This window comes from Streptomyces sp. LUP30, assembly GCF_001746365.1.
Taxonomy (GTDB): domain Bacteria; phylum Actinomycetota; class Actinomycetes; order Streptomycetales; family Streptomycetaceae; genus Streptomyces.
The window spans coordinates 172,854-230,524 of record NZ_MJAJ01000003.1 but is presented as its reverse complement, the minus strand read 5'-3'; the positions used below and the strand labels follow the sequence as shown (position 1 = coordinate 230,524).

The 57,671-nt window shown below is 71.5% G+C and carries 46 protein-coding genes and 1 pseudogene (2 of these 47 cut by a window edge); 34 read left to right on the top strand and 13 right to left on the bottom strand.

Features of this window, described 5'->3' with window-relative positions:
* On the bottom strand, positions 1–321 hold the 5' portion of the coding sequence (locus BG482_RS04495) for a YceI family protein (protein WP_069767523.1). 195 nt of this gene lie to the left of the window's left edge; the window shows 321 of its 516 coding nt (coding positions 1–321); its start codon is at positions 319–321; its stop codon lies off the left edge, out of view.
* A gap of 115 nt (positions 322–436) precedes the next feature.
* Between BG482_RS04495 and BG482_RS04490 the strand changes: the two genes are divergently transcribed.
* The 26 genes from BG482_RS04490 (at position 437) to BG482_RS04365 (ending at position 37,168) form a co-directional block, all read left to right on the top strand.
* Complete coding sequence (locus BG482_RS04490; RefSeq protein ID WP_069767522.1) at positions 437–973, top strand: MarR family winged helix-turn-helix transcriptional regulator; 537 nt, start codon at positions 437–439, stop codon at positions 971–973.
* A 615-nt stretch (positions 974–1,588) separates the two neighbouring features.
* Positions 1,589–2,293, top strand: coding sequence for a hypothetical protein (locus BG482_RS04485; RefSeq protein WP_069767521.1), 705 nt, complete (start codon positions 1,589–1,591; stop codon positions 2,291–2,293).
* Positions 2,290–3,264 (top strand): effector-associated domain EAD1-containing protein, encoded by a 975-nt coding sequence (locus tag BG482_RS04480; protein ID WP_069767520.1) that lies wholly within the window; start codon positions 2,290–2,292, stop codon positions 3,262–3,264. The genes BG482_RS04485 and BG482_RS04480 overlap by 4 nt, the downstream gene beginning before the upstream one ends.
* Before the next feature lie 76 nt (positions 3,265–3,340).
* A complete protein-coding gene (locus tag BG482_RS04475) occupies positions 3,341–7,018 on the top strand; it encodes a DEAD/DEAH box helicase (protein WP_069767519.1) in 3,678 nt (1,225 codons plus the stop codon).
* A gap of 909 nt (positions 7,019–7,927) precedes the next feature.
* Complete coding sequence (locus BG482_RS04470) at positions 7,928–8,284, top strand: hypothetical protein (protein WP_069767518.1); 357 nt, start codon at positions 7,928–7,930, stop codon at positions 8,282–8,284.
* 1,232 nt (positions 8,285–9,516) lie between these two features.
* Complete coding sequence (locus BG482_RS04465; RefSeq protein WP_069767517.1) at positions 9,517–10,995, top strand: sugar transferase; 1,479 nt, start codon at positions 9,517–9,519, stop codon at positions 10,993–10,995.
* A gap of 82 nt (positions 10,996–11,077) precedes the next feature.
* Positions 11,078–12,403, top strand: a complete 1,326-nt coding sequence (locus tag BG482_RS04460) for a nucleotide sugar dehydrogenase (RefSeq protein WP_069767516.1) — start codon at positions 11,078–11,080, stop codon at positions 12,401–12,403.
* Positions 12,384–13,664 (top strand): glycosyltransferase family 4 protein, encoded by a 1,281-nt coding sequence (locus BG482_RS04455; RefSeq protein WP_069767515.1) that lies wholly within the window; start codon positions 12,384–12,386, stop codon positions 13,662–13,664. Before BG482_RS04460 ends, BG482_RS04455 begins: the two co-directional genes overlap by 20 nt.
* Entirely contained in the window at positions 13,654–15,030 is a 1,377-nt protein-coding gene (locus BG482_RS04450) for a Wzz/FepE/Etk N-terminal domain-containing protein (protein WP_069767514.1), read from the top strand. Before BG482_RS04455 ends, BG482_RS04450 begins: the two co-directional genes overlap by 11 nt.
* Complete coding sequence (locus BG482_RS04445) at positions 15,027–16,580, top strand: Wzz/FepE/Etk N-terminal domain-containing protein (protein WP_069767513.1); 1,554 nt, start codon at positions 15,027–15,029, stop codon at positions 16,578–16,580. Before BG482_RS04450 ends, BG482_RS04445 begins: the two co-directional genes overlap by 4 nt.
* A 3-nt stretch (positions 16,581–16,583) precedes the next feature.
* The gene (gene asnB, locus BG482_RS04440; RefSeq protein WP_069767512.1) at positions 16,584–18,509 is read left to right on the top strand and encodes an asparagine synthase (glutamine-hydrolyzing); all 1,926 of its coding nucleotides are present in this window, start codon (positions 16,584–16,586) and stop codon (positions 18,507–18,509) included.
* Between the two features lie 25 nt (positions 18,510–18,534).
* Positions 18,535–20,730, top strand: coding sequence for a bi-domain-containing oxidoreductase (locus BG482_RS04435; RefSeq protein WP_079141571.1), 2,196 nt, complete (start codon positions 18,535–18,537; stop codon positions 20,728–20,730).
* Entirely contained in the window at positions 20,727–22,706 is a 1,980-nt protein-coding gene (locus BG482_RS04430) for an alginate lyase family protein (RefSeq protein ID WP_069767510.1), read from the top strand. Before BG482_RS04435 ends, BG482_RS04430 begins: the two co-directional genes overlap by 4 nt.
* A 16-nt stretch (positions 22,707–22,722) precedes the next feature.
* Entirely contained in the window at positions 22,723–24,261 is a 1,539-nt protein-coding gene (locus BG482_RS04425; protein ID WP_069767509.1) for a right-handed parallel beta-helix repeat-containing protein, read from the top strand.
* 1 nt (position 24,262) lies between these two features.
* Positions 24,263–25,510, top strand: a complete 1,248-nt coding sequence (locus BG482_RS04420; protein ID WP_069767508.1) for a hypothetical protein — start codon at positions 24,263–24,265, stop codon at positions 25,508–25,510.
* A gap of 2 nt (positions 25,511–25,512) precedes the next feature.
* Positions 25,513–26,754: a glycosyltransferase gene (locus BG482_RS04415; protein ID WP_069767507.1), complete on the top strand. Its 1,242-nt coding sequence runs from the start codon at positions 25,513–25,515 to the stop codon at positions 26,752–26,754.
* The gene (locus tag BG482_RS04410) at positions 26,751–27,986 is read left to right on the top strand and encodes a class I SAM-dependent methyltransferase (RefSeq protein ID WP_069767506.1); all 1,236 of its coding nucleotides are present in this window, start codon (positions 26,751–26,753) and stop codon (positions 27,984–27,986) included. The genes BG482_RS04415 and BG482_RS04410 overlap by 4 nt, the downstream gene beginning before the upstream one ends.
* Positions 27,983–28,792: a glucose-1-phosphate cytidylyltransferase gene (locus BG482_RS04405; RefSeq protein WP_069767505.1), complete on the top strand. Its 810-nt coding sequence runs from the start codon at positions 27,983–27,985 to the stop codon at positions 28,790–28,792. Before BG482_RS04410 ends, BG482_RS04405 begins: the two co-directional genes overlap by 4 nt.
* Entirely contained in the window at positions 28,789–29,436 is a 648-nt protein-coding gene (locus BG482_RS04400; RefSeq protein WP_069767633.1) for a PIG-L deacetylase family protein, read from the top strand. Before BG482_RS04405 ends, BG482_RS04400 begins: the two co-directional genes overlap by 4 nt.
* Before the next feature lie 3 nt (positions 29,437–29,439).
* Positions 29,440–30,465 (top strand): NAD(P)-dependent oxidoreductase, encoded by a 1,026-nt coding sequence (locus BG482_RS04395; protein ID WP_069767504.1) that lies wholly within the window; start codon positions 29,440–29,442, stop codon positions 30,463–30,465.
* Positions 30,453–31,736: a DUF4910 domain-containing protein gene (locus tag BG482_RS04390; protein ID WP_069767503.1), complete on the top strand. Its 1,284-nt coding sequence runs from the start codon at positions 30,453–30,455 to the stop codon at positions 31,734–31,736. The genes BG482_RS04395 and BG482_RS04390 overlap by 13 nt, the downstream gene beginning before the upstream one ends.
* Positions 31,737–31,741: 5 nt before the next feature.
* Positions 31,742–33,040 (top strand): hypothetical protein, encoded by a 1,299-nt coding sequence (locus tag BG482_RS04385; RefSeq protein ID WP_069767632.1) that lies wholly within the window; start codon positions 31,742–31,744, stop codon positions 33,038–33,040.
* A complete protein-coding gene (locus BG482_RS04380; RefSeq protein WP_069767502.1) occupies positions 33,037–33,984 on the top strand; it encodes a glycosyltransferase family 2 protein in 948 nt (315 codons plus the stop codon). The genes BG482_RS04385 and BG482_RS04380 overlap by 4 nt, the downstream gene beginning before the upstream one ends.
* Positions 33,981–35,225: a polysaccharide pyruvyl transferase family protein gene (locus BG482_RS04375; RefSeq protein WP_069767501.1), complete on the top strand. Its 1,245-nt coding sequence runs from the start codon at positions 33,981–33,983 to the stop codon at positions 35,223–35,225. The genes BG482_RS04380 and BG482_RS04375 overlap by 4 nt, the downstream gene beginning before the upstream one ends.
* Positions 35,226–35,236: 11 nt before the next feature.
* A complete protein-coding gene (gene rfbC, locus BG482_RS04370; protein ID WP_069767500.1) occupies positions 35,237–35,782 on the top strand; it encodes a dTDP-4-dehydrorhamnose 3,5-epimerase in 546 nt (181 codons plus the stop codon).
* Between the two features lie 15 nt (positions 35,783–35,797).
* A complete protein-coding gene (locus BG482_RS04365) occupies positions 35,798–37,168 on the top strand; it encodes a glutamate-1-semialdehyde 2,1-aminomutase (protein ID WP_079141570.1) in 1,371 nt (456 codons plus the stop codon).
* Positions 37,169–37,248: 80 nt separating this feature from the next.
* On the opposite strand, the gene BG482_RS04360 is transcribed toward BG482_RS04365, so the two are convergent.
* The gene (locus tag BG482_RS04360) at positions 37,249–37,983 is read right to left on the bottom strand and encodes a phosphatase PAP2 family protein (protein WP_069767499.1); all 735 of its coding nucleotides are present in this window, start codon (positions 37,981–37,983) and stop codon (positions 37,249–37,251) included.
* Between the two features lie 294 nt (positions 37,984–38,277).
* Here BG482_RS04360 and BG482_RS42335 point away from each other — a divergent pair, with 294 nt between their 5' ends.
* From BG482_RS42335 to BG482_RS04350, 3 genes are all read left to right on the top strand, one after another.
* Entirely contained in the window at positions 38,278–38,433 is a 156-nt protein-coding gene (locus BG482_RS42335; protein ID WP_370745744.1) for a hypothetical protein, read from the top strand.
* A 145-nt stretch (positions 38,434–38,578) separates the two neighbouring features.
* Complete coding sequence (locus BG482_RS04355) at positions 38,579–38,959, top strand: hypothetical protein (protein WP_069767498.1); 381 nt, start codon at positions 38,579–38,581, stop codon at positions 38,957–38,959.
* Positions 38,960–38,965: 6 nt separating this feature from the next.
* Positions 38,966–42,868 (top strand): AAA domain-containing protein, encoded by a 3,903-nt coding sequence (locus tag BG482_RS04350; RefSeq protein ID WP_069767497.1) that lies wholly within the window; start codon positions 38,966–38,968, stop codon positions 42,866–42,868.
* 186 nt (positions 42,869–43,054) lie between these two features.
* Here BG482_RS04350 and BG482_RS04345 read toward each other — a convergent pair whose 3' ends face one another.
* Together BG482_RS04345 and BG482_RS04340 are read right to left on the bottom strand one after the other, a co-directional pair.
* Positions 43,055–43,780 (bottom strand): glycoside hydrolase family 68 protein, encoded by a 726-nt coding sequence (locus tag BG482_RS04345; RefSeq protein ID WP_256096254.1) that lies wholly within the window; start codon positions 43,778–43,780, stop codon positions 43,055–43,057.
* Positions 43,781–43,816: 36 nt separating this feature from the next.
* Positions 43,817–44,038 (bottom strand): hypothetical protein, encoded by a 222-nt coding sequence (locus tag BG482_RS04340; protein ID WP_069767496.1) that lies wholly within the window; start codon positions 44,036–44,038, stop codon positions 43,817–43,819.
* Between the two features lie 541 nt (positions 44,039–44,579).
* Between BG482_RS04340 and BG482_RS04335 the strand changes: the two genes are divergently transcribed.
* The 5 genes and pseudogenes from BG482_RS04335 (at position 44,580) to BG482_RS04315 (ending at position 49,319) form a co-directional block, all read left to right on the top strand.
* Positions 44,580–46,028, top strand: a complete 1,449-nt coding sequence (locus BG482_RS04335) for a four-carbon acid sugar kinase family protein (RefSeq protein WP_256096253.1) — start codon at positions 44,580–44,582, stop codon at positions 46,026–46,028.
* Positions 46,028–46,890 (top strand): annotated as a pseudogene (locus BG482_RS46030) (class II fructose-bisphosphate aldolase). The gene BG482_RS04335 and the pseudogene BG482_RS46030 overlap by 1 nt, the downstream one beginning before the upstream one ends.
* Before the next feature lie 161 nt (positions 46,891–47,051).
* Positions 47,052–47,765, top strand: coding sequence for an aspartate/glutamate racemase family protein (locus BG482_RS04325; protein WP_069767495.1), 714 nt, complete (start codon positions 47,052–47,054; stop codon positions 47,763–47,765).
* Positions 47,766–47,828: 63 nt separating this feature from the next.
* Complete coding sequence (gene otnI / locus BG482_RS04320) at positions 47,829–48,641, top strand: 2-oxo-tetronate isomerase (RefSeq protein ID WP_069767494.1); 813 nt, start codon at positions 47,829–47,831, stop codon at positions 48,639–48,641.
* Between the two features lie 423 nt (positions 48,642–49,064).
* Positions 49,065–49,319, top strand: a complete 255-nt coding sequence (locus BG482_RS04315) for a cupin domain-containing protein (protein WP_256096251.1) — start codon at positions 49,065–49,067, stop codon at positions 49,317–49,319.
* Positions 49,320–49,361: 42 nt separating this feature from the next.
* Here the strand turns inward: BG482_RS04315 and BG482_RS46025 are convergent, their stop codons facing one another.
* From BG482_RS46025 to solA, 9 genes are all read right to left on the bottom strand, one after another.
* Positions 49,362–49,514, bottom strand: coding sequence for a cupin domain-containing protein (locus BG482_RS46025; protein WP_370745742.1), 153 nt, complete (start codon positions 49,512–49,514; stop codon positions 49,362–49,364).
* A gap of 48 nt (positions 49,515–49,562) precedes the next feature.
* Positions 49,563–50,546 (bottom strand): D-2-hydroxyacid dehydrogenase, encoded by a 984-nt coding sequence (locus BG482_RS04310; protein WP_069767493.1) that lies wholly within the window; start codon positions 50,544–50,546, stop codon positions 49,563–49,565.
* A gap of 1 nt (position 50,547) precedes the next feature.
* Positions 50,548–51,999: an NAD-dependent succinate-semialdehyde dehydrogenase gene (locus BG482_RS04305; protein ID WP_069767492.1), complete on the bottom strand. Its 1,452-nt coding sequence runs from the start codon at positions 51,997–51,999 to the stop codon at positions 50,548–50,550.
* A 41-nt stretch (positions 52,000–52,040) separates the two neighbouring features.
* Complete coding sequence (locus BG482_RS04300; protein ID WP_069767491.1) at positions 52,041–53,321, bottom strand: FAD-binding oxidoreductase; 1,281 nt, start codon at positions 53,319–53,321, stop codon at positions 52,041–52,043.
* Between the two features lie 157 nt (positions 53,322–53,478).
* Entirely contained in the window at positions 53,479–54,246 is a 768-nt protein-coding gene (locus BG482_RS04295) for an amino acid ABC transporter ATP-binding protein (RefSeq protein ID WP_069767490.1), read from the bottom strand.
* Positions 54,243–55,160, bottom strand: coding sequence for an amino acid ABC transporter permease (locus BG482_RS04290; protein WP_069767629.1), 918 nt, complete (start codon positions 55,158–55,160; stop codon positions 54,243–54,245). The genes BG482_RS04295 and BG482_RS04290 overlap by 4 nt, the downstream gene beginning before the upstream one ends.
* 43 nt (positions 55,161–55,203) lie before the next feature.
* A complete protein-coding gene (locus tag BG482_RS04285; RefSeq protein WP_218108765.1) occupies positions 55,204–56,223 on the bottom strand; it encodes an ABC transporter substrate-binding protein in 1,020 nt (339 codons plus the stop codon).
* Between the two features lie 99 nt (positions 56,224–56,322).
* Positions 56,323–57,003: a haloacid dehalogenase type II gene (locus BG482_RS04280; RefSeq protein ID WP_069767489.1), complete on the bottom strand. Its 681-nt coding sequence runs from the start codon at positions 57,001–57,003 to the stop codon at positions 56,323–56,325.
* A 111-nt stretch (positions 57,004–57,114) separates the two neighbouring features.
* On the bottom strand, positions 57,115–57,671 hold the end of the coding sequence (gene solA, locus BG482_RS04275) for an N-methyl-L-tryptophan oxidase (RefSeq protein WP_069767488.1). Its footprint extends 580 nt past the window's final position; the window shows 557 of its 1,137 coding nt (coding positions 581–1,137); its start codon lies beyond the right edge, outside the window — the gene reads right to left on this strand; the stop codon is at positions 57,115–57,117.

Sequence of the window (57,671 nt, the reverse complement as noted above, 5' to 3'; positions counted from 1 at the left end):
CTGACCGGAGACCTGCACCGTCGCGTCGGCGCCGAGCTCGGCGGCGCGCACCACGAAGGTGATCTCGGGATGGTTGGCGACATCGAAGAAATCGGGGCCGCGCAGGTGCTCGTCACGCTTGGCGTTCTTGGTGTCGAGGGAGGCCGCGTCGATGGTCAGGGAGCCGGTGGCGGATCCGTCGGGCCCGACCTCGCCGCCGCCGGAGACGGCGGTGAAGGCGCCCTTGACCGTGACGAGGTTCCACATCGTCTTCTGCTTCAGGGCGACGGTGGACGCACCCGCGTCCAGTGTCCACAGTCCGGTCTGCACGGCGACGGTCATGACCGTCCTCCTTGGTGGTCCAAATTTGGATGATGATGTCGTGGCCACGCTATCGGGTTATCCAATTCTGAACAACCAGGTCATGCAAATTTGGACTACGGATACAATCGAAGCCATGGCAGACCCCGCTGACACCCCCGCCGACCTGCCGCCCTGTCCGTCCGCACAGGGCGGCGGCACCGGCCTGCTGCCCCCCGAGCTGCGCGGCTGGATGCTGCTGCTGGCCGCGACAGGGGCGGTGGAACAGCGGCTGCGCTCCGTGGTCAAGGAGCGACTGGACGTCTCGCACGACGAGTTCCTGGTGCTGTGCCTCCTGGCCGAACTGCCCCGCGAAGGGCTGCGCATGACACAGGTCGCGGAGCTCCTGGGCCGTCCCAAGACCCGTCTGACCTATCAGGTCGCCTGCCTCCAGCACGCCGGGCTCGTCACCCGTAAGACGGTGTGCGGCGACAAGCGCGGCGTCGAGATCGCCCTCACCGACACAGCGCGCCGGCTGCTGCGGGAGGCCTCCGCGGCACTCTCCGAGACGGTCACGGAGGCGCTGGCCCACGTCATGGGACCCGAGCAGTGCGCCGCTCTGATCGGACTGCTGCCGGAAGCGGCCGCGAAGCCGGGAGCGGAACCGGGGGCGGAACCCTCCGTCGTCGCGTAGACCGGCGAGGCTCGAGCGTCCTTCGGTCGGCCACCTCGTCGAGCGTCCTTCGGTCGGCCACCTCGTCGCGGGTCCGGGCGAGGATCCTCGCCCCTGCTCGATGCCCAGGTCCCGCTGGGCCGGCGGGAGGAGCAGCCGGTAGCGGTCGCCCACCGGCCGGATCGAGTACACGAAGTGCGCCGGCGCCCGCCCGGCCCGCTCGCCGGGCCGTACCGCGGCCTCCAGCACACCCCGCAGCGCCTCGGAGGCTTCTTCGGCGAGCGCCTCCAACAGCGATGCCCGGCCCGGGAAATGGCCGAAGAGCGTGCGCCGTGCGGCACCGGAGGCCCGGGCGATCTCCTCAGCGTGACGTCCGGATTCCGCCCTGACCCCTGTCGATCGGCGACGTGGACCGGCACGACACCCGTGACGCCGGCCGGGCGACTCCGTCCCCTTTCCTCCTCCCATCCGATTTTCTCTCATCCAAACAAGCCCCTATATAAGCCGCCGTGGGTACCCTTTGCCTATCAGGGGGACACGCGGGGCAACTCGGGAAGTTCGTCAGCGTCGCCATACCGGTCGGAGCCAGGCTCTGCGGTCCGCCGCGGCCCTGCTCCGCTCTCGAAAGGGTGGCTGATGATCGAGCTGGCTGATCCTCAGTTGACTGCTCAGGACATCGTCCTCACGGCTGACGACCCGGCCCGCGGCGGGGAGTCGCCCCCCGGGACGGCAGGTGAGCCGAAGTCCCTGGCCGGCCGCATTCGGCTCGGCGGGCCTCATGCCGTACGCCTGACTCCGAAGGAGCTCTCGGCGGATCCGGACCTCGCCCGGTACGCGGAGGAGCAGGCCACGCTCTATGACCACTACCTGGTCCGGTTATCCGTCACCTTTGTCCCTCAACTCCGTGGCCCGCGGCTGAAGTTCGCGAACGTCTCGGTCCAACTCGTGTCCGGGTGGGGCCCGAACCCCGTCGCCCATTCGATGGACCCGATCCGGCTGACCGACCCCGTCCAGGTGGAGCGCGTTCGGCGGCTCGGTCCGCAACTCTCTCTGCTCGGCGCGGACGCCGCTCTGGGCGAGATGAGCCGGTCGGTCGGCTACATCGCCAACCAGCCTCTCGTCCAGGCACTCGACCTCGGCGGCTCGTCACCGTCCTGGGACTTCAGGCCGACCACGGCGACCGAGCTGACCGGCACCTACCCGCTCAGCCTCGTCGTACGGTCCGGAGCCGGCTCCGAGGCGGAGCTGAGATGTACGGTGACCGCCGGGGTCGAGGCGCCGCTGCTGCGCCGTTTCAGCCGGGAACTGCCCGACCCGCTGCACTTGAAGGCATTCCTGTGACGCACACGGGCACCGATGCCACGGCCGCCGGAGACCACCCGCCCGGCGTCCCCCGTGCCGGTGGGAGCACGGACCGCGCCCCCCTGCTCCGGGAAGAGGTCCAGGCGCTGGCCGAGGTCTACCGTTCGGCACAGCAGGCTCAACTGATGCTGCGCTCCGCCGGATATCCCGCCTCCGCGGTGCCCGCCGGAGCGATCACCATGGGCAACTTCTGGAGTCAGGTCTCGGCGGAGCTGGAGAACGGGGCCATGGCGGCGGGCCGGGACCGCATCCTGGCCAAGGCTCATGCCGAGCATCCCTTCCACTCCCTGTTCGCCTCAGCGGCGACACGGCGGCCGGGGGACGCCTCCGCCTCGGCCGAGGCCGGTGATCCGCCGAAAGGGGCGGACGACCGGTTGCGCGTGATGGTGCTGGGCGCGGAGCCTGCTCGGTACGGCGTCAACCGGGCGGCCGCCGAGCTGCGGGAGGTCGTCAGGGAAGCCCGCGGTCGCCTGGACGTACGGCTCTTCCCGGCCGCCGGTGGCGCCGACCTCGCCGAGATCCGCTCCGTTCTGCCGCACGTGCTGCACCTGGCCTGCCACGGTACGCAGGACACGCTCGTTCTGGAGGACGCGCACGGCGAGGCACACCACCTGGCCGCGGACGATCTCGCGGACACGTTGAAGCTGGTGGCCGAGCACCGCGGTCACCGACTCCGGGCACTGCTCCTGCGGTCCTGCGACAGCGAGCACACGGCCGAGCGTTTCACGCCGTACGCGGACATCGTCATCGCGCACCGCGGCGCGTTGGACGCCGAGTGCGCCGTGCTCTTCGCCACCGGCTTCTATCGCGAACTCGCAGCGCTGTCCTCCTCGGCCGCCGCGAGGGAGATAGCCGCCGCCGCGCACTTCGCGGCGCAGGACACCGTCAACCAGGCAGCCATGTGCCGAAGCCTCCGGACGGGTCTGATCGTCCTGCCCGAGACCGCCTGAGCGGCCCCCTCCCGTAGACGCTTGCCGCAGCATCCGACCGACCGCATCTCCCTCCGCCTCCCGCAAAGGAGTCGCCATGCCGTTCAACGACGTGTCCGAGCCGCCGTCGGCCGACGCAGTGCCCGAGCAGGCGCCGCCGACTCCGGGCGGCTGGGACATCACACGGGAGGACTGGGACGAACTGCGCTCCGGACTGAGTTCGGCATACCTGGATTCCGGCGAGAGGAACAGGTTCCTGCGGGACCTGGGCTTTCCGCCCCAGGAGCAGCCGCCCGCCGCGGCAAGCAACGCCGTCTTCTGGGAACACGTCCGCGAGCGCGCCGAATCGGGAGCGGTGTCACTGGGCTGGCGGGATCTCGCCCAACGGGCCTACGAGGACCAGACCGCGGGCCAACAGCCGATCTTCGCGAGGCTGGGCCGTCCGGCTCCCGCCCCCATCGTCCTGGAGAGCCTCGGAGGCGCGGTGATCCAGCCGGGGCAGCCCGAGTCCGAGATCGGCCGTTCGGGGCCCACCATCCGCGGATACGGAGAGCTGCTCCCTGCCGGTGACCGACCGGACCTCAGGAACGCCCTGCTGGAGGGCTGGGAGGAGCGGCTGGGCCCCTGGGCCGGACTGTCCGTTTTCCAGCAGCAGCTCCTCATTCTGTGCCGGGAGATCGTCGACCAGCGAGGGGTCGGCCTCATCTACGCCGTCACCAACAGCGGCAAGACCACGCTGGCCCGCTTCGGCATGACCATGGCCGTGAATTCGGGCAAGGCCTCGATGATGTTGCTGCCCATCAAAGCCCTCGTGACCCAGGAACACACCGAGTGGCAGGGATTGCAGCGTGGGAACCCGGACATGAAGAGGCTGCGTGTCTATCCGGCGTCGCGGGACTATCCGGAGAACGACCGGCCGGTCGGCTCGGGCTCCTACGACGTCGCGCTGGCCATCTACGAGAAGCTCGGCGTGTATCTCGTGCACCGGCTCATGCCACTGCGTCGCAGCGCCCTGCTGGTGGTGGACGAGCTGCAGATGCTGGTGGAGCGAAGCGAGCGGGCCGCCAAGCTGGAGGCCCTGCTCACGTTGGTGAAGATGCTGCCCCGCGAAGACCAGCCTGCCCTCCTGGGCCTGTCCGCCGCTCTGTCCCCGGAAGCCGGGGAGACGTTGGAGCACTGGCTCGGGCACGGCCGCCTGCTGCGGAGGCACTTCACCAACGTACGGCCGGTGCCGCTCGACACCTACGTGGTCGGCCCCAGAAAGTGGCTGGTGCAGAAGGAGGCACATCTGCTGAGCATGCCGGGCGAGACGCGGCCGCCGGCGGCTCCGTACGAGGAGGAGCACGAACTCGGCGACATACGCGCCAAGCACGCCGAGACGCTGTCCTTGCGCTTCGAAGGGCTCCCCGGAACGAGGCTGTCCACGGCACCGCTCGCGGCCGCCCTGGTCGTCCGCTCCCTGTCCGAGGATCCCGACAAACGGATCATCGTCTTCGTTCCCGGCCGGACCATCGCGCAGAGCCTGGCCCTCGCCATTCAGGACCTGCTGCAGGGCACGAGCGGTCAGCGGACGGTCGGCCGGCGCGGATCGCCCTGGCGAGGGGGCCGGTACCACGGGCCCGAGTCGCAGAAGAGGGACACAGAGGGCCACCTGTACGAGAAACTGAAGAACTCGGACCTGCCACTGCAGGACCTGGTGATGCGCGGCCTGCGCCACGGCGTCGCCTTTCACACCGCGGCGCTGGCACCGCCGCTCCGACGCCAGGTGGAGGACGAGTTCCGGGAGCCCGACGGACTGCTGCGGGTGATCGTGGCCACGGACACCCTGGCGGTGGGACTCAACCTGCCCGCCGACATCGTCATCGCGACGAGCGTGTCCGGCTGGTCGGGCGAGGGGTCCAGTCGCATGCGGCGCCTCCTGCGGGCAGCCGACCTGGACAACAAGGGCGGCCGGGCGGGTCGGCGGCTCGACCGAACGGTCGAATCTCAGCGTGGGAAGTTCTACATCCTCGTGCCGTCCGACCGGGATCTCCAGGAGATCGAGGGCCTGAGCCCGGAGAGCGTCAAGGCCCTCGCCACGGAGGAGGGCATCTACCAACACTTCGTCGCCAGTGACGACCGCTCGCTCAAAGTGCGCTCCCAGTTCCGCGACACGCTGCAGATCAGCGGTCTCGTCCTCCAGGTCCTGTGCCAGGGACGCAGTGGGCTCACCCGACGCCAGTGGCTCGACCGCGTCTCGGAGATCCTTTCCGGGCTGCTCATCTCCTACGAGCCCGACTCTCCCGACATCCCCGTCGCCGAGGACGTCCTGCGCGAACTGGAGAGCCGGAATCTTCTGGTCTTCAGTGAGGGCGAGGGGTATCGGGGCGGCGAGGAGGTGGTGTCCTTGTCTCCGCTGGGGCAGGCCCTCGGGCAGTCGGGCCTGGAACTCGACGACGCGGCGGAACTGCAGCATCTGGCGCATCTCGCCATCGAGAACAAGGGCCACCTCGACCTGCTGTGGCATGCGTTCAAGGCGCGTTCCGTGCAGCGGGTGACCGCCTGGGTGGCGCTGCCGGGACAGCCCACGAGCAATCACATGCCTTCCCTCAAAGGCAGTGTGCTCACCCTTCTGCTGGCGCACTGCCTGCCGAAGGACTCGCCGGAGATGCCGACCAAGCGCCACTTCTGCCTGCGGTACATCGCGGCCAAAGGGCCGGCCATACCCGAACGGCTGCTCAGCGAGGGCAACCAGGTCGTCTCCGAGGAGCTGCGTCAGCTCCTCGGAGTCGACGAGGACGCGCTGGCGACCGAGGACGCCAACGCGTTGCTCCGCGCGGTCGTCGCGTGGGAATGGCTGAACGGCGTCCCCTACGAGGAGATGGCCAAGCGGATCGGGGGCGTCGTCCAATCGGCGGAGCAGCCGGACCGTGGCAAGAACAGGGCTCCGTCGGTGAAGCTGTACTACGCGGACGTCGAGCAGCTCTGCGAACAGGTCGCGGGATATCTGCGGGCCGCCGCCGAGCTCTGCGTGGGCGAGGACGGCGTCGACCACTCCTTCCGCGTCCAAGCGTTGGCACAGCGCGTGGAGTCCGGGCTGCCGACGTGGCTCGCGCGGGTGTCGCGGATGCGGATCCCTTCGCTCCATCGTGAGCGCCTGGCCAAGCTCGCCGACGGAGAGGAACTGGAGCCGCTGTCGGCGTTGGTGGACGCCGAAGCGTTGCACAAGGTGCTCGACGAGAACGAGCGCGAGATCGTCCGGCACACCATCGAGAGCAGGATGGAGGACGAACGCAGACAGCTCGAGCGGGTGGGCGTCGAGATGGCCGGCGAGACCATTCCGGGGACCGAGGGCGAGACGTTCGCGGAACTCTCGCACGACCTGGACAACACGGAGACGGCGAAGGACTATCTGGACCGCCTGTGCGAAACCGTGCGCGACATGGGGGTCGAGGTCTCGGACACGGTGGTCGAGGGGTCGTTCGCCGTGACGGTATGGACCGCTCCGGTCAGCCGGGCCACCGTCGACGTCCTGGTGCCCAAGCAGTTCTCGCTCACCGCCGAGGGCGCCAAGGCCGTGGCGGGCAGACCCGCTCGCGTCATCGTTCGAGGTGTGGACACCGGCGCGCGCACCGTCCTTGAGGAACAGGGCACGCAGGCCCGGTTCATCACCATGGACTACATGCTCCAGACGCTGGTCCACCTGGTCCAGGACCTGCAACACGCCTTCTCAGCGGACCACGTGGTCGAGGAGCTCCTGCGGATCCGGGTGTCATCGATCGGCACGAACTGGTGACGCCGCCCACGCGGCGGACCGTGCCTGTAGACCGCCGTCGCCCTGCTGGCGGGACACCGTGCCCCTCGTGAAGAACGGCGACCGGTGCTCGAGCCTCGTCGCGTGGTCGTCGTCGATGAGGTTGCCGTAACCCGTCAGGCGCCCCACACGGTCGAGGGGCCCCGGTGTCGTGCTGACACCGGGGCCCCGAAGGAGCTGCTACACCATCTGCCGGCTCTACTGCTGCGCCGGCCTTCTGAGTCCGCCGACCCGACCGAGACGCTGTCGGGGGCGCGGGGATCGCGATTGCTTGACCGGAGACCACCTCACTGTCGATGTCCTGCGGTACCCGGGTTCAGGCTTCCGCCCGGGCGATCCTGATGGCGCTGACGTCCTCCGCTCTTCCCTCTGTCGATCACTTGCCGAACGGCAGTGCGCACTGCTGCGTCCTGCCGAACCTCCCGGTGCGCGCGCCCGCAGCCGGCGCCTTCACCGAGGTGCTGCTCACTTGCGTTGCTGCTGGGTACTGCCCTTGCGGTACTGCTCTCGGCGGCCCCTGATCACTGCGGGCCACCCAGTGCGGTGGTCAGTCCCGTCGCCGTCCTGCGAGAACCCTGGCTTCGAGACTCCACCACCGCACCGTCCTGCGAACTACCGACTACATGTACTGCTCCCCGGCAGTTCGTGTCTGCCGGGCCCTGCTCGATCTCGGCTACGAGTGAAACCATAACCACTCCCCTGCACAATGTCTACTGCGACGGGTGCAGATTTCTGCGCGCCGGAGGATGAGGTAACCCTCTGCGATCAGTCCACTGGTGATCCACCCGCGCGTCGCACCCGTCCCGCCGGCGGCGGGACCGCGAAGGCCCGCCCGGCCCGGTAGCGCCTACCGCCCAACCAGCCGGACGACCGGTGAATACAATCTGTCTCGTGTCGAAGCCTGACGAACTGCTGGTCGCCGTCGCCGCCCTGGTGGAGTCCGAGCAGAGCAACCAGATGTCCCTGACCGTGGTCACCGGTGGCGCTGTCATCACCGGTCGCTTGGCCCCCGAGGCGGTGTGGAGAAAGCGGGTGTCGGAGGTACTGACGGATTCGGACCGCTTGGGCGAGTTCTCCGCCGTCTTCGCCCCACCCGGGCCGGAGGGGTCGCCCACGCATCTGCACTTCCACGTGGCCCGGATCCTCCAGGGCACGGTGGGGATCCCGGAGACGGGCGGCATGTACCGAGTCGCGATCGAGGACGTCAGCGCCTGGACCGTCGGCGACTTCAGCTACTCCGACCGCTGAGCTCGACGCCGACCGCCGAGCCGACGCCGACCGCGGCGGGAGGGCGGTTCGGCGCGGCGGGGGTCCGACGGGTGCGCAGGCCGGGCCCGCACCGGTGAAGTCGACGAGGTCGAGGGCCGGGGCGGCGTACACCAGAACGGGGTGCGCCGCTCTCGACCCCTCCCCCGCTTCACGGACACCCGAACGCCTCCATGCCCCGTGCCCCGTGCCCCGCGCCCCGCGCCCCGCGCCCCGCGCCCCGCGCCCCGGCGAGAGTCCCACGCCACTTCCCGGACGCCGGCTCCTCGGGGAACTCACAGGTGCGCGAACCCGTTTCTGACGCTCGTGACTTCGGGCTCTCCGCGGCGGCGGCCGCACGGTCATGGAATATGACGTATACATATCCGATTGGCATCCGGACAGGAAAATCGCAGCTCATCCCACGGGGTAAGGCCCTGTAGTGGACCGCGTTTTCCGGACTTTCAGGCAGGCCCTACGGCTCGATCAGGTCGGGTCGCGCCGCTCGCCGTGCAGGCCGGTCGGCCGACCCGTCCGGTACCCGCAGCCCATGTCCCGACGTGCGCAGGACGGGGTGTCGTCGTCGAACTGCGCCCCACAGCAGGCGACTTGAGCCGACCGGTACAGGGCGGCGATCGATGTCGCGCCGGAGCCGCGCGAGGGGGCCGGGCGGGCCCCTGGAGCGGGTGGTGCCGACGGGGCGCTTGTGGGTGGTCAGCGGCCGATTGATCAAGAATCAAAGCTTAAGCACAAATTACACACATCCTCTCTTCATACTGGCCTCGATGGTCTAGATTGACCTTGCTTCAGCCGTTCGGACATGAGGCAATCCGTAATGATCAATAGGTCCGGCACCGGAGAAAGCCTGTAGTCGGGTTCCCGGTGCCAGACGCAGGGGGGATCAATTCACGGAACCCGAGAGGGCCTTGAGTGCGGGGAGCACCCAAGGTTCCGAAGGGTTTCCGCGCACCTCGACACTCCGGCGCAACAGGCATGTGCGCTGTCGTCGGAGCCAATTGCCCGAGGGGCTCTGCGATAGCCGGTATCCGGTTTTGCCGTGCGCGGGAGGCGGGGGCCTCCCGGGAGGAGGAGCAGCACGGTGCGGGAGGCGGGGGCCTTCCGAGGAGAGCGACAGTGCGGGAGGCGGGGGCCTCCCGAGGGGAGGCACGGTGCGGGAGGCGGGGGCCTCCCGGACGGCGAGCACGTCGACATCACTGGGAACCTGGGGGGTTTCTGTGCGGCAAGGGGAATTGGTCAGCCCGTTTCCGTCGGCGCGGGGGCGTCTGGCGAACGAAGCAGTCGGCCGGCCCGCGAGCGACTGGGAGCAGCGGTACCGCCGTACCGTGATCACCAGCGACACCGTCGCCACCGCCTTCGTGGTGGCGGGGATCGGCAACTTCTTCGGGGCCCGGGACGCGGCCAACTGGCATGAGAAGTGGGGAATTCTCGCGTTCGGCACCGAGCTGCTGGTGCTGGGGGCGCTCGCGGTCAGCCGGGCGTGGGTCCCGGCCGTGCTCGGCCAGGGCGCCGAGGAGTTCCGCCGGCTCGGGCGCTCGCTCTTCGCGGCGACCGTGGTCCTGGCCCTGGGCGGGATCGCCCTCACCTCGCGCAACATCAAGCTCTGGATCTTCGTGGCGATCCCGGCGATCGCGCTCGTCACCATGACCGCGCGGTATCTGCTGCGGCTCGGGCTGCACAAGCAGCGCAAGGAAGGCCAGTGTCTGCGGCCGGTGCTCGCCGCCGGGAGTCCGGCCACCGTCCGCGATCTGATCAGCCGGACCCGCAAGTTCCCGCATCTCGGCTGGCGGGTGGACGCGGTGTGCACGACGGACGGCACCGTGCTCGACGGTGACCTGCTGGACGGAGTACCGGTCGTCGGCCGACTGACCGACGTCGCCAAGCACGTCCACGCCGACGGCTACCGGGTCGTCGCCGTCACACCGGACCCGCACTGGTCGCCGGACCGGCTGCAGCGGCTGGCCTGGAACCTCGAGGGCAGTGACGCCGAGATGGTCGTGGCTCCCGTGCTGATGGAGGTCGCCGGTCCGCGGCTGCACATCGACGCGGTGCTGGGGATCCCGATGCTGCGGGTCAGCATGCCAGCCTTCACCGGGGGCCGTCGGGCGGTCAAAGGGGTGGTCGACCGGATGGGCGCGGCGATCCTGCTGGTCCTGTTCGCGCCGCTGATGGTGCTCGTCGGGCTGCTCGTGCTGACGGACAGTCGTGGCGGGGTGTTCTACCGCCAGCGCAGAGTCGGCAAGGACGGCGGCGAGTTCACCATTCTCAAGTTCCGCACCATGGTCGCCGGGGCCGACCGGGCGCGTGACGGGCTGGCCGATCTCAACGAGGGCGCCGGCCCGTTGTTCAAGCTCCGCCGGGATCCGCGGGTGACCCGGGTGGGATCGGTGCTGCGCCGGTATTCGATCGACGAACTTCCGCAGCTGTTCAACGTGCTCACCGGATCGATGTCGCTCGTCGGCCCGCGGCCCCCGTTGCCGGAGGAGTCCGCCGCGTACGGCCCGGACATCCGGCGGCGGTTGCTGGTCAAGCCCGGGCTCACCGGTCTGTGGCAGATCAGCGGACGCAGCGACCTGTCGTGGGAGGAGGCGGTCCGGCTGGACCTGCGGTACGTGGAGGACTGGTCGCTCGCCCTGGACACGGTGATCTTGTGGAAGACGCTGCGTGCGGTGCTCTACGGGCAGGGGGCCTACTGATGTGCGGGGGGCTGCAACTCAACGGTGTCGCCGGTGCGGGGACCGCAGGCCCGAGCGGGTCTGCCTGGGGGAGGAACGCGTCATGAGAGTCAGCGTTTTCGGGCTCGGCTACGTGGGCTGCGTGTCGGCCGCGTGCCTGGCCAGCATGGGGCACGAGGTCATCGGGGTGGACGTGAACCAGGTGAAGGTCGACCTGGTCAACGACGGCAAGGCCCCGGTGGTCGAGGAGCGGATCGGCGAGCTCATCGCCGAGGTCGTACGGACCGGGGCGCTGCGCGCCACCGGCGACGTACGCGAGGCGGTCCTGGGCAGTGACGTGTCGCTGGTGTGCGTGGGCACACCGTCGGAGCCCAACGGCAGCCTGTGCACCACGTACCTGGAGCGGGTCACCGAGCAGATCGGTGCCGCGCTGGCCGACGGGGCCGAAGAGGGGAGCCGGCACACGGTGGTGTTCCGCAGCACCATGCTCCCGGGCACCTGTCTGAACCTGCTGGTGCCGATCCTGGAGAAGTACGTCGGCGGCATGGCCGGGGTGGACGTCGGGGTCGCGGTCAACCCGGAGTTCCTGCGCGAGGGCACGAGCGTGCGGGACTTCTTCGACCCGCCCAAGACGGTCATCGGCGAACTCGACCCGGCAAGCGGCGACGCGGTGGCGGCCCTGTACGGCGGCCTGCCCGGCGAGGTGTTCCGGGTGCCGGTCCCGACGGCCGAGGCGATCAAGTACGCGGACAACGCGTTCCACGGCCTCAAGATCGGCTTCGCGAACGAGCTGGGCGCGGTGTGCCAGGCGCTCGGGGTGGACTCGCACCAGGTGATGGACGTGTTCCTGGCCGACCGCAAGCTGAACATCAGCCCCGCCTATCTGCGGCCCGGCTTCGCCTTCGGCGGCTCCTGCCTGCCCAAGGACCTGCGCAGTCTGGTCCACGCGGCGCAGCGGGCCGATGTCTCGGTGCCGATCCTGTCCCATGTGCTGCCCTCCAACTCCGACCACCTGCAGCGCGCGGTGGAGCTGGTCGAGCGCACCGGGAAGCGCCGGGCGGGCCTGTTCGGGCTGTCCTTCAAGCCCGGCACCGACGACCTGCGCGAGAGCCCGCTCGTCGAGCTGGCGGAGCGGCTCTTCGGCAAGGGGTACGACCTGAAGATCTACGACGCCAACGTGAGCCTGTCCCGGCTGCTCGGGGCGAACCGCGAGTACATCGAGACCCGTCTGCCGCACCTCGCGCAACTGCTCGCGGACTCCGTCGAGGAGGTGCTCGACCACGCCGAGGTGTGCCTGGTCGGGACGAAGGATCCGGCCGTGCTGGCGGCTCTGCCGCACGGCGACGCCCCGGTGATCATCGACCTCGTCCATCTTCCCGACGCCGATGCGCGCCGGGCCGAACAGGGGTATGTGGGCCTTGCCTGGTGAAACGGGAAGCGGCGACCGGCCGGAGCGGCGCGCGCTGATCCTGGTGGAGAACCTGTCGGTGCCGTTCGACCGGCGGGTGTGGCAGGAGTGCACGACGCTGCGCGACGCGGGCTGGACGGTGCACGTCATCTGTCCGCAGGGCAGCAAGCGGGACACGGAGGCGGAGGCGGAGATCGACGGGGTGCGGATCCACCGCTACCCGTTGCGCGCGGCCACCGGAGGGCCGGCCGGCTATCTGCGGGAGTACGGAACGGCGTTGTGGCACACGCTCCGACTGGCCCGCAAGGTCGGCCCGGTCGACGTGGTCCACGCCTGCAACCCGCCCGACCTGCTGTTCCTGCCGGCACTGTGGCTGAAGCGGCGCGGAGCGCGGTTCGTCTTCGACCAGCACGACCTGGTGCCCGAGCTGTACCTGTCCCGGTTCGGCCGCGGTGAGGACCTGCTCTACCGCGCGGTGTGCGCGCTGGAGCGGCGGACCTACCGGGCCGCGGACGTCGTGCTCGCCACCAACGAGAGCTACCGGGACGTCGCGGTGCGCCGCGGCGGGCGTCGGCCGCAGGACGTCTTCGTGGTGCGCAGCGCGCCCGACGTCGACCGGTTCCACCCCGTGCCGCCCGAGCCGGAGTTGAAGCGCGGCAAGCCTCATCTGCTGTGCTATCTCGGCGTCATGGGTCCGCAGGACGGGGTCGACTACGCCTTGCGGGCCCTGGCGAAGCTGCGCGACGAGGTGGGGCGGACCGACTGGCACGCGGTGTTCGTCGGAGGCGGCGACACCTTCGACGCGATGGTGGAGCTGTCGCGGCGGCTCGGGCTCACGGAGCAGGTGGAGTTCACCGGACGCATACCGGACGCCGACCTGGTGCGCTACCTGTCCACCGCGGACGTGTGCCTCTCCCCCGACCCGCACAACCCGCTCAACGACGTGTCGACCATGAACAAGGTCCTGGAGTACATGGTGATGGGACGGCCGATCGTCTCGTTCGACCTCCGGGAGGCGCGCGTCTCCGCGGGTGACGCCGCCGTCTACGCGCCCGCCAACGACGAGGCCGCGTTCGCCGGGCTCGTGGCGGAGCTGCTGGACGATCCGGAGGAGCGGGCCCGGATGGGCAAGATCGGACAGGAGCGGATCAGCGGGCCGCTCTCCTGGCGGAACTCCCAGCGATCGCTGCTGGCCGCGTACGCCGCTGCCGGCCGTGACCGGTCCCCGGTGACCGCGCGCGACCCGGACCGGGCAGGGGAAGGCCGCACCATTGAGCGATGACACGATACGCCTGGTCACCATCGGGCGGATCATCCGTCGGCGTTGGCGGGTGCTCGCCCTGTACGCCCTGGTGGGCGCGCTCGTCGGGTACGGCGCTTCCGCGCTGTTCCCGCCGCGCTACACGACCTCGGCATCGGTGCTGCTGCCGGGGACGTGGGAGGAGCGTGAGCTGCTGACCCAGACGGAGGTGGCGACCAGTTCGGTGGTGGTCGACCGCGCGGCCGCCACGCTCGGCTGGCCCGGGGTGAGCGGCAGCGACCTGCGGGATCACGTCAGCGCCAAGGCCACCGACGGGAACATCATCAAGATCTCCGGCACGGCCGAGACGCCGGAGCGCGCGCAGCGGCTCTCCGATCAGGTGGCCAAGGACTTCGTGTCCTACGCCACGCGGATCGCGAGCGAGAGCGCCGACCCGGCGGCGGCGCAGGAGCTCGCCGCGCTGCAGCAGTCGGTGGAGGACACCAGCCGCCGCATCAGCAAGCTGTCCGACGCGACCGACCCGGGAAACACCGTCGAGAGCGTGCAGACCCGCACCGAGCTGGAGAAGCTGCGCACCGCGCTGCGGGAGGCCATCAGCACCATCAAGCAGGCCGATCCGGCGGACGACGAGGCGAAGAACATGGTCGTCATGGGGTCGGCGGCCCGGCCGACCGGTGAGGCGCCGCCGACGAGGACGCAGCTCATCGCCGGCGGAGCGCTGCTGTTCTTCCTGTCGGCGGTCATCGGCCATCTCACCGCCGCGCGGATGAGCCGACGGCTGCGCGGCGAGTCCGAGATCACCGCGGCTCTGGGCTCGGCCTTGCTGGGGACCGTCGACGTGCCCGTTCGGCGGCCCACGCACCGGCCGGAAGGCCACGGCCCGAGGGCTTGGGTCCGCCGGCTGCTGGGTGTCGACGTCCGGTGGGACCTCCCGGCCCCGCAGTCGTCCGGCGACGAGGCCAGCAGGCGGATCCGTTACCGGCGGGTGTGCTCACGGCTGCGGGACCGGCTGCCGGCCCCGCAGCGGCTGCTGGTCGTCTTCCCCGAGGGGGACGAGATCGCCCGCCGGGCCGCCGGGCACCTCGTGGTCGAGGCCGGGAGCGATCCGGCGCTGCGAGCGGTCGCGGTGCCGGTGTCCCGGCCGATGGTGCCGGACCGCGACCACGAGTCCGGCGCGCTGGTCGTGGTCAGCGCCGGCGTCTGGACCGCGGCGGAGCTCGCGGGCATCGCCGAGGCGTGTGCGGACGCCAAGCACGGGGTCGTCGGCGTCGTCCTCGCCGGTCCGGTCCGTGCGACGCGGTCGGCCGACCACCCGCCGCGTGCCGCCGTGTCGGCGCTCGTGGGCTTCGACGGCGAACGGGACGACGTGACGGGGGTCACAGGGTGACGACGAGTACGCCCGCGGAGCCATCGGCCGCCGCTCCGCTGCTGGATCTCCAGGCCCTGGTGGCGGCGGTGCGCAGACGGCGCCGCCTCTGGTCGTCCCTTGCGCTGCTGGGGTTGCTCGTCGGCGCGGCGGTGGCGTTCCTGCTGCCGCAGCCGCCGACCGCGGTGACCAAGATCCTCGTCGCGCACGAGGAGGACCAGCCGAACGACCCCGGCACGCTGATCCGCACCGACGTCGCGCTGCTGCAGACCACACGGATCGCCGAGAACGCCTTGAAGTCCCTCGGGTCCCGGGAGAACGCCGAGGACTTCATGCAGCACTACAGCGGCAGTGGTCTGACCAACAACGTGCTGCAGATCACCGTGACCGGCGACAGCGACGCGGAAGCGGTGACCCGTGCCAGGGCGTTGGCCGACGCCTTCGTCGCCGACCACGTGAAGCGGATTCAGGCGGCCTCGAAGGCCGAGTCCAAGGCCCTGCTCGACCAGCGTGACCAGCTGAAGGCGCAACTGGCCCAGGTCAACAAGGCGATCGGGGAGGGGGCCGGGGCGAGCGGGCCGGAGTCGTCGGCGGACCTGGAGTCCCTGTACGCCCGCCGGGCCGAACTCACGTCGCAGATCACCGACTTCAGCCAGCGCGCCGCGGAGGCGAGCATCGGCACCCCACGGCTCGTCGCCGGCACGCAGATCGTGGACGCCCCGTACGCGGTGCGCAGTTCCCTGCCCAAGGCCGTGGCGACCGACGCGGCGATCGGGCTCTTCCTGGGGCTCTTCCTCGGGCTCGCGGTGGCCGCGGTCGGCGCGGTGGTGGCGGACCGTCCGGTGCTGCGCCGGGAGATCGCCGCGAATCTCGGCGCCTCGGTCATCGCCGAGCTTCCCCACCGGCCGGGCGGGCGCTGGCAGCGACGCCGTGGCCGGGCGGCACGCGAACGGCTCACCACGTCCCTGGCCCGTGTCGTGCGCGGCTCCTCGGAACCCGTGTCGCTGCTGGAACTGGGCTGCGCGCGCAACACGAGCGTGATCGCCATGGACCTCGCCGGGGCGCTGGCCCACGACGGGCCGGTCGCCGTCGTCGACGGTCTGCCCGGCCGGCAGCTCTCCGGCCGCGTCCCCGAGCCGGGGGGGCCGGCCGTGGTCACCGGCGAGCGGGCCGCGGCCCTGCCGCCCGGTGAGCGCCGGCTCGGCGTCGGCTCGGTCGCGCCCGGCGCGGCGTGGACCGACCTGCGGTATCTCGGCACGCGGACGGTGCTCGTCGTGCGCGCCGGGCACGGCAGCGCCGCATGGCTGCACACCGTGGCACGGCAGCTCGCGGACCAGCGCATCGCGGTGGTCGGCGTGGTGCTGATCGACCCCGACCCGCGGGACCGGACCGACGGCACGCTGTGGAACGGGCTGCACACCGCGCTGCGCGGCCACGGCGAGCGGCCGGCCCGGCAGAAGGGCGGGGGTACCTCGCACGCCGTTCAGGCAGTGGGGGAAGGACGGCGGGGGACGGAGCGGCCGCCCATGTGGGCGGCCCGGGTCCCGGACAGCGACCAGGAGGCGCGGTAGCACATGTGTGGCATCGCAGGCACATACCGGTGGCCGGACGGGAAGGCCGTGACCGACCGGCTCACCGAGACCCTCGCCCACCGCGGTCCGGACGGGGCGGGCCGCTACGGCCACGCCCTCGGCAACGGCGAGGTGCAGCTCGGGCACCGCAGGCTGGCCATCGTCGACCTGTCCGAGACGGGCGCCCAGCCGATGGTCTCGGACGGCCTCGTCCTGACCTACAACGGCGAGCTGTACAACGCGCCCGAGCTGCGTGCCGAACTGGCGGCCGCCGGGGTGCGCTTCCGCGGCACCTCCGACACCGAGGTGCTGCTGGAGGCCTGGCGGCGCTGGGGCACCGACTGTCTCCCCCGGCTGCGCGGCATGTTCGCGTTCGGGATCTTCGACGAGCGCACCGGGGACCTGGTGCTCGCCCGAGACCAGCTCGGCATCAAGCCGCTGTTCCTGCTCCGCCGAGGCGAGGGGCTGGTGTTCGCCTCCGAGCTGAAGGCGCTGGCCGCCGTGACCGGCGGATCGCTGGAGGTGGACCACGCGGCGCTGGTGGCGTCCCTGCTCTACTACTGGGTGCCGGACTCGCGGTGCGCGTTCCGCGAGGCGGAGAAGCTGCCGCCGGGGACCTGGCTGCGGTGCCGGCCCGACGGCCGGGTGGAGCGCGGCCGGTTCTGGAACCTGCGGGACGTCGCCGCCGAGGGCGCGGAGCGCGCCCGCAGCGGGGAACGGCCGGACATCGCGGCCGTCGTCGAGGAGTCGACCCGGCGTCATCTGCTCTCCGACGTGCCCGTGGCGACCTTCCTGTCCGGCGGTCTCGACTCCAGCTACCTGACCGCGCTGGCGGCGCGCGACCGGCCCGGGATCTCCGCCTACACGATCGGGTTCCGCGCCGAGGACGCCCGGTTCGAGGCGATGCCGGACGACCTGCGCTACGCCCGGCAGGTGGCCGAGCGGTTCGGCGTCGACCTGCACGAGATCGAGATCGCCCCGGACGTGCTCGACCTGCTGCCGCGGATGACGTATCACCTGGACGAGCCGATCGGCGACCCCGCCGCGATCAACACGTTCCTGATCTGCTCGGCCGCCCGGGAGGCCGGGGTGAAGGTGATGCTCTCGGGCATGGGCGCCGACGAGCTGTTCGCCGGGTACCGCAAGCACCTGGCCAACCTGCTCGCCGTGCGCTACCAGCGCGTCCCGCGGCCGCTGCGGCGCGGCCTGTCCGCGGCCGTGGACCGGCTGCCGGTCGCCTCGGCCCGCCGGGGGTACCGGTCGGTGCGCTTCGCGAAGCGGTTCCTGTCCTTCGCCGATCTGCCGGAGGAGACCGCGTTCCGGCGCAGCTACACCATGTACGACCAGGACGAGTTGCTGGCCCTGATCGATCCGGACCTGGCCGGGACGGTCGACGACGTGCTCACCGAGCACGCGGACGTCTACCAGGACAACGACCTCGACGACTTCGTGAACCGCATGTGCCTGGGCGACTCCCGGATGTTCCTGCCGGGCCTGAACCTCGCCTACACCGACCGGTCGAGCATGGCCGCGTCGACGGAGGTGCGGGTGCCGTACGTGGACGTCGACGTGGTGAAGGCCGCGTTCGCCGTGCCCGGCGACCGCAAGATCGTCGGACGGCAGGGCAAGGCCGTCCTGAAGGAGGCGGCCTGCTCGATCCTGCCCCGGGAGATCGTGTACCGGCCCAAGGGCCTGTTCAGCGCCCCGCTGCGGGCCTGGATGAGCCGCGATCTGGCGCCGCTGGTGCGCGAGGTCGTCAACGACGGCGTGCTCGTCCGTTCCGGGTTCCTGCGCCGCGAGGCGCTGCAACGGCTCGTCGCCGAGGACGCCGCCGGACACCGGGACCACTCCAAGCATCTGTGGCATGTGCTGACCCTCGAGTACTGGTATCGCGGCGCGACCTCCGGGTCGGGCCGGACCGCACCCTGACGGCGTAGAGACAAGAGGACTTCGGGTGAAACAGGTTGTGCAGAACTACAAGAGCGGCGAGCTGGCCCTGCTCGACGTGCCGGCGCCGGGGTGCAAGCCGGGGGGTGTGCTGGTCCGGAGCGCCTACTCGCTGATCTCGACCGGCACCGAGCTGATGAAGGTCTCCGAGGCGGGCATGTCGATGGTGGGCAAGGCCCGCTCCCGGCCGGACCAGGTGGCCAAGGTCGTGCAGAGCGTCGCCGCCAACGGAGTGCCCGCCACCTACCGCAAGGTGATGGGCAAGCTGGACTCCTACACGCCGCTGGGCTACTCGCTGTGCGGGGTGGTCGAGCAGGTCGGCGCCGGCATCGACGACGTGAAGGCCGGCGACCTGGTGGCCTGCGCCGGTAACGAGCACGCGCTGCACGCCGAGCTGAACTGGGTGCCGAAGAACCTCTACGCCCCGGTGCCGGACGGCCTCGCGCCCCGGCACGCGGCCTTCGGCACCGTCGGGTCGATCGCGCTGCAGGGCGTCCGCCAGGGCGAGTCGCGGCTCGGCGAGGTGGCGCTGGTCGTCGGCCTCGGGCTGATCGGGCAGCTGGTGGTGCAGCTGCTGGCGGCCTCCGGGGTCCTGGTCGTGGGGGCCGACCCCGACCCGACGCGCTGTGAGCTGGCCGAGCGGCTGGGCGCGGCGGCCTGCGGCGATCCCGGTTCGGCGGCCGTGGAGGGCGCCGTCGCCGAACTCACCGGCGGGCACGGCGTGGACCAGGTGTACCTGGCGGCCGGCGGCGGCAGCAACCAGCCCGTCGAGCTGGCGGCCCGGCTGAGCCGGGACCGCGGCCGGGTCGTGGACATCGGCAAGTGCCGGCTGGACCTGCCGTGGAACGCGTACTACGAGAAGGAGCTCGACGTACGGTTCTCCCGCAGCTACGGCCCCGGGCGCTACGACCCGTCGTACGAGCTGGAGGGGCGGGACTACCCGATCGGCTACGTGCGCTGGACGGAGCGCCGCAACCTGGCGTGCTTCCTCGACCTGGCCGCCCGCGGCCGCGTCGACGTGGAGCCCCTCATCTCCCATGTGGCCGACTTCGACGACGCCGTCGAGACGTACCGGCGGCTGAAGGACGGCGAACTCAAGGCCGTGGCCGTGCTGTTCGGGTACCCCGGGCAGCCGGAGGCGGCACCCGGGACGGAGGCCCCGGCGGCGGTGACCGTGCCCGCGGTCCGGCGCTCCGGCGGCGCGGCGCCCGCCCCGGCCCGGGCCGTCAAGTCGCCGGTGCGTCTCGCGTTCGTCGGCGCGGGCAACTATGCGACGTCGATGCTGCTGCCGCACCTTTCGCAGCGCGAGGGCGTCGAGCTGTCGACGGTCGTCACCACGACGGCGCTGTCCGCGGCCAACGCGCAGCGCAAGTTCGGTTTCGCCCGGGCGACCACCGATCTCGACGCCGTGCTCGGCGACGAGTCGGTCGACGCGGTGTTCGTCGTGACCCGGCACAGCTCGCACGCCGAACTGACCCGCAAGGCGCTGCTGGCCGGCAAGACGGTGTTCGTGGAGAAGCCGCTGGCGCTCGACCAGGACGAGCTGGCAGACGTCCTCGCTGCGGTGGAGGAGTCCGGCAACGACCGGCTCCAGGTGGGCTTCAACCGGCGGTTCGCGCCGCTGCTGCAGGAGGCCAAGAAGCAGTTCGGCGTCCGGACCGGCCCGGCGAGCCTGCGCTACCTCGTCAACGCCGGCCGCCTCGACCACGGCAGCTGGTACCTGCGGCAGGGCACCGAGGGCTCGCGGTTCGCGGGCGAGGGCGGCCACTTCGTCGACACGGCGAGCTGGCTCCTCGGCGCCGATCCGGTCTCGGTGTACGCGGTCGCCACGCCCGGCAACGAGGACGTGCAGGTCGTGCTGGGTTACCCGGACGGGTCGACGGCCACGATCAGCTATGTCACCACCGGTGCGTCCGGGTTCCCCAAGGAGACGCTGGACCTCGTCGCGGACGGCAAGGTGCTGCGGCTCGACGACTTCGTCCGCGCGTCGGTCCACAGCCGTAAGCGGTGGGTCAGTTCGCGACTGCCCAAGGCACGGGACAAGGGCCAGTCCGCCGAACTGGCCGCGTTCGTGCGGGCGGTGCGGACCGGCGGCCCGATGCCGGTGCCGCTGGAGTCGCTGGTCGCCACCACGGCGGCCACCCTCGCCGTGCAGACGGCGCTGGCCGGCGGCGCGCCCGTGACGCTGGCGCGGTCGCGATGACGGTGAGCTCGGGGAGCCCGGGCTGGTACCTGCGGCGGCTGTCCCGGATGGGGCCGCGGGAGGTCGGCGGCCGGGCGGGCGACACGCTGCGCAGGCGGCGGTGGCGGTCCGCGCCGCCGGACGCGCCGCGCGTGAGCGGCGTCCGGTTCACCGCGGTGCTGCCCGCGGGCACGGTCGCCGCGGTGGAGCCGGACGCCGTGAAACGCCTCGTCGGCGAGGCGGACCGGCTGATGTCCGGGCACGCCGTGTTCTTCGGTGTGGCGCGCGACGACATGGCCGACCCGGACTGGTGCCACGACCCGAAGACCGGGCGCCGTGCCCCGTGGGGTTACGCCTTCGACGTGCCGTACCGCGACGAGGAAGCGGTCGGCGACATCAAGCAGATCTGGGAGCCGTCGCGGCACCAGTACCTCACCGTCCTCGCCGCCGCCTACGCGGTCACCGGGGACGAGCGGTACGCGGAGCGGGTGGCCGCGCACCTGCGGTCGTGGTGGGCGGCCAACACGCCGCTGCGCGGGGTGCACTGGACCAGCGGCATCGAGCTGGGGATCCGGCTGCTGTCCTGGGTGTGGATCCGCCGGCTGCTCGACGGCTGGCCGGGCGCGGCCGCCCTGTTCGAGGACAACCCGGCGGCGCTGGAACAGATCTGGCACCACCAGCGCTGGCTGGCCGCTTTCCCCAGCCGGGGGTCGTCGGCGAACAACCACGTCGTCGCCGAGGCCGCCGGGCAGTTCGCCGCGGCCTGCGCGTTCGGCTGGTTCCCGTCCTCGCCGCGCTGGCGGGCCGACGCGCTGCGGTCGCTGGAACGGCAGCTGCGCGCCAACACCTTCGGCTCCGGCCTCAACCGCGAGCTGGCCACCGAGTACCACGGGCTGGTCCTGGAGCTCGGCCTGGCCGCGGTGGCCGAGGCCGATGCCGCGGGCGTCGCGGTGCCCGCGTCGGTGCGGCTGGTGCTGCTGCGGATGACCGACGCGCTCGCGGCCGTCGTGGACGACCGGCTGCGGCCGCCGCGTCAGGGGGACGCGGACGACGGGCACGGCCTGGTCGTGGACGGTCCGGACACCGACCGCTGGGCCTCGCTGCTGGCCACCGGGGACGCCGTGTTCAGCCGGCTCGACTGGTGGCCTGCGGTGACCGGCGCCGATGTGCGCACCCCGCTGCTGGCCGCGCTCGTCCGGCCGTACGCCAAGGGCGCGGCCGCGTCGGCGGTGTCCCGCCCGGCGAGCCGCCCGGCGCACTTCGCCGACGCCGGCATGACCGTCCTGCGCGGACCGGGCGGGATCTGGTGCCGCTGCGACGGCGGTCCGCACGGGTTCCTGTCGATCGCCGCGCACGCCCACGCGGACGCGCTGTCCGTGGAGGTCCGGCACGACGGGGTCGACGTGCTCGCCGACCCGGGGACGTTCTGCTACCACGGCCAGCCCGAGTGGCGGCGCTACTTCCGCTCGACGCTCGGCCACAACACCCTGGAGCTGGACGGCGCCGACCAGTCCGCCTCCGGCGGCCCGTTCCTGTGGACGCGGCAGGCCCGCAGCCGGGTCCTGGTCGCGGACACGTCCGGCGCCTCCGGCGGGGGGACGGTCCGCTGGGCCGCCGAGCACGACGGCTACCGGCCCTCGGTGCACCGGCGCCGGGTCGAGCTGGCGTCCGCGAGCCGGGAGCTGACGGTGGTCGACGAGGTGCACGGCGGCCCGCGCCGGGCCGTGCGCCTGGCGTTCCACCTCGGCCCGGCGGTCACCGCCGAGCTGACGGGGAACCGGGCGGTGCTCACCTGGACGCGGGACGGCGAGGACCGCTCCGCGGAGCTCGACCTGCCCGGGCAGCTGTCCTGGACGGCGCATCGCGGGGCGAGCGCACCGCCGCTGGGCTGGTACTCCGCCGGATTCGGGCGCAGAGAACCCGCCACCACGCTGGTCGGCGCCGGCTTCACCGACGGCACGGAGGGCTTCACCACCGTGCTCAGGTTCCAGGGTTAGGGAGGGGGGAGGGCGCGTGGGGATCAAGTGGCGGCACCGGGCGCTGCCGGCGGCAGCACTGGCGCTGGCGTTGGCGGCGACGACCGGTTGTGACGGCGGCACGACGGACGCGACGCCGAGACCGACCGCGGCGCCCTCCACGTCCGCCGCGCCCTCGAAGCCCCTGGCCCGCGTGTGCGCCAAGCCCGCCGCCGGACCGGCGAAGGCGCCGCCGGGCGCGGTGACGGTCGACCCCGCGGTGCCCGGCGACCTGGCCGCGAAGACCGAGAGCAGCCCCGCGCACACCACCTTCTGGCTGCGGCCGGGCACGCACACCCTCATGTCGGACCGCTACGACCAGGTGATCCCCAAGGAGGGCGACGTCTACGTCGGCGCGCCGGGCGCGGTGCTCGACGGCCGCAGGAGCAACCACTACGCGTTCGGCGGCGCCGCGAGCGACGTCGCCATCCGCTACCTGACCGTGCAGAGGTTCGTCGCGCCCCGCGACGAGGGCGTCGTCAACCACGACTCGGCCGACGGATGGGTGATCGAGCACACGACGATCCGGGACAACTCCGGCGCCGGGCTGATGGCCGGCTCCCGCCAGCAGGTCCGCGCCAGCTGCCTGCGCGACAACGGCCAGTACGGAATGAACGCGTACAAGGACGGCGGCGTGAACGACCTGGTCGTCGAGGGCAACGAGATCGCGGGCAACAACACGGACGACTGGGAGCGCCTTCGGCCGGACTGCGGCTGCAGCGGGGGCGTCAAGTTCTGGGCCGTCGACGGCGCGGACGTACGCGGCAACTGGGTGCACGACAACCGGGGAACCGGGCTGTGGGCGGACACCAACAACAACGACTTCCTCATCGAGGGCAACCTGATCGAGGACAACGACGGCGCGGCGCTGATCTACGAGATCAGCTACAACGCGGTCGTCCGCGACAACACGATCCGGCGCAACAACTGGGTCGAGGGCCGCGCCTCCGCAGCCGCGGGCGACACCTTCCCGCTCGCGACCGTCTACCTCTCCGAGTCGGGCGGCGAACCGCGGATCCGGGCCCGCACGGACAAGATCGACGTCTACCGGAACGTGCTGGAGGACAACTGGTCCGGGATCACCCTGTGGGAGAACGCCGACCGGTTCTGCAACAGCCCTGCCAACACCTCCTCCGGTGAGTGCACGTTGCTGGTGAAGAACACCGGCCGCTGCGTGCAGCCCGCGATCGCCGGAGCACCGCTGTACTCCGACTGCCGGTGGAAGACCCAGCGGGTGGACGTCCACGACAACCGCTTCGTGCTGGACAAGTCCGTCATGCGCTGCACGGTGATGTGCGACCGGATGGCGGTGCTGTCCAACTACGGCACCTATCCGGACTGGTCGCCCTATCAGGGCGAGCGGGTGGCCGAGGCGATCACCGGCCGGCAGCACAACCGCTGGCACGACAACGTCTACGTCGGACCGTGGACCTTCGTCGTCCACGACGCGAGCCGGACCCTCGGCTTCGAGAAGTGGCGGGGCTCGCCGTACCGGCAGGACGCGGGCAGCACCCTGCGTCCCGGGGACGGTGGTTGAGATGAGGTCCGCGGACACCCGCACGAACCACACGTCGAAGATCGTCGGGGCGGTCTGGGGGCTGCTCGTCCTCAACACCCTGGGCTCCGCCGGGGCGGTGACCATCGTCCCGCTGCCCCGCTCGCTCATCCAGATGGTCACCATGGGCTCCCTGGCCGCCGCGTTCGCGCTGGCGCTCCTGGTCAACCCCCGGGTGCGCCTGCGGGCCAGCGCCTACGTGTTCCTGCTGACCCTGCTGCTGGTGCCGAGCCTGATCTCCAGCGTGGACCAGGGGGCCGGGCTCGGCGCGCTGTTCCGCTGCGGCCGGCTGGCTCTCTTCGTCGGCACGCTGTGGTTGCTCAGCCGCTGGTGGGACGGCGGCACGACGTTCGTCCGGCACCACATCCGGATGTACTTCGCGGTGCTCGCCTCGGTGGCCGCCGGTCTGGTCGTCTCCCCGGGCGCCGCCCTGCCCGACCTGTACGGCGGGCGGCTGGTGGGAGCGTTGTGGCCGCTCACCCCGCCACAGATCGGCCAGTACGCAGCGGTGATCATCGGGCTCACCGTGCTGCTTCTCCTGGGCCGCCGCACCGACCGGACCAGCGCGGCCGTGGTCATCGTGCCCTCCCTCGTCCTGCTCGCGCTGACCCATACCCGCACGGCCACGCTCGGCCTGATCATCGCGCTGGTGCTGGCGATCACCTCCCTCGTCCTGACGAGCGCAGCCGCCCGCCGGGTCTTCTCCTGGGCGGTGCTGTGCGCCGCGGTCGCCGCCGTGGGGTTCAGCTCCGCGCTCCAGGCGTGGTTCCTGCGCGGGCAGAGCCAGGAGAACTTCTCCAGCCTCACCGGCCGGGCCAAGGTCTGGAACGCCCTGCTGGCGGCGCCCCGGACGACCTCGCAGCACCTGTTCGGCACGGGTCTGGGCGACAAGTCGTACGGCGGGCTGCCGATCGACAACAGCTGGCTGGCCGTCTACAACGAGCAGGGCGTGACCGGCATCGCCCTGGTGGCGGCGATCATCATCGTGCTGGGCGGCGTCGCACTGCTGCGGCCGCCGTCGCTGTCGAGGGCCTGCGCGATCTTCCTGATCAGCTACTGCGCGATCGCGTCGTACACCGAGGCCGGGCTGGGCGACGCCTCGCCGTACCTGCTGCATCTGGCCGTGGCCGCCTCGCTGCTGGCGGCGCCCGCCGAGACCGCTCCCCCGTCGACGCCCGAGATCCGTCGACGACCCGCCCCGCGCTGGGCCCGTACATCGGAGGTGAACTGAGCATGCACGTCCTCGTGGTGCACAACCGCTACGCCTCGGCCCAGCCGAGCGGGGAGAACAAGGTCGTCGACCAGGAGGTGGCGCTGCTGCGCGAGGCCGGCCACCGGGTCGAGCTGTTCGAGCGGCGCAGCGACGACATCGCCGCCCGGTCCCTGCCGGGCAAGGTCGCGGTGCCGCTGCTGGTGCCGTGGAACCCGGCGGTCCGTGCGGAGCTCGCCGCCCGGCTGCGCGCCGAGCGGCCGGACGTGGTGCACGTCCACAACGTCTTCCCGCTCCTGTCCCCCGCGGTGCTGGCCGCGTGCGCCGACGCCGGCGTGCCCGCCGTCGCCACGCTGCACAACTACACCCAGGTCTGTCCGCCGGGCACGCTGCAGCGCGACGGCCGGCCGTGCACCGAGTGCGTCGGGTCCACGCCGCTGCCCGCCGTGCGGCACGGCTGCTACCGCGGCTCCCGGCTGGCGACGGTGCCGCTCGCGGTCAGCCTGGCGGTCAACCGGCGGCGGTGGTGGTCCGGCGTGGAGCGGTTCTTCTGCATCTCCGCGGCGCAACGCGACGTCCTGGTGCGGTCCGGCATGCCGTCGGAGCGGCTGGCGGTGAAGCACAACTTCGTGCCCGACCCGGGCGGCTGCCGAGCGGGCGCCGGCGAGCATCTGCTCTATCTGGGCCGGCTCGCGGAGGCCAAGGGCGTACGGCTGCTCATGGCCGCATGGGACGAGGTCGCCGCCGAGGGCGGTCCGGGCGTGCCGCTCGTGATCGCCGGCACGGGGCCGCTGGAGCGGGAGGTGACCGCCTGGGCGGCGGGCCGCGACGACGTGCGCTACGTCGGTCTGTACGACGCGGCGCAGTGCCGGCAGGCCGTCGAGCGGTCGGTCGCCGTGGTGGCGCCCTCGACGTGGCTGGAGGCGTTCGGCCTGGTGGTCGTGGAGGCGATGGCTGCGGGGGTGCCGACCGTGGCCGCCGCTCACGGCGCCTTCGTCGAACTCGTCGAGGACGGGGTGACCGGGCTGCTGCACCGGCCGGGCGAGGCCGCCTCGCTCGCTTCGTGCCTGCGTCGGATCACCGCCGATCCGGCGCGCAACCGGGAGATGGGACAGGCGGCCCGGCGCCGATACGAGCAGGACTTCAGCCCGGCTGTCGGGCTGGAGCGCCTGGTGGAGGGGTACCGCACCGCGATCGCGGGGCGGTCAGCACCGGCTCGAGGCGGGGACACCCGTGCGAGCAGGGGGGATGGGGACAGCACATGACACGATGCCGACTCTGCGGCTCGGAAGCGATGGCGAGCGTCGTCGATCTCGGGGCGACGCCACCATGCGAGAGTTTCCTCGCCGCGGACCAACTGGACCGGCCCGAGCCGGCGTACCCGCTGCATCTGCGGGTCTGCACCGAGTGCTGGCTCGCGCAGATCCCCCCGTTGATCACGCCGGAGGAGACGTTCACGCAGTACGCGTACTTCTCGTCCTACTCGACCTCCTGGGTGGAGCACGCGCGCACGTTCGTCGCCGACTCCGTTCGACGGCTGGGCCTGGGGGCCGACGCCTTCGTGGTCGAGGTCGCGAGCAACGACGGCTACCTGCTGAAGCACGTACGGGACCGCGGGATCCGCTGCCTCGGCGTCGAACCCTCGGTGAACGTCGGCGCCGCGGCGCGGGACGCGGGCGTGCCCACGCTCACGGCGTTCCTGGACCCGGCCACGGGCGCCGGCGTCCGCGCCGAGCACGGCCCGGCGGACCTGGTCGTGGCCAACAACGTGTACGCGCACATCCCCGACGTGGTCGGGTTCACCCGGGGGCTGCGCGCCCTGGTCGCCGACGACGGCTGGGTCTCGATCGAGGTGCAGCACCTGCTGACCCTGATCGAGGAGAACCAGTACGACACGATCTACCACGAGCACTTCCAGTACTACACGGTCGCCTCCGCGATCCGGGCGCTGGAGAGCGGCGGACTCGCGCTGGTGGACGTCGAGTTGCTGCCCACGCACGGCGGCTCGATCCGGCTGTGGGCCCGGCCGGCCGAGGCGGCGGGCGAGCCCTCCGCGCGGGTGACCGACGTGCTGGACCGGGAGAAGGCCGCCGGTCTTCAGGAGCTGTCGGGGTACACCGAGTTCTCCGCCCGGGTGGCCAAGGTGCGCCGGGACCTCCTCAAGTTCCTCATCGAGGCGGCCGAGCGCGGTGAGACGGTCGTCGGCTACGGCGCCCCGGGCAAGGGCAACACCCTGCTCAACCACTGCGGCGTCCGGCCCGACCTGCTCCCGTACACGGTCGACCGCAACCCCTACAAGCACGGCAGGTTCACTCCGGGCACCCGCATCCCGATCCTGCCGCCGGAGCAGATCGCCGCCGACAAACCGGACTACGTCCTCGTCCTCCCGTGGAACCTGCGGGCCGAGCTGGTCGAGCAGCTGTCCTTCGTGCACGAATGGGGCGGCCGACTGGTCTTTCCCATACCGGAACTGAGCATCGTCGAGGTCGCGTCATGAAGGTCGTACTGTTCTGCGGCGGATACGGGATGCGGATGCGCAACGGAGCCTCCGACGACGTGCCCAAGCCGATGGCGATGGTCGGCCCCCGGCCGCTGATCTGGCACGTCATGCGCTACTACGCGCACTTCGGGCACACGGAGTTCATCCTGTGCCTCGGGTACGGGGCCCACCACATCAAGGACTTCTTCCTCAACTACGAGGAGACGACGTCCAACGACTTCGTGCTGCGCGGCGGGCGGACCGAGCTGCTGTCCACCGACATCTCGGACTGGACCGTCACGTTCGTGCAGACCGGCGTCGAGTCGCCGATCGGGGAGCGGCTGCGCCGGGTGCGGCACCATCTGGACGGCGACGAGATGTTCCTCGCCAACTACGCCGACGTGCTCACCGACGCCCCGCTGCCCGAGATGATCGACCGGTTCGCCCGGCGCGACGCCGGTGCGTCGATGATGGTGGTGCCGCCGCAGTCCTCGTTCCACTGCGTGGAGTTGGGCGAGGACGGCCTGGTGGGCGGCATCACCGCGGTGAGCCAGCTGCCGCTGTGGGAGAACGGCGGCTACTTCGTGCTCCGCCAGGAGATCTTCGACCACATCCCGGAGAACGGGGACCTGGTCGCCGACGGGTGCGCCCAACTGGCCAAGCAGGGGCGGCTGGTGGCGCACCAGCACCGCGGCTTCTGGAAGCCGACCGACACCGTGAAGGAGCGGGCCGCGCTCGACGAGGCCTACGCCCGGGGCGATCGCCCGTGGGCCGTGTGGGAACGCGACGGCGCCGCGTCGGCCGCCGCGACGAGGACCGCGTGATACGGCTCGGGGCCGGACGCCCCGACCGGATCGTCGCGGTGGGCGCGCACTGCGACGACATCGCCATCGGCGCCGGCGGCACGCTGCTGACGCTGTGCCTGGCCCGGCCGGGCATCCGCGTCGACGCGCTGGTGCTCTCCGGCGGCGGCAGCGAGCGCGAGCAGGAGGAGCAGGCCGCGCTCGCCGCGTTCTGCCCGGGGGCCGACCTGCGGCTGACCGTGCACAAGCTGCCGGACGGCCGGCTGCCGGTGTACTGGGACGAGGCCAAGGCCGCGGTCGAGGAGCTGCGCGGCAGGACCGAGCCGGACCTGATCCTCGCCCCGCGCACCGACGACGCGCACCAGGACCACCGCGGTCTGGCGCAGCTGATACCCACCGCGTTCCGCGACCATCTCGTGCTCGGCTACGAGATCGTCAAGTGGGACGGCGACCTCGGCCGCCCGACGGCGTACCAGCCGCTGTCGGACGAGGTCGCCGAGCGGAAGGTGCGGCTGCTGCAGGAGCACTACCCCTCGCAGCGGCACCGGCCCTGGTACGACCGGGAGGCGTTCCTCGGTCTTGCCCGGATCCGCGGAATCGAATGCCACGCGCGCTACGCCGAGGCGTTCGCCGTCACCAAACTCACTCTCGACCTGGGGGAATGAACTGTGCGCGTACTGCTGACGGGACACCAGGGATACCTGGGCACCGTGATGGCCCCCGTGCTCGCGGCCGCGGGCCACGAGGTCGTCGGCCTCGACGCCGGCCTGTTCGCCGACTGCGTCCTGGGCCCGAAGCCCGCGGACCCGCGGGGCCACCGGGTGGACCTGCGTGACGTCACGGCCGAACAGGTGGCCGGGGTGGACGCCGTGATCCACCTGGCCGCGCTGTCCAACGACCCGCTGGGATCGCTGGCGCCGGAGCTCACCTACGACATCAACCACCACGCGTCCGTGCGGCTGGCCCGGCTGGCCCGTGACGCCGGAGTGCGACGCTTCCTGTACGCGTCGACCTGCTCGGTCTACGGCGCCGCCGGCGGCGACGAACTCGTCGCCGAGGACGCCCCGCTGCGCCCGGTGACGCCGTACGCGGAGTCCAAGGTGCGGGTGGAGGACGACCTGCACGCGCTCGCCGACGGCGACTTCAGCCCGGTGTACATGCGCAACGCCACCGCCTTCGGCTACTCGCCCCGGCTGCGCGCCGACATCGTGCTGAACAACCTGGTGGGGCACGCCCTGTTGTCCGGTGAGGTCCTCGTGCTCTCCGACGGCACGCCCTGGCGCCCCCTGGTGCACGCCGCCGACATCGCCCGGGCCTTCGCGGCGGCGCTGGTCGCGCCCCACGAGGCGGTGCACGACCGGGCGTTCAACATCGGCAGCGAGGTCAACAACGTCACGGTCGCCGAGATCGCCGGACAGGTCGCCGAGGCGGTCCCCGGCTCCAAGGTGGTGATCACCGGGGAGAACGGGGCCGATCCGCGGTCCTACCGGGTGGACTTCTCCCGGTTCCGCGCCGCCGTGCCCGGCTTCGACTGCGAGTGGACGGTGAAGCGGGGCGCGCTCGAACTCGCCGACGCCTACCGCACCCACGGGCTGACCCGGGAGGCCTTCGAGCAGCGCTTCACCCGGCTGGCCGTGCTGCGCGCGGCGTCCGACGCGGGCGCGGTCGACGACACCCTGCGGTGGCGCCCGTGACCACGCCCGGCGAGGAGATGTACGCGCTGGTGGAGCGGATGTACCCGCTGTGCCGGAGCATCACCGGCGACGGGGTGCGCGCGACCCTGGACATCGTCGGCGAGTACGTCCCGCTGCAGGTGCACGAGGTGCCGACCGGGACGCAGGTCCTCGACTGGACGGTGCCGCAGGAGTGGAACATCCGGGACGCGTACATCGCCGACGGCTCCGGACGCCGGGTCGTCGACTTCGCCGCGTCCAGCCTGCATGTGCTCGGCTACAGCGTGCCGGTGTCGGCGACGATGCCGCTGGCCGAGCTGCGGCCACATCTGCACACCCTGCCGGACCACCCGTCCTGGGTGCCGTACCGCACCAGCTACTACCGGCCGGAGTGGGGGTTCTGCCTGTCCCAGGACACCCTGGACTCGATGCCGGACGGCGAGTACGAGGTGCGCATCGACTCCACGCTCGCCGACGGCCACCTCACCTACGCCGAGCACGTGGTCCCCGGGCAGGTCGCCGACGAGGTCATCGTCTCCTGCCACGTCTGCCACCCTTCGCTGGCCAACGACAACCTGGCCGGCGTCGCGGTGGCCGTGTTCCTGGCGCGGGCGCTGGCGGAGGAGACGCCGTACTACACCTACCGGTTCATCTTCGCGCCCGGCACCATCGGGGCGATCACCTGGCTGGCCCGCAACGCGGAACGGGTGCAACGGGTCGCGCACGGCCTCGTGCTGGCCTGCGCCGGCGACCCGGGCCGGCTGACGTACAAGCGGAGCAGGCGCGGCGACGCGGAGATCGACCGGGTGCTGCGGCATGTGCTGGCAGCCTCCGAACGCCCGCACCGCATCACCGAGTTCACTCCGTACGGCTATGACGAGCGGCAGTACTGCTCGCCCGGGTTCGATCTCGGCGTGGGCTCGCTCAGCCGGACCCCCTACGCGGGGTACCCCGAGTACCACACCTCGGCCGACAACCTGGACTTCGTCGCACCCGAGGCGATGGAGGACACCCTCGCCGTCTGCCGCGAGGCGTTCGCCGTCCTCGACCGCAACCGGACGTACGTCAACCTCAGCCCGTACGGCGAACCGCAGCTGGGCCGGCGCGGGCTGTACGACTCGCTCGGCGGCCGCAGCGACGCGAAACAGGCCCAGATGGCCATGCTCTGGGTGCTGAGCCTCTCCGACGGCGAGCACACCCTGCTGGACGTCGCCGAGCGGGCCGGGCTGCCGTTCGCCGCCGTCGCCGCCGCGGCCGACGCCCTGCACGACGCCGAGCTGATCAAGGCGTGAAGCCGATGACCACCGAGGGGGAGGATCCGCGGACGACGGCGCCGCCCGCCGGATCCGCCAGGCGCGCCCTCCTCGGCCGGCTGTCCTGGGGACTGGCCGACCAGGCGGCCTCCAGCATCTCCAACTTCGCGGTGGGCATCTATGTGGCCCGCTCGCTGGGGGTGACCGCGTTCGGCGTGTTCAGCCTGGCCTGGGTGACCTACGGCGTGGTGCTCAACGTCTCCCGCGGGCTGGCCACCGACCCGCTCGTGGTGCGCTTCAGCGGCGCGTCGGACGCGTCCTGGCGCGGGGCGGTGGCCCGGTCGTCGGGCACCGCGCTCGGCGTCGGCACCGCCCTCGGGGCGGCCTGTCTCGTGGTCGGTCTCGCTCTCGGCGGCCGGGTGGGGCCCGCGTTCGCCTGCCTCGGCGTCATGCTGCCGGGGCTGCTGCTGCAGGACGCCTGGCGGTTCTCGTTCTTCGCCGCCGGCGCCGGGCGCAAGGCGTTCGTGAACGACCTCGTGTGGGGCGTCGCGCTCGTGCCGGCCATGGTCGTGGCGGCCCATGTGGGCAGCGTGGCCGCCTTCGTCCTCGCGTGGGGCGCGTCCGCCGCGGTGGCCGCGGCGTACGGCTGCCTGCAGTCCGGCATCCGGCCCCGGCCGGCCGGGGCGCGCGGCTGGCTGCGCGAGCAGCGCGACCTCGGCTACCGGTACCTGGTCGAGAACGTCAGTCTCAGCGGCGCGAGCCAGCTGCGGGCGTACGGGCTCGGCGCGATCGTCGGCGTCGGCGCGGTGGGCGCCGTGCGGGGCGCCGAGCTCCTGATGGGCCCGTTTCTCGCCGTGCTGATGGGGCTGTCCCTGGTCACCGTCCCGGAGGCGGCACGGGTGCTGCGGCGGGCCCCGCACCGCCTCGGCACGTTCTGCCTCCTGCTCGGCGGCGGTCAGGCCATCGGCGCGCTGTGCTGGGGCGGTGCGCTGCTGCTGATGCCGGACCGGTTCGGCGAGTTCGCACTCGGCGCGGTCTGGCACTCCGCCGCGCAGCTCGTCGTGCCGATCACCCTCGGCGTGGCGGGCGCGGGCCTCGGCACCGGCGCGGCGGCCGGGCTGCGCGCGCTCGGCGCGGCCCGGCGCAGCCTGCGCTCCCAGCTGTTCGCCTCCGTCTGCTACGTCGGCGGCGGACTCGGCGGGGCGGTCCTGGCCGGCACGGTCGGCTCGGCCTGGGGCGCCGCCGCCGCGACCGTCAGCGGCTCGGCCGTGTGGTGGCTGCAGTTGCGGTCCGCCCTGGGCGAGCGGCGCCCCGAACCCGTTCCCGAAGTGAGGACCTCATGACCGACAGACCCAGGCTGAGCATCGGCCTGCCCGTGTACAACGGCGAGGAGTACCTGGCCGAGTCGCTCGACGCCCTGCTCGGCCAGACCTACGAGGACTTCGAGCTGATCGTCTCCGACAACGCCTCGACCGACGGGACCGAGGACGTCTGCCGCCGGTACGCCGCGAAGGACTCGCGCATCCGGTACCTGCGGCTGCCCCGGAACATCGGCGCCACCCCGAACCACAACCATGTGCTCGCCGAGTCCCGCGGCGAGCTGTTCAAGTGGGCCTCGCACGACGACCTGTACGGCCGGGACCTGCTGCGGCGCTGCGTCGAGGCGCTGGACGAGCGGCCGGACATGATCCTCGCCCACAGCGGCCAGGCGGTCATCGACGGCGACGGCCGGGTGAAGGTCCCCTACGAGTACACCCTCGCCACCGACTCGCCGCACGCGCCGGAGCGCTTCCGCAGTCTGCTGTTCGAGCCCGGCGGCGACGACTTCTACGGGGTGATGCGGACCGACGTGCTGCGCCGGGTGAAGCCGATGGACAGCTACCACCACGCGGACCGCACGTACGTCGCCGAGATCACCCTGCACGGGCCCTTCCACCAGGTGCCGGAGCTGCTGTACTTCCGCCGCGACCACCCCAACCGCGCCGAGCGGGCGAACCCGAGCAAGCGCTCGCGGTGCGTCAACCTGGACCCGCGCCGGGCGGGCCGGCTGCACCCGACGCCGCGGCTGCTCGCCGAGTACGTCTGGGGCTTCGCCTCGGCGATCCGGCGGGCGCCGTTGTCCGCGGCCGACCGGCGCGCGTGTTACCGGCACCTGGCCGCGTGGATGACCAGCCGCGCCCGGCCGGGCGCCGGCGAGCGGGTCGAGGACCGCGCCCCGGTCGATCCGGCCCGGCTCGACGTCAGCGTCGACGCCCTGGTCGCCGGCCGGGAGGGGAGGCAGGCATGACGGCCGCCGCGAGGGCGACCGACGCGACTGCCGTGCGCGTCGGGGTGTTCGGCCTGCTCGGCTCCGGCAACCTCGGCAACGACGGGTCGCTGGAGGCCGTGCTCGGATACCTTCGCGCCGAGCACCCGGAGGCGGTCGTGGACGCGCTGTGCGGCGGACCGGAAGTCGTCTCGGCCCGGTACGGGATCCCCGCGACACGGCTGCACTGGTACCGCGGGGAGTACCGGACCGCGTCGCGCGCGGGCGCGGTCGCGGGCAAGGGCCTGGGCAAACTGCTCGACGTCTTCCGCACCGCCGCCTGGGTGCGCCGGCACGACGTGGTGATCGTGCCGGGCATGGGCGTCCTGGAGGCCACGCTGCCGCTGCGGCCGTGGGGCTTCCCGTACGCGCTGTTCCTGCTCTGCGCGACCGGCCGGCTGTCCGGCGCCAGGGTCGCGCTGGTCGGCGTCGGCGCCGCCGGGATCGGCAACCGGGCGACCCGCACCCTGGTGCGCTGGTCGGCGCGGCTGGCCGCCTACCGGTCGTACCGGGACGCCCCGTCCCGCGACGCGTTGCGGGCGATGGGCGTGGACACCGCGCACGACGAGGTCCACCCGGACCTCGCGTTCGCCCTGCCGACGCCGCCGGCGAGCGCGCCCGAGGGCCCGCCGGGCCGGGTCTGCGTGGGCGTCATGGCCTTCCACGGCGGCGACGACGACCGCGCCCGGGCCGAGGAGATCCACCGGCGCTACCTCGACGGCACGATCCGCTTCGTCCGCGCGCTGGTCGAGGACGGCAGACCGGTCCGGCTGCTCACCGGCGACGCGTGCGATGCGCCGGTGGTCGCCGCGATCCTCGACGCGGTGGACTCGCCGCTGGTCACGGACGCCGAGGCGGCGTCGCTGGCCGACCTGATGCGGGAGGCGGCTGCTGCCGACACCGTGGTGGCGACCCGGTACCACAACCTGATCTGCGCGCTGAAGGCCGGCACACCCACCCTCGCGGTCAGCTACGCCGCGAAGAGCGAGGCGCTCATGGCCGACATGGGGGTGGGCGCGTTCTGCCACCCGGCTCGCGAGGTCGACGCGGACCGCCTCCTGGAGCAGTTCCGCGAGCTGGAGAAGGGTTCGGCGGACGTGCGGCGCACCCTCGCCGAGCGGAACCTGATCGCCGCCGGGCGCCTGCAGCACCAGTTCTCCGCCCTGACGGCGGCCCTGTTCCCCACGACCGACCACGCCCACGCCCTGCGGGAGACCTCATGAACGCGCCCGGAATGAAAGCGACCGAGGTCCCGGCGATCGCCGGCGCGTATCTGTTCGAGCCGACGCCGTACGCCGACGAACGCGGCTTCTTCTGCCGCACGTTCGACGCCGACGTGTTCCGCTCGGTGGGCCTCGACCCGGACGCCTTCGTCCAGGACAGCCTGTCCCGGTCGGTGGGGGGCGTGCTGCGCGGCCTGCACCTGCGCTCCGGTGCCGGCGAGGCCAAGCTGGTGCGGTGCTCCTACGGGCGGATCTTCGACGTCGTCGTGGACCTGCGCCCCGACTCGCCGACCTACCGCAACCTGGCCACCTTCGAGCTGTCCGACGAGACGCAGCTGACCCTGTACATCCCGGCGGGCTGCGCCCACGGCTTCCAGACGCTGACCGACACCGCCGACGTCTCGTACCGGATCGACCGCCGGCACGACCCGGCCGAGGACGTCACGATCGCCTTCGACGACCCGGAGCTCGCCGTGCCTTGGCCGCTGCCGGTCACCTCGATGTCCCAGCGGGACCGGGAGGCGCCGAGCCTCGCCGAGGTCCTGAAGCAACAGTAGAAAGTTGAGGTCGGTGTGGACACCCCATACACCGCGAACTCCGCAGACACCGCAGACACCGCAGACACCGCAGAACTCCTCCTGCCCCGGTCCCAGCAGGCGAACGAGCGGCTGCACGCCATGATCCCCGGGGGTGCGCACACCTACGCCAAGGGCGACGACCAGTACCCCGAGAACCTGGCCCCGGTCATCAGCCACGGCCGCGGCGCCCACGTGTGGGACGTCGACGGAAACCGCTACGTCGAGTACGGCTCGGGCCTGCGGTCGGTCAGTCTCGGTCACGCCCACCCGCGCGTGACCGAGGCGGTACGACGGGAACTCGACCGCGGCAGCAACTTCGTGCGGCCGTCCATCGTGGAGGTCGAAGCCGCGGAACGGTTCCTGGCCACGGTGCCGACCGCCGAGATGGTCAAGTTCGCGAAGAACGGCTCCGACGCCACCACCGCCGCGGTGCGCCTCGCCCGCGCCGCCACCGGGCGCCCGCTGGTGGCCCTCTGCGCCGACCATCCGTTCTTCTCCACCGACGACTGGTTCATCGGCACCACACCGATGTCCGCCGGCATCCCGGCGGCCACCACCGACCTCACCGTGACGTTCCCCTACGGGGACCTGGCCGCCACGGAGGAGCTGCTCACCCGCCACCACGACGAGGTCGCCTGCCTGATCCTCGAACCCGCCACCCACAGCGAGCCACCGCCGGGTTACCTCGCCGGCCTGCGCGAGCTGGCCGACCGGCACGGCTGCGTACTGGTCTTCGACGAGATGATCACCGGCCTGCGCTGGTCCGAGGCGGGCGCCCAGGGCCTGTACGGCGTCGTCCCCGACCTGTCCACGTTCGGCAAGGCGCTGGGCAACGGATTCGCCGTCTCCGCACTGGCCGGGCGCCGCGAGCTGATGGAGCGGGGCGGGCTGCGCCACACCGGCGAGCGGGTGTTCCTGCTGTCCACCACGCACGGCGCGGAGACGCACTCCCTGGCGGCCGCGATGGCGGTGCTCGACACCTACGTCGAAGAGGGAGTCACCGCACGCCTGCACGCCCTCGGCGAGCGGCTGGCCGCGGGCGTCCGCGACGCCGCGGACGCCATGGGCGTCGGCGACCACATCGTCGTCCGCGGCCGGGCCAGCAACCTGGTCTTCGCCACCCTCGACGAGAACCTGCGGCCGTCGCAGGAGTACCGCACCCTGTTCCTGCGCCGGCTCCTCGCGGGCGGCGTGCTGGCCCCGTCGTTCGTGGTGAGCAGCGCCCTCGACGACGCCGACATCGATCACACCGTCGACGTGGTGGCCCAGGCGTGCGCGGTCTACCGAAAGGCCCTGGACGGTGGCGACCCCACCCCCTGGCAGGGCGGCCGCCCGGTGAAGCCGGTGTTCCGTCGCTCGGTGTGAAACGGGGTGGCGTGCGGTGAGGTGACAGGGTGCGAGGCGGGGTCGCGTGCGTGCGGTGGCCCCACCTGCCCGACGTGGCGTCAGCGACCCTCGGGGCGCCCGGCGTCGGCCGCCCGCCCGTTCCGGCGGTCAGCCGCCCGGCCGGCGGTCCGCTCAGCCGTCCGGTCAGCGGTCCGGTCGACGAGCCACCCGGTCGCCGGCACCACCGCCAGCGCGGTGCACCAGCCGCCGATCGCGTCGGTCGGGTAGTGCGCGCCCAGGGCCACCTCCGCCCAGCCCATGGCGGCGCCGGCGACCAGCGCCGCGCCGAGCACGAGTGACGTGCCGGCCGTCCTGCCGAGCCCGAGCCGGCCGGTCGCCAGCAGCGCCACCACGAGGGCGAGCGCGGTGGCGAAGGCGGTGTGACCGCTCGGGTAGGACAGGTTGCCGTCGCCGTGGATGGTGCGCCCCACCAGGTGCTTGAGCAGCGTCGCCACCCCCACGCCGGCACCGGCGCCGGTCACGGCGAGCACCGCCGCACGAGGATGCCTGAGCAGCAGACAGCCCGCCACGACGCCCGCGACCAGCAGCACGGACCCCAGGGGCTCCCCCAGGAAGTCCAGGGCCAGCGCGAGGTGCCGCCACGGCGGTCGCACACTGTCCGCCGTGGGCGAGCTGAGCCACCTGTCCACACCCCCGGGCCCGCCCCCGCCGGCGTACAGACCCCCGAGCAGGGCGACCACCACCGCGGCGAGACCCGCGACCGGCCCGAGCGACCCACGCAGCGCCGGAGGCGACGCCGGATACGCCGACCGGCCGGTCGAAACGGCCCGCACAGCGTCACGGACCGTCGTCTGCCGTCGTCCAGTCCCCACCAACGCCCCCCGACGTATCGGAATCGGCCCACCCGGGAGCCACGACCACCCTAACCAACGACGCGGCACGGCGAACCGCCCCCGCCCAGTCCGCTTCACGGCACCCCGAGAACCCCCACCCGACACCGGAGTGACATTTCGCCCCGCAGAAGGCACTGACCGGAAAGGTGTGCCGTGCGAGCTCTGTTTCGCACTGACGGCTCCCGCCAACGGCGGTGGAGCACCCCATGGTGAACGGGTGAGGTCCCCTCCAGCGTGCGCGCCGCGCGGTCCATCGCGGTGGCACACACGGCTGACGTGGAGTCCGGCCGGGGTCTGCTGATCGTCTTGGGGCCGGCGACCCGCTGGGCCGGCACGCCTCGCGACGGCGCGCCGGGCAAGACGGTCCGGGCGGAACTGCGCCTGGCGTGAGACGCACAAGACCCGGCCATCGGCAATCGTGTTCACGCCAACGGCCGGGCCCGCGTGGCGCATCGGACCGTCGGTGTCAGTGGCGGACGCTAGTGTCGTTCGCCCGGCAAGGAGCCGGTGGACCCAGGGGGAGCACAAGAACGCCATGCCCGACAACCACAGCGGATACCGGATCTCCGTCGTCGACGATGACCCGTTGCGCGCCCGCAAGGACGCACGCGAACTGCTCGCCGCTCTCGCCGAGGCGGACTCCGCGGCCACGCTGGATCTGCCCGAACCGGGCAGCCTGGCAGGGGCCGGCGACAAGGGCGGCCCGTCCGCCGAGACCATCGGGCTGCTGCTGAGCGCCGGTTCGTTCGTCGCCGCGCTGGTGCAGGTGTGGCTTGCGCGTATCCCTCAACGCACCATTGTGGTCAAGCGGCCCGACGGGGCGGTCTTGCACATCACCGGCAAGGAGGCTCGCGAGGACGACACGCTGGTCGAGCGGTTCCTCGCGGACGGCGGCGACGGCACGACGGCGGGCTGAGCGGCGATGACCGACAACGACCGTCATGCCTTACTCGTCGGCGTCTCCATGTACGACAGCGAGGTGTACCAGGACCTCTCCGCCGTGCGGGCCGATCTGCACTACATGCGGGCGGTGCTGGAGAACACCGAGATCGGCATGTACAACGCGTGCGAGGTGGCCGCCGAGCCGACACGCGCGGAGATGCTGCACGCCGTCGAGACGTTCCTGGAGGCCCGGCAGCCCAGTGAGACCGCGCTGCTCTACTTCAGCGGCCACGGCGAGTATTGCGAGCAGGACGGCCAGCTGTACTTCCTGACCCGCGACACCGACCCCGCCGACCTGCCGGGCACGGCCGTGCCGGCGGAGTTCCTGGAGCGGATGCTGCAGTCCTGCCGGGCCGCCTCCAAACTGGTCCTGCTCGACTGCTGCTCCAGCGGCTCCGTCGTCCAGGGCTGGACCGCCAAGGGTCCGGCGGGACAACCGGACCGGACCGCGCCGAGCACCCTGCTGCGGCCGACCGGCGTGTACTTCATCACCGCGTCCGATGCCCTCCAGGCGGCCTCCGCGATGGCGCCGCAGGGATCGGACCTCGGCACCTCCCGGTTCACCGGGGAGATCGTCGAAGGGCTGCGCAACGGCCGGATCAAGGACGGCGGCTGGATCACCCCGGACGACCTCTTCGACTACCTGACCGCCCAGATGGCCCGCGAAGGCGTCCCTGAGGAGCAGCGGCCCACCAAGTCCACGATCAGGGCCACCCGGAGCCTGCCCTTCGCCCGGTCGGTGGCACGACCGGTGCGGCTTCCCATGCCGCCCCACGACGCCACCGAGGCCGCCCTGCGCTCCCCCGCGCTGATCAAGGCGCGGGAAGCGGCCGAGGCGGATGAACGGGACGGCGTCGCCCCTCAGCGGCTGCTGCGGTACTACGCGGACTGCCTCACCGCGCAGGCGGCGGCCGGGATGCGGCCCGACCGGGACGGCGGACTGAACACGAAGTACTTCCTGCTGACCCAGGGCGAGGAGGTCGTTCAGTCGGGCCGCGGACCGCACATCGTCGCGCCCGGATCACTGCCCCGGCCTCAGGACGTTCGGACCGGTTCGGGCGCCGAGGCGGGGACCCGACAGGAGTACTGGTACGGGTATCCGGCGATCACGCTTCCCTCACGGGACGGCGGGCGGGGGCGGCGCGCGGCGGTCGAGCTGGCGCCGCTGCTCCTCCAGCAGATGGAGCTGGCGCCGGACGAGGACGGCAGGGACGTGCTCCGGCCCAGCGGCGTGCCGTCCCTGCACACCGGGGTCGTCTCGGAATTCCTGGACGCGGGCGACGCCGCCGACCTGGTCGCCCGCTGGCAGCCGGCCTGGCAGGAGGGCAACGACGTCCAGATGCTTCGCGCCATAAGGGAGTTGCTGGGGGAGCTGGGACTGCCGGAACTCGAACCGCTGGACCCGTCCGCGCTCAGCGACCGCACGGTCATGCAGGCACTGCGGCCCGGCGCGCACAACGCAGCCGTGCTGCTGGTGCCGTCCGGTGCGGAGGCCGTGGCCACCCAGGCGCTGGTGGACAACCTGCTCGAGATCTCCACGCGGACCGCCCAGATCACGGGCACCGCCCTGGACGCGCTGCTGGACGGCGGGGCCCGAGAGGCGCCGGCCGCGACGGCAGCCTCGGCGAGCCCGGTGGCACCCGTCGCTCCAGGGCCGTGCAACGAGAGCCAGGAACAGGTGATCTCCTCGGCGATGACACAGCCGCTGACGGTGGCGACGGGGCCGCCCGGCACGGGCAAGAGCGAGGTCGTCACGGCGGTCGTCACCACCTGCGTCGCCGCGGGGCAGTCGGTGCTGGTCGCCTCCACCAACAACGAGGCCGTGAACGTCGTGGCCGAGCGTTGCGACGACATCGCGCCCGGTCTGCTGATGCGGACGGGAAACGCGGAGGCGCTGGAGCGGGAGGCGGCCAAACTGGAACGGCTGCTCGCCGAACCGGTCACCGCGCCGCGACGCGGATCGGCGATCGTCGGCGGCGATCTGCGCAACACCCGGAGCACGGCAGACCAGCTGCGGGCGGAAGCGGCGCACCACGTCGGTGAGGAGACACGTCTGCTGGAACTGCTCCGCGACCGGGAGGAGCGGGCCGCCGAGCTGGAGCTGGCCCTGTCCCTCCTGGAGGGGGTCTGGTCGGTGGACGCGGACGGCCCGGCAGCGCTGGACCGGTGGGCGGAGCGGGCGCGGAAGACGGCCGGGGCCGGCTGGTGGCAGCTGGGACCATGGCGGCGTGGGCGTGCGCTCGCCTCGCTGGTCTCGGCCGGGCCGGAGCAGCCAGAGCGGCCCGGACCGGCGTGGCCGGAGTGGGCGACGGAACGACCGGTGCCGCCCGAGTTGTTGGAATCCCTGGCTGGGATCGTGACCATGGAACGAGAGGTGCGCGAGCTCGTCCGCAGACAGGAGGACTGGGACGAGGAAGGGCTCAAGGCGTCTCGGTCGGCAACGGCGGCGGCGTTGTCCGGCCTGGCGGCGGAACTGTCCCGTGCGCTGTCCGCCGAGACCCTCGACCGGGCCACCGCGCTCATGAACCAGCGGCTCCAGGCGCTCCGCCGCCGATCCGGCTACCAGCGAAGCCAGAAGAACCTGATGACGCACATCAAGGGATGGGCCGTCAGCACCCATTCGGTGCGGCAGCTGGAACTCACCCCCAAGCTGTTCGATCTCGTGGTCATCGACGAGGCGAGCCAGTGCTCCATACCCTCGGTGCTGCCGTTGCTGTTCCGGGCCCGTCGGGCGCTGATCATCGGTGACCCCATGCAGCTCGGGCACATCCCCGGAGTGTCACCGCAGCAGGAGCGGCAGGCACGGACGCGGGCCGGACTGAGCGCCGCGCAACTGGAGCACCAGCGCCTCGCCTACCACGTGTACTCCTCGTACCACGCGGCCGAACAGCACGGCGACGGCGCGCTGCTCCTCGACGAGCACTACCGTTGCCACCCGCGGATCGCGGACGTCGTCAACGGCCACTGCTACGGCGGCCGGTTGCGGGTGCTGACCGACGTGCGGCGGCAGGTACCGGCGCACGACCCGGTCGGAGTGGCGGACCCGGCACCGGTACTGGGTTGGGTCGACGTACCGTCCGGGGCGTCCGCGCGCGGCGGCGACGGGAGGTCCTGGCGGAACGCGGCGGAGGCGGAGGCCGTCCGGCGCGTGGTCGACGGACTGCTGGCGGGACTTCCGCCGGACACGACGGTGGGAGTGGTCACGCCGTTCCGGGCGCAGAAGGAGACACTGGCCCGGATGTGGCGGAACGACGACCGGGTCCGGGTCGGTACCGTCCACACCTTCCAGGGCGGACAGCGTGATGTGATGGTGCTCAGCCCAGTGGCGGCGCGCAACACACCGCCCCGGACCACGCACTGGGTCGCGAGCCAGGTCAACCTGTGGAATGTCGCGGTTACCCGGGCCAAGTCACAGCTGATCACCGTGGGCTGCCACGCCTTCTGGCAGGACCAGAGCGGGTTGCCCGCCCTCCTCGCCGCGCGCTCGGCACCGCTGGGAGGGGGCGAGGGCGGCATCGCGGCCGGGACCGGCAGGGCCGGCCCGGTGAGCGAGGCGCGCGAGGACCTCGCCGACCGCTTGCAGCGGTACCTGACCGGACGAGGCGTCACCGATATGGAGCGCGCCGTACCGGTGGGGGGAAACCCGGTGGACCTGCTGTTCACCGACGCCGGCGAGAACACGGCCGTGCTGATCGACCCCGGCCCGAGGCCCGGCGAAGACCCCGCGCGGCATCTCAGGCTGACCCACGCGCGAGGTGACCTGCTCACCGGACTGCCCTCCGGGGGCCATGGGGCCAAACCCGGCCCGGTGAGCCGGACAGTGCGGGTGCCCGCATGGCGGATCATGGCGGGCGGCACCGCGCTGGCCGCGCTGTTGGACTGAGTCCTGATGCGGGCGGCTGAGCGGGCCGCCGCGGCAGGCTGCGTACGACATAGGTCGCGAAGCCGCTCAACGAGGGGGTGCGACGGTGACGACCATGTGCAGCAGCTCCTCAGCGACCGGTTCGAACGGCCGTGACGGGCCACTGTGGCGCGGCCCGCCATGGCGCGTTGCTCGACCGTGGGTCGATTACGGGATGAAGCCGTAGCCCAACTGCTGGGTGAGCCTGGTCTTGTTGCCGTTCATGGACAGCACGAGCGTGCGTGCCAGGGTGCCGCCGAAGCGGGTCCCGCCGTCGGCGGTGGGGACCGTGTCGATGAAGCTCTCCACGAGGCCGTTGGGCATCACGTAGTGCGAGTACTGCTGCGTCGGGGCGTCCTCCGGGTTGCCCAGGACCAGTGCGTTGCCGTTGAGCGGCTTGTAGTCGCTGCGCAGGGACGGACCGACGAACCCGTAGAGGCCGTCCCAGCCGCTCAGCCCCGGCGCGAACGTGAACTTGTGGCTGATGGTGAACAGGTAGTACTTGCCGTTGCGGATGACCAGGTGGGGCCGTTCGGTCTGCTGGTTCACACAGTTGGCCGAGAGCAGCGGGGGCTGCAGCCGCCACTTGCCCATGCTGTCGCTGTCGGCCGTGGCCAGCCCGATGTTGCCCGTGTAGTACTTCGCGTTCTCCGGCACCTCGTGGCCGGCCGGGACGTCACCTATGTCGCGCTTGGTGCACTGGTAGCTGCCGGCGGTACCGGCCGTATTGCCCTCGAACAAGATGTGGATCTTGCGGTCCCGGGGGTCTCGGAAGACGAACGGGTCGCGGAAGGCGTAGATGATCGGGCCCGACTGGGACTGTGCCATGGTCTGGTACAGCTTGCCGTCGGGCTCGGCGATGATGCGGTGGTTCCGGAACCCGTCGAACCACACGGAGCGCCTCCACCTGCCGCGCCGCGCATACGAGCACTACTGCCGCCGGGCGGCCGAACGCCGGCCCAACTGCCGCTTCGGCGCCCAGGTCAGCGCGGTGCGCGGGACACCGCCGAGCGGCAGCGGGGCACGGCCGGGCGGGCCCGTGTGGACGACCCGTGCGAGCACGGTGTTGTCGGTGCTGTCGATGGCGCCGGAGGGGGTGGGGCCGGCGGTGGTGACCGACCCGGGTGGTGGACCGTGGAAGCGGGCTGGCACCCCGGTGCTCGACCTGGAAGCGAACGGAGAGCTGCGTATCGCGCTGATCAGCCGCCGCGGCCCACAGTCCCCGGCGGCGATGTACTTCCCGGACGGAGCTGACGGAACCGCAGTAAAGCCGCCTTATAGGGCGATCCTATAAGGAACATCGGCATTGCGTCTTGGACGCGCTGCCCGGCCCGCTGCTGGAATCGGCCCTATGACGAACCCAGAACCACCGCGTCACCCTCATCCCCGGTGACGGCATCGGGGCCGCGGGATCGAGGTCCTGCCGCCCGCCCAGTGCCTGCCGTTCGGCCGCGCCTGCTGCAAGGCGAAGGAGAGGTCGTTCTGAGCCGATACCCACGGCGGTGACACTGCGCGGACGCCCGCCACGTAATCGGGGCAAGCCCCCCACCGCCCTGGCGGGCCGGCTCGCTCGCCCCCTTGCTGGACCCCACGGACCCGCCCGCCCGAACATGCTCCGAGAGACGGCCCGGCCTGCCATGACCGCCGTAGCCCACCGCAGCGAGCACCACTCGTAACAGACCAGGAATTCGCCATGTCTCTACCCGTTCATGCCCAGACGCGGCCCGTCCCCGAGGCGGTGGTGCTGGAAGGGCTGCCTCCAGTCCACGAGGTGAGCGCCGCGGAAGTGGCCGCCCGCATATCCGGCGGCCCCCGTCTCGTCGTCCTCGACGACGATCCGACCGGCACCCAGACGGTCGCCGACGTGCCCGTCCTGACGTCCTGGACGGTGGACGACCTGCGCTGGGCGCTGCGCCAGGACAGCGCCGTCTTCTTCGTCCTCACCAACACCCGCAGCCTGTCCCCCGAGGACGCGGCCGCCCGCAACCGCGAGGTCCTCCGGGCCCTGCACGCGGCGTCGGCGGCCGAGGGCACCGGCTACGTCCTGGCGAGCCGCGGGGACTCCACGCTTCGCGGTCACTTCCCGCTGGAGACCGATGTCCTCGCAGAGGAGCTGACGGAGCTGGGCGCAGGTGCTCCGGACGGCGTGGTGGTGGTCCCCGCCTACGTCGAGGCGGGCCGGCTGACCGTTGGCTCCCGCCACTGGATGCGGACCGCCGACGGACTGCTCCCGGTCGGCGAGAGCGAGTTCGCCCGCGACGCCACCTTCGGCTATCGCAGCTCCTCGCTGCCCGAGTGGGTCGAGGAGAAGACGGGCGGACGCATCCCCGCGTACGAGGTTCTGCGCGTCACTCTCGACGACCTGCGCGGCGGCGGCCCCGTGCACACGGCGCGGCAGCTGTCCTCGCTGCGCGGCGGACGTACGGCCGTGGTCGACGCGGTGTGCGACGACGATCTGCGGGTGCTGGCCCTGGCACTCGCGGAGGCGGAGGAGAACGGCACGCGGCTGGTGTACCGGGTCGGGCCGTCCTTTGTCAGGGCCCGCGCCGGACAGGCTGCGCGGGCACCGCTCACCCCGGCCGAACTGCGCCCTCTGCGCGGCGACGCACCGCACGGTCTCATCGTCGTGGGGTCTCATGTCGCCTTGACGACACGGCAGTTGGACCGGCTGCGGGAGCGAGGCGGGATCGCGGAGTACGAGCTGGACGTGGCCCTGCTGCTCGACGAGGAGCGGCGTGAGGCCCACATCGCCGAGGTCGCGGCCGCGGCCGCCGGCGCCCTGGGCTCGGCGGACGCGGTGATCCGTACCTCTCGCGTGCTGATGACGGGTGCCGACGCGGACGACAGTCTGGCGATCTCCCGCCGGGTCTCCGCCGCGCTCGTTTCGGCCGTGCGCCAGGTCAACGCCTCCCGGCGGCCCGCTTTCGTCCTCGCCAAGGGCGGGATCACCTCCAGCGACACCGCCACCCACGGCCTTCGGATCCGCCGTGCCTGGGCCCGGGGCACGCTGCTGCCGGGCATCGTCTCGCTCTGGGAGCCGGTGGACGGCCCCGCCGCCGGCATCCCCTACATCGTCTTCGCCGGGAACGTCGGGGGCACCGACGCCCTGGCCGACGCCCTCGACCTGCTCAGGAGTGCCTGATGCTGCAGCACGGAACCGATGCCCTGAAGGAGGCGGCGGCCGCCGGTCACGCTCTGCCCGGGTTCGTCGCCTACAACCTGGAGACAGTCCAGGGCATCACGGCCGCCGCCGAGGCCGCCGGACGGCCCGTCATCATCCAGGCGGGCTCCAGTCCCTTCCAGCACGCCGGCCGCGAGGCCCTGATGCGGCTGGTGCTGGACGCCGTCGCACGCTCCACGGCCCTTCTCGGGGTGCACCTCGACCACAGCCGGGACCTGGACGAGATCACCGCCTGCCTGGAGGCCGGCTACACCTCTGTCATGGTCGACGGCTCGCACCTGCCGTTCGCCGAGAACATCGCGTTGACGAAGGAGGCGGTCCGCCGAGCCCGCGACCACGGCACCTGGGTGGAGGCCGAGCTCGGTGCCCTGCCGGGCGACGAGGACGTCTCCACCGACGCCGTCGCGCAGGCCGCGGCGATGACAGATCCGCAGCAGGCGGCCGAATCGTGTCCGCGACGGGCGTGGACGCGCTCGCCGTCGCCGTCGGCAACGTCCACGGCTTCACCAAGCACCCGGTCCGCCTGGACCTGGAGCGGCTGGCCGCGATCCACGAGGCCGTACCGGTCCCGCTCGTCCTGCACGGCGCCAGCGGTCTGCCCGTCGAGGAGCTGCACGGCGCCCTCGCCCGAGGCGTCGCCAAGGTCAACGTCAACGCCGAACTACGCCGCTCCTATCTGGCGGCCACCGGCGCGTCCCTCCCGTCCGCGTTGCCCGGCTCCGACGTCGTCTCCATGTGGGCGGCCGGCCGCGACGCGGTTCGGGACGCAGCCCTGGATGTCATCGGCCGCCTGAGCCCCCAAGCCGAAGCGGGAAACGCGTGACCTGAACTCAGCCCCGCTGACCTGGACCGCACCGCAGCGACGGGCACCAGACCGTCGTACACCACCGGCCGCGCGCGTGGCGCGCGGTTCGCACCGCTTCGTCTCGTGCCCTCGTGCCCTCACCGGCACACGGCCCGATACTTCACCTTGTTGGAGACACCATGTCCACCACTGCCTCGATCGCCGTGCTGCACACCAGTCTGCTGTTCATCAACCCCGATTCGGTCATCAACGAAGACCTCGCGGAACTCGCGCCGAACGCCAGGGTCCTGCACTTCGTCGACAGCGACGTGCTCGCTGCCGTGGTGCGCGACGGCGAGGTCTCGCCTGCCAGCACGCAGCGTCTGGTGCACCTGGCCCAGGCCGCGGAGGCCGCGGGGGCCGATGTCATCTTCTCCGCCTGCTCCTCGGTCGGTCCGGCCATGGACGTGGCCCGACGCCTGGTCTCCGTCCCGATCGTCAAGATCGACGACGCGATGACCGCGTCAGCGGTCGAGTCCGCTGACGCCATCGGCGTCCTGGCCACGGTCCCCACGACGCTGCCGCCGACCCGTGCTCTCGTCGAGGAGAAGGCCCGGGCGGCCGGTCGCGACATCACCGTCCGAGAACGGCTCTGCGAGGGCGCCTTCTCGGTGCTCACGTCCGGTGACCGCGACCGCCACGATGCGATGGTGCTGGACGGGGCACGGGCGTTGGCCACCGAGGTCGACGTGATCGTGCTGGCCCAGGCGTCCATGGCACGGCTGGCTCCCGCGATCGCCGAAGCCGTAGGCAAGCCCGTGCTCTCCAGCCCACGCAGCGGAGCGGAGGACGCGGTGCGTGTGCTGAACGAGCAGGCGGCTGAACCCGTCCGTGCCACAGCCAGGGCTTTCTAGACCATGGAACGGCAAGGGGCTGTGGAGCTGTTCGCCCACCCCGGCCGAAACACAGGAGCCGGCATGCCGAGGTTCGCAGCGAACCTGTCCACGATGTACACCGAGCACGATTTCCTCGACCGCTTCGCCGCGGCCTCGGCTGACGGCTTCGAGGCCGTGGAGTACCTCTTCCCCTATGCGTACGACGCCGCCGAGCTGCGCCGCCGGCTCGACGACCACGGCCTGGAGCAGGTGCTCTTCAACGCCCCTCCCGGAGCGTGGGAGTGCGGAGAGCGCGGGGTGGCGGCACTGCCCGGGCGGGAGGCGGAGGTGCGTTCCGGGGTCGACCGGGCGCTGGAGTACGCGGCGGCGTTGGGCTGCCCACGGGTGCACCTGATGGCCGGGCTGGTCCGGCCGGACGCGCCACCGGTCGAGCGGGCCGAGCACCGTGACACCTATCTGACCAACCTGGCCTGGGCCGCGGAGCGGGCCGCCGCGGCCGGCGTCGACATCCTGATCGAGCCGATCAACGGCCGCGACATGCCCGGGTACGTCCTGAGCACCCAGGCCGAGGCGCACGCCGTCGTTCAGGAGGTGGGAGCCTCACGTCTCAAGGTGCAGTTCGACCTCTACCACTGCCAGATCGTCGAAGGCGACCTCACCGCGACCCTGCGCCGTGACCTGCCGACCGGCCGGGTCGGCCATCTGCAGATCGCGGGCGTGCCCGACCGGGGTGAGCCCGACCGGGGTGAGCTCAACGTCCGCCACCTGCTCGACGTGGTCGACGAGCTGGGCTTCGGCGGGTGGGTCGGCTGCGAGTACCGCCCCCGCGCCGGAACGAGCGAAGGTCTCCGCTGGCTCCACGACTACCGGAGCCGGCGAGGGGACATCGCATGAAGACGCGGTTCGTCTGCATGGTGCACCGGGGAACGGGCTGATGCTCGCAGACCCGTCCGTGCCGCTGGATGCGTGGCGACCGATCCGCGCCTCGCCATGAATGCCCCTCTGGCCTTTCGCCTGACACAACGTCCGAACCTCGTGCCCGCGACGGACAGATCACACATGGGCTCCGTGCGGGGCGTCAGAAATACTCGATGGGCCGGGGCAGTCGCACGCTCCGCACCGCCGGTGCAGGCCGCCGCCCATCAGGTCACCTTCGATGCCGATCGTCCGGCACTTCATGTCGGAGTCGAAACCCGTGGTGGGCAGCCGTCAGGCCCTGCTCCGAGACGCGCGATGAGTCCGGTCGAACTCGGCCCGGTGACGCCTGCTACGTCCGCTCCCGATTTGCGTCGTTGTCACATCCAGTAGAGGAAAAGCATGTCGCTCCTGAAGACCATCGATCCCAACCCCTCCTTCGCACCCCAGGAGTCCGGCCCGCTGCCGGAACGCCTGATTGCCGGCAACCCGACTTACAAGACCTGGACCCAGGACGCCGCCCGCGGGGAAACGATCAAGACTGGTGTCTGGGAAGCGACGCCCGGCGAGACGCACTCGATCAAGGGCGAGCTCTTCGAGTTCTGCCACATCCTTTCCGGCGTCATCGAACTCACGCCGGAAGGCGGCGAGCGGTAGCCGCCCGGTCCCATCACCCCGTAGTGCTTCGCTGAGCCGGGCTTATGAAACGGTCAGGTAGATCTTGCGCACGGTTTCGATGGTCTTCCAGACACCGACGTAACCCGGCTTCATGACAAAGCTGTCGCCTGCCTGCTGCTCGGCGTCCGTGTCCAGCCGGGTGCCGCAAGTCGGGGAGAGAAAGGCGAGTAGCACGCGCCCCGGCCGGTAGGAGTCACCGGTCGGGGCGCGTGCTGCTCGCCTTCAGGCTGGGCGCGTGTCGTCGACCACGTATCCGCGCCGCTTGTCCACCACGTTGCGCAGCGGTCGGCCCTCGATGTGGCGGGCGAAGTTGTCGAGGAACACCTCGATGAGCGCCTCCCGCTCGCTGGTGGTCTCGCCGGCCGTGTGCGGGGAGATGATCACGCCGGGCATGTTCCACAGGGGAGACTCGGCAGGCAGCGGTTCCTGGGCGAACACGTCCAGGGCCGCCCCGGCGAGCCGTCCGGCGGCGAGGTGGTCGACCAGCGCCTCCTCGTCGACGAGTCCGCCACGGCCCACGTTGATCAGCCGCGCCCCCGGCTTCATGGCGGCGAGCACGGGGGCGTCGACCATGCCCCGGGTGTCCTGGGTGAGAGGGGCGGCCAGGACGACGTAGTCCGCTTCTGTCAGGGCGGAGCGCAAGGTCGCCGCACCGTGGACCGTGCCGAAGTCGGGGTCGTCCGTGCGGGCCTCGCGGCCCGCGCCGCACACACGCATCCCCACGGCGCGCAGCAGCCGGGCGATGGCCCGGCCGATCGGCCCCGTCCCCCAGACCAGCGCGGTGCGTCCCGTGATGCCGTCGCTGGGGCGCGGACGCCACTCGCGGCGGTGCTGGTGCTCCCAGGTGCCGGGGAAGTCCTTGGCGAGGGCGAGGATAAGGCCCAGGACGTACTCGGCGGTCGGCTGCTCGTAGACACCGCGGGCGTTGGTCAGGACAAGGTGCGGATCGTCCACCAGGGCGGGGAACAGGAAGGAGTCCACGCCCGCGGAGGACGCGTGGACCCAGCGGGGCGCCTTCTGCGGATCATCGGGCCACGCCTCCCGGATGGCCGGGGTGATGGTCACCCAGGCCATGAGGACGTCGGCGCCGGGGAGGAGGTACGGCAGTTCCTCCTCCGTGGCGTAGACGGTGTCGGCGAGGCTTTCGATGCGGTCGGTGGCGGGGGGCCGGTTGCCGCGGTAGAGGACGACGAGTCGCTCGCGCATGTCAGGCTCCGACGGGGACGGCCATGTACTTGTACTCCAGGAACTCGTCGATGCCGACGCGTCCGCCTTCGCGGCCCAGGCCGGACTGCTTGACGCCGCCGAAGGGCGCGGCGGGGTTGGAGACCAGTCCCGTGTTGATGCCGATCATGCCGCTTTCGAGGCGTTCGGCGACCCGCAGGGCACGGTCGAGGTTCTGGGTGAACAGGTAGGCGGCCAGGCCGAATTCGGTGTCGTTGGCGGCGGCGACGGCCTCGTCCTCGGTCTCGAAGGTGCGGATCGCGGCGACGGGGCCGAAGATCTCGGTGTCGATGATCGCGGCGTCGGGGGCGATGCCGGTGAGGACGGTGGGCGGGTAGAAGCAGCCCGGTCCTTCGGGGAGTTCTCCGCCGGTCAGGGCGGTGGCCCCGCGCTTGACGGCGTCCCGTACCAGGTCGTGGGCCTTGCTGCGGCCGGCGAGGTCGATGAGGGGGCCGACGTCGGTGCCGGGTTCGGTGCCGGGCCCGACGGTGAGGGCGGCCATGCGGGCGGTGAGGCGCTGGGCGAACTCGTCGGCGACGGAGCTCTGGACGAGGATGCGGTTGGCCGCGCAGCAGGACTCGCCCATGTTGCGCATCTTGGCGACCATGGTGCCCTCGACGGCGGTGTCGAGGTCGGCGTCGTCGAAGACGATGAGGGGGGCGTTGCCGCCCAGTTCCATGGAGGTGCGGATGACGGTGTCGGCGCACTGGGCCAGCAGGATCCGCCCGACCTGGGTGGAGCCGGTGAAGGAGAGCTTGCGGATCTTCCCGCCGCGCAGGAGGGGTTCGACGACGCCGGCGGCGTCGGTGGTGGTGACGATGTTCAGCACACCGGCCGGCAGGCCCGCTTCGATGAGGATCTCCGCCAGTGCGAGGCTGGTCAGGGGGGTCTGGGGGGCGGGTTTGAGGACGATGGTGCAGCCGGCGGCGATGGCGGGGCCGATCTTGCGGGTGCCCATCGCCAGGGGGAAGTTCCAGGGGGTGATGAGGAGGCAGGGGCCGACGGGCTGACGGGCGACCAGCAGACGGTTCCTGCCGTCGGGGGCGGTCATCATGCCGCCGTCGATGCGGACGGCCTCCTCGGAGAACCAGCGGAAGAACTCCGCGCCGTACGCCACTTCGGCACGCGCCTCGCCCAGGGGCTTGCCCATCTCCAGGGTCATCAGCAGCGCGAGGTCCTCGGTGCGCGCGATGATGATGTCGTAGGCGCGGCGCAGGATCTCGCTGCGCACGCGCGGCGGGGTGGCGGCCCAGGCGGCCTGCGCGGCGACCGCCGCCTCGACCGCACGCCGGCCGTCGGCGGGTGAGGCGTCGGCGACCTGGCACAGATCCTCGCCGGTGGCCGGGTTGTCGACGGACAGGGTCCGGCCGGACTCCGCGTCCTGCCAATCGCCGCCGATGAACAGCTGCTTGGGAACATCACGGACGACAGTCATCGTGGGTGTCTCCTTGTGGGTGTAGAGAGGCTGCCGACCGGTCAGCGGACGCGGTCAAGCGTCTTGTAGTAGGCGCCCGCGAAGGGCAGGAACCATGCGGTGCCGTTGTAGAGGGGGATGCGGGGCGGTGCGATGTCGCGGACGGGGTTGGCCTCGGGGTGGCCGTCCATCACCTCGGCCATGACGTGCCCCATGTGGGTGGCCATCTGCACGCCGTGGCCGGCGTATCCCATCGAGTAGTGGACGCCGTCCTCGGTCTGCCCGGCGTGCACGATGCGGTCCATGGCGAAGCCGACGGAGCCGCCCCACACGTACTCGATCCTGGTGCGGGAGAGCTGGGGGAAAATCTCGCACATCTCACGGAACAGGACGGCCCCGCTCTTCTTGTCCGAGGTGGGGTCGGACGGGGCGAAACGGGCGCGGCCGCCGAACAGCAGCCGGTTGTCCGGGGTGAGCCGGAAGTAGTGGCAGACCTTGTTGGAGTCGACGATGAGGCGGGCCTTGGGGATGATGTCCCGGGCGAGGTCCTCGCCGAGCGGCTCGGTGACGATGATGAAGCTGCCCACGCAGACCTGCTGTCGGCGCAGCCACGGGAAGTTCTTGTCGGTGTAGGCGTCGGTCGCCATCATGACCTGCCCGGTACGGATGACACCGCGCTCGGTGCTGACCTCGAACCGGCCGGCGGCGGTACGCCGCACGCCGATGGCAGCGTTGCGCTCGTGGATCTCCACACCGGCGCGCTCGCACGCCTCGGCCATACCGCGTACGAAGCGGCCGACGTGCAGGGCGGCGCTGAACGGGTCGAGCAGGCCGCCGTGGTAGGCGTCGGATCCGATCTCGGAACGCAGCTCGGCCTTGCCGATCAGAGTGGTCTCGTGTCCGAAGTACTCGGCCAGGTCGCGTTGTTGGACCTTCTTGCTCTCGAAGTGGGCGGGGCGGGACGCGACACCCAGGCGTCCGACGCGGCGGAACTGGCAGTCGATGGACTCCTCGTTCACGAGCCGCTCGACGGTGTCCACGGCCTCGCCGTAGGAGTTGTAGATCTCGCGAGCCCGTTCGAGTCCGTACCGGCGGATGGCCTGGCCCACGCCGATGGTGAAGCCCAGGTTGGCCATGCCGCCGTTGCGGGCGGAGGCACCGGAGCCGATCTGGCCCTTTTCGACGAGGGTGACGCGGGCGCCCTTGCGGGCGGAGTGCAGGGCGGTGGACAGACCCGTCAGGCCGGCGCCGACGACCACCAGGTCGGTGTCCTCGGTCAGCGGCTTGCCGGATCGGTCGGGAAACGCCCCGGCGGTTTCTGTCCAGTAGGGAATCGTCTTCATGTCGGGTCCTTAGCGGGGAGTTTCGAAGGAGGCGCGGCCGGGCGGCGCCAGGGGCCCGGCCGACGGCGATGTCAGCGACGGTCGGACGAGGTCTGACTGGAGGGCGTCGAGGACCGGGACCTGCAGGGTGCGGACGTCACGTCGGTCCCGTCCGCTTCTACAGGACTCTTTCGAGGAAGGCCTGGGTTCGTTTCTCACGGGGGTTGGCCAGCACTTCGCGTGCGTCGCCGCGTTCGACGGCGATGCCTTCGTCCATGAAGAGCACTTCGTCGGCGACCTCGCGGGCGAAGCCCATCTCGTGGGTGACGAGCAGCATGGTCATGCCGTTGCCGGCGAGGTCGCGCATGACGGCGAGCACTTCACCCACGCGCTCGGGGTCCAGCGCGCTGGTGGGTTCGTCGAACAGCATGATGGTGGGTTGCATCGCCAGCGCGCGGGCGATGGCCACGCGCTGCTGCTGGCCGCCGGAGAGTTGGGCGGGGTACTTGTGGCCGCAGCCCTTGAGGCCGACCTTGGCCAGCAGTTCTTGTGCCTGCTCCCGGCAGGTGGCGCGGTTCTTCTTCTGCACCAGCACCGGTCCGGACATGACGTTGCTTTCGGCGGTCATGTTCGGGAACAGGTTGAACTGCTGGAACACCATGCCGATGCGGGCTCGTTGCTCGGCGAGCCGCTGCGGGCGGACGGCGTGATAGACGTCGTCCTTCTCGACGTAGCCGAAGTCCTCGCCGTTGACCCGCAGGACTCCGCGGTCGACGGTCTCCAGCCCGTTGATGCACCGCAGCAGGGTCGATTTGCCCGATCCGCTGGGCCCGATGATGCAGGAGATCTCCCCGGCCGCGACGGTCAGGTCGATGTCACGCAGGACCTGGTGACGTCCGAAGCTCTTGCACAGCTTGCGTGCGACGATCGTTCCGTCGGCGTTCACAGCAGGGACTCCCTCGTGGTGGGAACGGGCTGGGCCGCCCCCGGCTCGGCCGAGGTGGCGGCCGGGGTCAGCCGCGCCCGGGTCGAGCGGGAGAACCGGCGCTCGATCATGGACTGCGGCACGCTCAGCACCAGAGTCATGATCAGGTACCAGAGGCTGGCCACGATCAGCAGCGGGATCGTCTGGTAGTTGCGGGCGTAGATCGACTGTGCGCTGTTCAGCAGGTCGGCGACGCCGAGCACGCTCACCAGCGAGGTCTCCTTGAGCATGCCGATCACCTGGTTTCCCGTGGCGGGGATGACCGCCGGCATGGTCTGCGGGATGATCACGTGCCGGAGCTTGGTGAACCCCGACATGCCCAGGGACTCCGCCGCCTCGTGCTGTCCGCGACCGACCGAGGCGAACCCGCCGCGGATGATCTCGGACATGTAGGCGGCCTGGTTGAGCGTCAGCCCCACCACGGCCGCGGTCATCGGCGTCATGATCGCGTTCACGTTCACCGGCGTGGAGATGTCCGTGAACGGGATGCCGATCGAGAGGTGCGGGTACAGCGCCGCGATGTTGAACCAGAAGACCAGCTGCACGAGCACCGGAGTGCCGCGGAAGAAGGTGATGTAGAGCTGCGCGAGCCCGGAGACGGGCCGCTGGTGCGACATGCGCATCACCGCCAGCACCAGCCCGAGCAGCGTGCCCAGGGCCATGCTCGCCACGGTCAGGAGGAGCGTGATCAGCAGGCCGTTGAGGATGGTCTGCGTGGTGAAGTAGCTGAACACCACCGGCCAGCGATAGTTCTCGTTCGTCACCGCGGTCCACACCAGACCGGCGACGATCGCGATCGCGACGACCCAGGCGACGTAGTCGCGCGGACGGCTCGGCGTGATCCGCTTCTTTTCTTCGGCCAGCAGTGGTGACACCGGTCGGCTCCTGGTCTTCGTACCGATCAGATCCGTGGACATGTCAGTCCTGCGGGACGGCCATGGCCGCGGTCTTGATCCCGAGGTCCTTGAGGCCCCAGCGGCCCAGCGCCTGGGTGTACTTGGGGTCGTCGATGATCGACTGGACGGCAGCCTTCACCGCGGGGGTCAGCGGCGAGTCCTTCTTCAGCGCGACGGTCGCGGGCTTGGTGGCCACCAAGGGCGTGAGGACGTCGAACGTCTTGGGCTGCTGCGCGGCCGCCCACTCGAGCGAGATGAAGTCGTACATCACCGCGTCGATCCGCTTGGAGACCAGCTGGGTCAGAGCATCGTTCACGCTGGGCAGGGACACCGACTTGATGGCCGGCTTGCCCTTGCTCGTACAGTCCTGCTCGGACAGCTGGGGCAGCCACTGGAGTTCCGCGGTGCTGCCGGAGGGGACGGCGACGCGGTGCCCGCACAGCGTGTGGGTGCCCAGCTTCTGCGGATTGCCGTAGGGGACGGACACTCCGGTCCCGGAGTTGACGTAGTCGACCATGTCGAGCACCTTCAGCCGGTCGCTGGTGGCGCCCATGGTGGAGGCGGTGAAGTCGTACCGGTCGGCCTGCAGTCCGGTGATGATGGTGTCGAACTTGACGTTGTTGATCTGGAGTTTCAGGCCGAGCTTGGCGGCGATCAGCCGGGCCATGTCCGGGTTGAACCCGATCGGGGTCTTGTTGTCCGATGCCATGAACGTGGTGGGCGGGTACGACAGGTCCATGGCCACCGAGAGCGTGCCCTCGGCCTTGACCGCCGCGGGCAGCAGTTTCACCGCGTTCGCATCCGGCTTCACGCCCACCGAGATGTCGTCGGTGTGCTCGGCGGACGCGCCGGCTCCCCCGCCCTGCGTCGTGCCCTTCGCCGCCGCGTTCTCCGCCGTGCCGGTCGCCCCGCACGCGGCGAGCGCGAGGGCCAGGGCGGTGGTGGCGACCGGGATGCTCAGGTGTCTGTTGACCTGCATCGCGGCGGCCACGGCGCCTGCGGTGCGGAATACGTTTCTGCGGCCTGTCCGGTTGGTTTCCATGGCGGTGCCTCCTGGGGATACGGGGATACGGGGAATCCGTGATGCGGGGACGACGTGCGGATCGGACGGGGGGGTGGGTGAGCGGGTGCGCGTCGCGCGTCAGATGCCGAGCATCTGGTTGAGCTCGTCCAGGGACTTGACGGTCACGTAGTCGTAGCCATGGGTGACCGGGTCGCAGCCGCGGTCCAGCAGGACGAGGTTGCGGAAGCCCATGTCGTGCATCGGCATCAGGTCGTAGCGGGTGTGCGAGGAGACATGCACGAAGTCCTCGAGGGACGCGTCGAGCTGGTCGAGCATGTACTCGAACGCGGCGTAACGGGGCTTGTAGTAGCCGGCCTGCTCGGCGGTGAAGACGGCGTGGAAGTCGGCGCCCAGCCGCGGCACGCTCTCCGCGAGGAAGGAGTCGTCGGCATTGGAAAGGATCACCAGCTTGTAGTGCTCGCCCATCTTCTTCAGCGGCTCCGGCACGTCGGCGTGCGGGCCCCAGCTGCGCACGCCGTCGGCGAGCCGCCTGCCCGCGTCCGGGGCCGCCTTGACGCCCCACTTGCGGCAGACCCGCTCGAAGGCGGCCTGCAGCGTCTGCTCGTAGGGGCAGTACTTGTCGAGGACCGAGTCGTAGCGGTATCCGCGGAACTCCTTGACGAACTGGTCCCACTGCTCGGCGGGGATCTGGTCGCCGACGAGTTCACGCGTGATGGGGGTCATCGGCCACTCGATCAACGTCCCGTAGCAGTCGAACGAGACGTACTTCGGGCGGAACCGGAACGAGGGAATGGGCATGGAAGTACTCCACTTTCTTACGTCGGGGAACTGGGCTTTTTGGCATGCTCACGACAGGGCACGACAGAGACGTCAGGAATGGGGGGTGATGACGACGGCGACCGCCGGGGATCAGGCGGCGCCGACTCCTGCCGGAGCAAGGAAGTCGACAGGGTGCTGCGTGCTGCCGTCGAGCGCCAGGTCGGCGGCGATCTCTCCCATCGCGGGCGAGAACTTGAAACCGCTGCCGGAGAACCCGGCCATGACGATGATGTCGTCCTCGTCGGGGAGGTGACCGACGAGCGGGTTTCCGGACTCCGTGTAGCCCTCCATGTAGGCCGACGTCCTGATGGGGTCGGGGTTCAGGTCGGGCATGAGTTCACCGATGAGCTCGCGGAAGACACCGAGTTCTTCGGGGCGGACGGTACGGTCGAGCCGATCGGGCTCGGGCACCGGCGCGTGGTACTTGAAGGAGAGACCGAGCTTGACGGAGATGCCGTCGGGCGACGGGATCCCGAAGCAGTCGTGGGGTGCGGCGCGCACGAAGGACGGGGCACCGCCCGCGAACCAGTCGTGGCGGGTGGGCAGGTGCCAGGAGCAGACCACCCGGCGGACGTCGACGGTCCGGGGGAGGTCCGGGAGCAGGGTGTTGATCCAGGGGCCCACGGTCACCACGGCGGCGTCGACGT

Excerpts from the sequence above, each read along its gene's own strand:
- rfbC (WP_069767500.1), top strand. The coding sequence starts at position 35,237 with ATGAAAGCGACCGAGGTCCCGGCGATCGCCGGCGCGTATCTGTTCGAG.
- BG482_RS04420 (WP_069767508.1), top strand. The coding sequence starts at position 24,263 with ATGAGGTCCGCGGACACCCGCACGAACCACACGTCGAAGATCGTCGGG.
- BG482_RS04415 (WP_069767507.1), top strand. The coding sequence starts at position 25,513 with ATGCACGTCCTCGTGGTGCACAACCGCTACGCCTCGGCCCAGCCGAGC.
- BG482_RS04460 (WP_069767516.1), top strand. The coding sequence starts at position 11,078 with ATGAGAGTCAGCGTTTTCGGGCTCGGCTACGTGGGCTGCGTGTCGGCC.
- asnB (WP_069767512.1), top strand. The coding sequence starts at position 16,584 with ATGTGTGGCATCGCAGGCACATACCGGTGGCCGGACGGGAAGGCCGTG.
- BG482_RS04405 (WP_069767505.1), top strand. The coding sequence starts at position 27,983 with ATGAAGGTCGTACTGTTCTGCGGCGGATACGGGATGCGGATGCGCAAC.
- BG482_RS04430 (WP_069767510.1), top strand. The coding sequence starts at position 20,727 with ATGACGGTGAGCTCGGGGAGCCCGGGCTGGTACCTGCGGCGGCTGTCC.
- BG482_RS04410 (WP_069767506.1), top strand. The coding sequence starts at position 26,751 with ATGACACGATGCCGACTCTGCGGCTCGGAAGCGATGGCGAGCGTCGTC.
- BG482_RS04375 (WP_069767501.1), top strand. The coding sequence starts at position 33,981 with ATGACGGCCGCCGCGAGGGCGACCGACGCGACTGCCGTGCGCGTCGGG.
- BG482_RS04455 (WP_069767515.1), top strand. The coding sequence starts at position 12,384 with ATGTGGGCCTTGCCTGGTGAAACGGGAAGCGGCGACCGGCCGGAGCGG.
- BG482_RS04355 (WP_069767498.1), top strand. The coding sequence starts at position 38,579 with ATGCCCGACAACCACAGCGGATACCGGATCTCCGTCGTCGACGATGAC.
- BG482_RS04490 (WP_069767522.1), top strand. The coding sequence starts at position 437 with ATGGCAGACCCCGCTGACACCCCCGCCGACCTGCCGCCCTGTCCGTCC.
- BG482_RS04380 (WP_069767502.1), top strand. The coding sequence starts at position 33,037 with ATGACCGACAGACCCAGGCTGAGCATCGGCCTGCCCGTGTACAACGGC.
- BG482_RS04280 (WP_069767489.1), bottom strand. The coding sequence starts at position 57,003 with ATGCCCATTCCCTCGTTCCGGTTCCGCCCGAAGTACGTCTCGTTCGAC.
- BG482_RS04485 (WP_069767521.1), top strand. The coding sequence starts at position 1,589 with ATGATCGAGCTGGCTGATCCTCAGTTGACTGCTCAGGACATCGTCCTC.
- BG482_RS04285 (WP_218108765.1), bottom strand. The coding sequence starts at position 56,223 with ATGGAAACCAACCGGACAGGCCGCAGAAACGTATTCCGCACCGCAGGC.
- BG482_RS04350 (WP_069767497.1), top strand. The coding sequence starts at position 38,966 with ATGACCGACAACGACCGTCATGCCTTACTCGTCGGCGTCTCCATGTAC.
- BG482_RS04475 (WP_069767519.1), top strand. The coding sequence starts at position 3,341 with ATGCCGTTCAACGACGTGTCCGAGCCGCCGTCGGCCGACGCAGTGCCC.
- BG482_RS04335 (WP_256096253.1), top strand. The coding sequence starts at position 44,580 with ATGTCTCTACCCGTTCATGCCCAGACGCGGCCCGTCCCCGAGGCGGTG.
- BG482_RS04315 (WP_256096251.1), top strand. The coding sequence starts at position 49,065 with ATGTCGCTCCTGAAGACCATCGATCCCAACCCCTCCTTCGCACCCCAG.
- BG482_RS04310 (WP_069767493.1), bottom strand. The coding sequence starts at position 50,546 with ATGCGCGAGCGACTCGTCGTCCTCTACCGCGGCAACCGGCCCCCCGCC.
- BG482_RS04385 (WP_069767632.1), top strand. The coding sequence starts at position 31,742 with ATGACCACCGAGGGGGAGGATCCGCGGACGACGGCGCCGCCCGCCGGA.
- BG482_RS04300 (WP_069767491.1), bottom strand. The coding sequence starts at position 53,321 with ATGAAGACGATTCCCTACTGGACAGAAACCGCCGGGGCGTTTCCCGAC.
- otnI (WP_069767494.1), top strand. The coding sequence starts at position 47,829 with ATGCCGAGGTTCGCAGCGAACCTGTCCACGATGTACACCGAGCACGAT.
- BG482_RS04325 (WP_069767495.1), top strand. The coding sequence starts at position 47,052 with ATGTCCACCACTGCCTCGATCGCCGTGCTGCACACCAGTCTGCTGTTC.
- BG482_RS04305 (WP_069767492.1), bottom strand. The coding sequence starts at position 51,999 with ATGACTGTCGTCCGTGATGTTCCCAAGCAGCTGTTCATCGGCGGCGAT.